Origin of the sequence: Delftia acidovorans SPH-1, from assembly GCF_000018665.1 — a bacterium.
GTDB lineage: Bacteria > Pseudomonadota > Gammaproteobacteria > Burkholderiales > Burkholderiaceae_C > Comamonas > Comamonas acidovorans.
The window spans coordinates 4,518,139-4,571,990 of the sequence record NC_010002.1 but is presented as its reverse complement, the minus strand read 5'-3'; the positions used below and the strand labels follow the sequence as shown (position 1 = coordinate 4,571,990).

The 53,852-nt window shown below is 63.6% G+C and carries 67 protein-coding genes, 1 tRNA gene and 2 pseudogenes (1 of these 70 running past the window's edge); 1 reads left to right on the top strand and 69 read right to left on the bottom strand.

Annotated features, from left to right (window positions below; all coding sequences use genetic code 11):
* The 43 genes and pseudogenes from DACI_RS21070 to DACI_RS20860 form a co-directional block, all read right to left on the bottom strand.
* Positions 1–361: the beginning of a DsbA family protein gene (locus tag DACI_RS21070; RefSeq protein WP_014596091.1), read on the bottom strand. Its footprint begins 404 nt before the window's first position; the window shows 361 of its 765 coding nt (coding positions 1–361); it begins with the start codon at positions 359–361; its stop codon lies off the left edge, out of view.
* 15 nt (positions 362–376) lie between these two features.
* Entirely contained in the window at positions 377–3,286 is a 2,910-nt protein-coding gene (locus DACI_RS21065) for a conjugative transfer ATPase (RefSeq protein ID WP_012205988.1), read from the bottom strand.
* On the bottom strand, positions 3,286–3,735 hold the full coding sequence (locus DACI_RS21060; RefSeq protein ID WP_012205987.1) for a TIGR03751 family conjugal transfer lipoprotein: 450 nt from the start codon (positions 3,733–3,735) through the stop codon (positions 3,286–3,288). The genes DACI_RS21065 and DACI_RS21060 overlap by 1 nt, the downstream gene beginning before the upstream one ends.
* Positions 3,716–5,125, bottom strand: a complete 1,410-nt coding sequence (locus DACI_RS21055) for a TIGR03752 family integrating conjugative element protein (RefSeq protein ID WP_012205986.1) — start codon at positions 5,123–5,125, stop codon at positions 3,716–3,718. The genes DACI_RS21060 and DACI_RS21055 overlap by 20 nt, the downstream gene beginning before the upstream one ends.
* Positions 5,115–6,053, bottom strand: a complete 939-nt coding sequence (locus DACI_RS21050) for a TIGR03749 family integrating conjugative element protein (RefSeq protein WP_012205985.1) — start codon at positions 6,051–6,053, stop codon at positions 5,115–5,117. Before DACI_RS21050 ends, DACI_RS21055 begins: the two co-directional genes overlap by 11 nt.
* Positions 6,050–6,742, bottom strand: coding sequence for a PFL_4703 family integrating conjugative element protein (locus tag DACI_RS21045; protein ID WP_012205984.1), 693 nt, complete (start codon positions 6,740–6,742; stop codon positions 6,050–6,052). The genes DACI_RS21050 and DACI_RS21045 overlap by 4 nt, the downstream gene beginning before the upstream one ends.
* Positions 6,739–7,149, bottom strand: coding sequence for a TIGR03750 family conjugal transfer protein (locus DACI_RS21040; RefSeq protein ID WP_012205983.1), 411 nt, complete (start codon positions 7,147–7,149; stop codon positions 6,739–6,741). The genes DACI_RS21045 and DACI_RS21040 overlap by 4 nt, the downstream gene beginning before the upstream one ends.
* Positions 7,150–7,162: 13 nt before the next feature.
* Positions 7,163–7,522 (bottom strand): TIGR03745 family integrating conjugative element membrane protein, encoded by a 360-nt coding sequence (locus DACI_RS21035; protein ID WP_012205982.1) that lies wholly within the window; start codon positions 7,520–7,522, stop codon positions 7,163–7,165.
* 16 nt (positions 7,523–7,538) lie between these two features.
* A complete protein-coding gene (locus DACI_RS21030; RefSeq protein ID WP_012205981.1) occupies positions 7,539–7,772 on the bottom strand; it encodes a TIGR03758 family integrating conjugative element protein in 234 nt (77 codons plus the stop codon).
* Positions 7,769–8,152 carry an integrative conjugative element protein, RAQPRD family gene (locus DACI_RS21025; RefSeq protein WP_012205980.1) on the bottom strand — a complete coding sequence of 128 codons (384 nt, stop codon included), beginning with the start codon at positions 8,150–8,152 and terminating at the stop codon, positions 7,769–7,771. The genes DACI_RS21030 and DACI_RS21025 overlap by 4 nt, the downstream gene beginning before the upstream one ends.
* A 98-nt stretch (positions 8,153–8,250) precedes the next feature.
* The gene (locus tag DACI_RS21020) at positions 8,251–9,012 is read right to left on the bottom strand and encodes a TIGR03747 family integrating conjugative element membrane protein (protein ID WP_012205979.1); all 762 of its coding nucleotides are present in this window, start codon (positions 9,010–9,012) and stop codon (positions 8,251–8,253) included.
* Complete coding sequence (gene traD / locus DACI_RS21015) at positions 9,009–11,192, bottom strand: type IV conjugative transfer system coupling protein TraD (protein ID WP_012205978.1); 2,184 nt, start codon at positions 11,190–11,192, stop codon at positions 9,009–9,011. Before traD ends, DACI_RS21020 begins: the two co-directional genes overlap by 4 nt.
* Positions 11,193–11,196: 4 nt before the next feature.
* Positions 11,197–11,745, bottom strand: coding sequence for an integrating conjugative element protein (locus DACI_RS21010; RefSeq protein WP_012205977.1), 549 nt, complete (start codon positions 11,743–11,745; stop codon positions 11,197–11,199).
* Positions 11,742–12,347: a transglycosylase SLT domain-containing protein gene (locus DACI_RS21005; RefSeq protein ID WP_012205976.1), complete on the bottom strand. Its 606-nt coding sequence runs from the start codon at positions 12,345–12,347 to the stop codon at positions 11,742–11,744. Before DACI_RS21005 ends, DACI_RS21010 begins: the two co-directional genes overlap by 4 nt.
* The gene (locus tag DACI_RS21000) at positions 12,329–13,066 is read right to left on the bottom strand and encodes a TIGR03759 family integrating conjugative element protein (RefSeq protein ID WP_012205975.1); all 738 of its coding nucleotides are present in this window, start codon (positions 13,064–13,066) and stop codon (positions 12,329–12,331) included. Before DACI_RS21000 ends, DACI_RS21005 begins: the two co-directional genes overlap by 19 nt.
* Before the next feature lie 14 nt (positions 13,067–13,080).
* The gene (locus DACI_RS20995; RefSeq protein WP_012205974.1) at positions 13,081–13,722 is read right to left on the bottom strand and encodes a hypothetical protein; all 642 of its coding nucleotides are present in this window, start codon (positions 13,720–13,722) and stop codon (positions 13,081–13,083) included.
* Entirely contained in the window at positions 13,719–14,297 is a 579-nt protein-coding gene (pilL2, locus tag DACI_RS20990; RefSeq protein ID WP_012205973.1) for a PFGI-1 class ICE element type IV pilus protein PilL2, read from the bottom strand. The genes DACI_RS20995 and pilL2 overlap by 4 nt, the downstream gene beginning before the upstream one ends.
* Before the next feature lie 142 nt (positions 14,298–14,439).
* Complete coding sequence (locus DACI_RS20985) at positions 14,440–16,161, bottom strand: UvrD-helicase domain-containing protein (RefSeq protein ID WP_071543045.1); 1,722 nt, start codon at positions 16,159–16,161, stop codon at positions 14,440–14,442.
* On the bottom strand, positions 16,158–17,960 hold the full coding sequence (locus DACI_RS20980; protein WP_012205971.1) for an ATP-dependent nuclease: 1,803 nt from the start codon (positions 17,958–17,960) through the stop codon (positions 16,158–16,160). The genes DACI_RS20985 and DACI_RS20980 overlap by 4 nt, the downstream gene beginning before the upstream one ends.
* A 172-nt stretch (positions 17,961–18,132) precedes the next feature.
* A pseudogene (locus DACI_RS20975) lies at positions 18,133–19,902 on the bottom strand (helicase-related protein); the annotation flags it as partial.
* 86 nt (positions 19,903–19,988) lie between these two features.
* Entirely contained in the window at positions 19,989–20,348 is a 360-nt protein-coding gene (locus tag DACI_RS20970) for a hypothetical protein (RefSeq protein WP_449757697.1), read from the bottom strand.
* Between the two features lie 142 nt (positions 20,349–20,490).
* On the bottom strand, positions 20,491–21,189 hold the full coding sequence (locus DACI_RS20965) for a DUF3275 family protein (protein ID WP_012205968.1): 699 nt from the start codon (positions 21,187–21,189) through the stop codon (positions 20,491–20,493).
* A 95-nt stretch (positions 21,190–21,284) separates the two neighbouring features.
* Positions 21,285–22,112, bottom strand: coding sequence for a DUF932 domain-containing protein (locus DACI_RS20960; protein WP_012205967.1), 828 nt, complete (start codon positions 22,110–22,112; stop codon positions 21,285–21,287).
* Positions 22,113–22,262: 150 nt separating this feature from the next.
* Positions 22,263–23,177 carry a DUF3577 domain-containing protein gene (locus DACI_RS20955; RefSeq protein ID WP_012205966.1) on the bottom strand — a complete coding sequence of 305 codons (915 nt, stop codon included), beginning with the start codon at positions 23,175–23,177 and terminating at the stop codon, positions 22,263–22,265.
* A 378-nt stretch (positions 23,178–23,555) separates the two neighbouring features.
* Positions 23,556–24,368, bottom strand: a complete 813-nt coding sequence (locus DACI_RS20950) for a hypothetical protein (protein WP_012205965.1) — start codon at positions 24,366–24,368, stop codon at positions 23,556–23,558.
* A gap of 280 nt (positions 24,369–24,648) precedes the next feature.
* Positions 24,649–24,927: a hypothetical protein gene (locus tag DACI_RS20945; protein WP_012205964.1), complete on the bottom strand. Its 279-nt coding sequence runs from the start codon at positions 24,925–24,927 to the stop codon at positions 24,649–24,651.
* A gap of 94 nt (positions 24,928–25,021) precedes the next feature.
* A complete protein-coding gene (locus DACI_RS20940; RefSeq protein ID WP_012205963.1) occupies positions 25,022–25,759 on the bottom strand; it encodes a DUF5983 family protein in 738 nt (245 codons plus the stop codon).
* A 212-nt stretch (positions 25,760–25,971) separates the two neighbouring features.
* Entirely contained in the window at positions 25,972–26,364 is a 393-nt protein-coding gene (locus tag DACI_RS20935; RefSeq protein ID WP_012205962.1) for a hypothetical protein, read from the bottom strand.
* A 21-nt stretch (positions 26,365–26,385) separates the two neighbouring features.
* The gene (locus DACI_RS20930) at positions 26,386–26,598 is read right to left on the bottom strand and encodes a hypothetical protein (RefSeq protein WP_003158617.1); all 213 of its coding nucleotides are present in this window, start codon (positions 26,596–26,598) and stop codon (positions 26,386–26,388) included.
* A 329-nt stretch (positions 26,599–26,927) separates the two neighbouring features.
* A pseudogene (locus tag DACI_RS20925) lies at positions 26,928–27,158 on the bottom strand (hypothetical protein); the annotation flags it as partial.
* Between the two features lie 538 nt (positions 27,159–27,696).
* The gene (locus DACI_RS20920; protein WP_012205960.1) at positions 27,697–29,709 is read right to left on the bottom strand and encodes a DNA topoisomerase III; all 2,013 of its coding nucleotides are present in this window, start codon (positions 29,707–29,709) and stop codon (positions 27,697–27,699) included.
* 269 nt (positions 29,710–29,978) lie between these two features.
* Positions 29,979–30,419, bottom strand: coding sequence for a single-stranded DNA-binding protein (locus DACI_RS20915; protein WP_012205959.1), 441 nt, complete (start codon positions 30,417–30,419; stop codon positions 29,979–29,981).
* Positions 30,420–30,492: 73 nt separating this feature from the next.
* The gene (locus tag DACI_RS20910; RefSeq protein WP_012205958.1) at positions 30,493–31,020 is read right to left on the bottom strand and encodes a DUF3158 family protein; all 528 of its coding nucleotides are present in this window, start codon (positions 31,018–31,020) and stop codon (positions 30,493–30,495) included.
* A complete protein-coding gene (locus DACI_RS20905; RefSeq protein WP_012205957.1) occupies positions 31,017–31,817 on the bottom strand; it encodes a PFL_4669 family integrating conjugative element protein in 801 nt (266 codons plus the stop codon). Before DACI_RS20905 ends, DACI_RS20910 begins: the two co-directional genes overlap by 4 nt.
* A 317-nt stretch (positions 31,818–32,134) precedes the next feature.
* Positions 32,135–33,379 (bottom strand): STY4528 family pathogenicity island replication protein, encoded by a 1,245-nt coding sequence (locus DACI_RS20900; RefSeq protein WP_012205956.1) that lies wholly within the window; start codon positions 33,377–33,379, stop codon positions 32,135–32,137.
* A 3-nt stretch (positions 33,380–33,382) separates the two neighbouring features.
* Positions 33,383–33,943, bottom strand: coding sequence for a DUF2857 domain-containing protein (locus DACI_RS20895; protein ID WP_008267477.1), 561 nt, complete (start codon positions 33,941–33,943; stop codon positions 33,383–33,385).
* 15 nt (positions 33,944–33,958) lie between these two features.
* Entirely contained in the window at positions 33,959–35,551 is a 1,593-nt protein-coding gene (locus tag DACI_RS20890) for a ParB family protein (RefSeq protein ID WP_012205955.1), read from the bottom strand.
* Positions 35,544–35,792, bottom strand: a complete 249-nt coding sequence (locus tag DACI_RS20885; protein ID WP_012205954.1) for a hypothetical protein — start codon at positions 35,790–35,792, stop codon at positions 35,544–35,546. Before DACI_RS20885 ends, DACI_RS20890 begins: the two co-directional genes overlap by 8 nt.
* A complete protein-coding gene (locus DACI_RS20880; RefSeq protein ID WP_012205953.1) occupies positions 35,776–36,651 on the bottom strand; it encodes a ParA family protein in 876 nt (291 codons plus the stop codon). Before DACI_RS20880 ends, DACI_RS20885 begins: the two co-directional genes overlap by 17 nt.
* Positions 36,652–36,693: 42 nt before the next feature.
* Positions 36,694–36,906: an AlpA family transcriptional regulator gene (locus tag DACI_RS20875; protein ID WP_012205952.1), complete on the bottom strand. Its 213-nt coding sequence runs from the start codon at positions 36,904–36,906 to the stop codon at positions 36,694–36,696.
* Positions 36,907–37,024: 118 nt separating this feature from the next.
* Positions 37,025–37,780: a hypothetical protein gene (locus DACI_RS20870; RefSeq protein ID WP_012205951.1), complete on the bottom strand. Its 756-nt coding sequence runs from the start codon at positions 37,778–37,780 to the stop codon at positions 37,025–37,027.
* Between the two features lie 564 nt (positions 37,781–38,344).
* Positions 38,345–40,273: a tyrosine-type recombinase/integrase gene (locus DACI_RS20865; RefSeq protein WP_012205950.1), complete on the bottom strand. Its 1,929-nt coding sequence runs from the start codon at positions 40,271–40,273 to the stop codon at positions 38,345–38,347.
* Between the two features lie 240 nt (positions 40,274–40,513).
* Positions 40,514–40,587, bottom strand: a tRNA-Gly gene (locus DACI_RS20860).
* Between the two features lie 208 nt (positions 40,588–40,795).
* Here DACI_RS20860 and DACI_RS20855 point away from each other — a divergent pair.
* Positions 40,796–42,079, top strand: a complete 1,284-nt coding sequence (locus DACI_RS20855; RefSeq protein WP_043782175.1) for a tyrosine-type recombinase/integrase — start codon at positions 40,796–40,798, stop codon at positions 42,077–42,079.
* On the opposite strand, the gene DACI_RS20850 is transcribed toward DACI_RS20855, so the two are convergent.
* The 26 genes from DACI_RS20850 to DACI_RS20725 all read right to left on the bottom strand — a co-directional run bounded on the left by DACI_RS20850 (position 42,076) and on the right by DACI_RS20725 (position 53,483).
* Complete coding sequence (locus DACI_RS20850) at positions 42,076–42,387, bottom strand: helix-turn-helix transcriptional regulator (protein WP_080736915.1); 312 nt, start codon at positions 42,385–42,387, stop codon at positions 42,076–42,078. The genes DACI_RS20855 and DACI_RS20850 overlap by 4 nt on opposite strands.
* 131 nt (positions 42,388–42,518) lie before the next feature.
* On the bottom strand, positions 42,519–42,761 hold the full coding sequence (locus tag DACI_RS20845; RefSeq protein WP_157059690.1) for a hypothetical protein: 243 nt from the start codon (positions 42,759–42,761) through the stop codon (positions 42,519–42,521).
* Between the two features lie 13 nt (positions 42,762–42,774).
* Entirely contained in the window at positions 42,775–42,966 is a 192-nt protein-coding gene (locus DACI_RS20840; RefSeq protein ID WP_012205946.1) for a hypothetical protein, read from the bottom strand.
* Positions 42,963–43,496, bottom strand: coding sequence for a phage protein NinX family protein (locus DACI_RS20835; protein ID WP_192812282.1), 534 nt, complete (start codon positions 43,494–43,496; stop codon positions 42,963–42,965). Before DACI_RS20835 ends, DACI_RS20840 begins: the two co-directional genes overlap by 4 nt.
* Positions 43,493–43,846 (bottom strand): hypothetical protein, encoded by a 354-nt coding sequence (locus DACI_RS20830; RefSeq protein WP_012205037.1) that lies wholly within the window; start codon positions 43,844–43,846, stop codon positions 43,493–43,495. Before DACI_RS20830 ends, DACI_RS20835 begins: the two co-directional genes overlap by 4 nt.
* A gap of 1 nt (position 43,847) precedes the next feature.
* Positions 43,848–44,255, bottom strand: a complete 408-nt coding sequence (locus DACI_RS20825; RefSeq protein ID WP_012205945.1) for an HNH endonuclease — start codon at positions 44,253–44,255, stop codon at positions 43,848–43,850.
* Positions 44,252–44,731: an XF1762 family protein gene (locus DACI_RS20820; protein ID WP_012205944.1), complete on the bottom strand. Its 480-nt coding sequence runs from the start codon at positions 44,729–44,731 to the stop codon at positions 44,252–44,254. Before DACI_RS20820 ends, DACI_RS20825 begins: the two co-directional genes overlap by 4 nt.
* A gap of 2 nt (positions 44,732–44,733) precedes the next feature.
* Positions 44,734–45,681 (bottom strand): hypothetical protein, encoded by a 948-nt coding sequence (locus tag DACI_RS20815; protein WP_012205943.1) that lies wholly within the window; start codon positions 45,679–45,681, stop codon positions 44,734–44,736.
* Between the two features lie 179 nt (positions 45,682–45,860).
* Positions 45,861–46,250, bottom strand: coding sequence for a hypothetical protein (locus tag DACI_RS20810; protein WP_012203837.1), 390 nt, complete (start codon positions 46,248–46,250; stop codon positions 45,861–45,863).
* 32 nt (positions 46,251–46,282) lie between these two features.
* The gene (locus DACI_RS20805; protein WP_012203838.1) at positions 46,283–46,570 is read right to left on the bottom strand and encodes an H-NS histone family protein; all 288 of its coding nucleotides are present in this window, start codon (positions 46,568–46,570) and stop codon (positions 46,283–46,285) included.
* A 36-nt stretch (positions 46,571–46,606) separates the two neighbouring features.
* Positions 46,607–47,098 (bottom strand): hypothetical protein, encoded by a 492-nt coding sequence (locus DACI_RS20800; RefSeq protein WP_012205942.1) that lies wholly within the window; start codon positions 47,096–47,098, stop codon positions 46,607–46,609.
* 8 nt (positions 47,099–47,106) lie between these two features.
* On the bottom strand, positions 47,107–47,364 hold the full coding sequence (locus DACI_RS20795; protein ID WP_012205941.1) for a hypothetical protein: 258 nt from the start codon (positions 47,362–47,364) through the stop codon (positions 47,107–47,109).
* Between the two features lie 9 nt (positions 47,365–47,373).
* Positions 47,374–47,982 (bottom strand): ERF family protein, encoded by a 609-nt coding sequence (locus DACI_RS20790; protein WP_012205940.1) that lies wholly within the window; start codon positions 47,980–47,982, stop codon positions 47,374–47,376.
* Positions 47,983–48,206: 224 nt separating this feature from the next.
* Positions 48,207–48,389: a hypothetical protein gene (locus tag DACI_RS20785; RefSeq protein ID WP_043782168.1), complete on the bottom strand. Its 183-nt coding sequence runs from the start codon at positions 48,387–48,389 to the stop codon at positions 48,207–48,209.
* A gap of 8 nt (positions 48,390–48,397) precedes the next feature.
* Positions 48,398–48,805 (bottom strand): hypothetical protein, encoded by a 408-nt coding sequence (locus DACI_RS20780; protein ID WP_012205045.1) that lies wholly within the window; start codon positions 48,803–48,805, stop codon positions 48,398–48,400.
* A gap of 1 nt (position 48,806) precedes the next feature.
* Positions 48,807–49,112 (bottom strand): hypothetical protein, encoded by a 306-nt coding sequence (locus tag DACI_RS20775; RefSeq protein ID WP_043781687.1) that lies wholly within the window; start codon positions 49,110–49,112, stop codon positions 48,807–48,809.
* Between the two features lie 68 nt (positions 49,113–49,180).
* The gene (locus DACI_RS20770; protein ID WP_157059656.1) at positions 49,181–49,495 is read right to left on the bottom strand and encodes a hypothetical protein; all 315 of its coding nucleotides are present in this window, start codon (positions 49,493–49,495) and stop codon (positions 49,181–49,183) included.
* Between the two features lie 7 nt (positions 49,496–49,502).
* Positions 49,503–49,847, bottom strand: a complete 345-nt coding sequence (locus DACI_RS20765; RefSeq protein WP_012205047.1) for a hypothetical protein — start codon at positions 49,845–49,847, stop codon at positions 49,503–49,505.
* On the bottom strand, positions 49,840–50,133 hold the full coding sequence (locus DACI_RS20760) for a hypothetical protein (RefSeq protein WP_012205048.1): 294 nt from the start codon (positions 50,131–50,133) through the stop codon (positions 49,840–49,842). Before DACI_RS20760 ends, DACI_RS20765 begins: the two co-directional genes overlap by 8 nt.
* Positions 50,130–50,528: a hypothetical protein gene (locus DACI_RS20755; protein ID WP_012205937.1), complete on the bottom strand. Its 399-nt coding sequence runs from the start codon at positions 50,526–50,528 to the stop codon at positions 50,130–50,132. Before DACI_RS20755 ends, DACI_RS20760 begins: the two co-directional genes overlap by 4 nt.
* A 226-nt stretch (positions 50,529–50,754) precedes the next feature.
* A complete protein-coding gene (locus DACI_RS20750; protein WP_012205050.1) occupies positions 50,755–50,976 on the bottom strand; it encodes a hypothetical protein in 222 nt (73 codons plus the stop codon).
* A 43-nt stretch (positions 50,977–51,019) separates the two neighbouring features.
* Entirely contained in the window at positions 51,020–51,265 is a 246-nt protein-coding gene (locus DACI_RS20745) for a DUF7446 family protein (protein ID WP_012203850.1), read from the bottom strand.
* Between the two features lie 82 nt (positions 51,266–51,347).
* Positions 51,348–51,689, bottom strand: coding sequence for a hypothetical protein (locus DACI_RS20740; protein WP_012203851.1), 342 nt, complete (start codon positions 51,687–51,689; stop codon positions 51,348–51,350).
* An 885-nt stretch (positions 51,690–52,574) separates the two neighbouring features.
* Positions 52,575–52,769, bottom strand: coding sequence for a hypothetical protein (locus DACI_RS20735; protein WP_043782166.1), 195 nt, complete (start codon positions 52,767–52,769; stop codon positions 52,575–52,577).
* Between the two features lie 103 nt (positions 52,770–52,872).
* On the bottom strand, positions 52,873–53,274 hold the full coding sequence (locus tag DACI_RS20730; RefSeq protein ID WP_043781691.1) for a hypothetical protein: 402 nt from the start codon (positions 53,272–53,274) through the stop codon (positions 52,873–52,875).
* The gene (locus tag DACI_RS20725) at positions 53,271–53,483 is read right to left on the bottom strand and encodes a hypothetical protein (protein ID WP_043781693.1); all 213 of its coding nucleotides are present in this window, start codon (positions 53,481–53,483) and stop codon (positions 53,271–53,273) included. Before DACI_RS20725 ends, DACI_RS20730 begins: the two co-directional genes overlap by 4 nt.
* Positions 53,484–53,852 lie beyond the last annotated feature (369 nt).

Genomic DNA, 53,852 nt, shown 5'->3' with positions numbered 1-53,852 from the left:
CGGCCGGTTCGTGCGCGGCCAGCGGCTGGTGCTGCCATTGCAGGGCTACGTCCGCGTTGGCGCCCACCCAGCGTTTGAGTTGCGGAAAGTACTCCCGGCAGAACGGACATTCGAGGTCGGCATAGAGCGTCAGCGTGAACCGGCCCTGCGCGTTGCCCATTTGCCAGGGCGGCCCGGCCACCTGCGCGGTACTGACCGGCGCGGGAGCCAACGACGCGGGTTCGCTGGGTGCGCGGGACACGAGCCAGATCAGCAGCAGCGCGATCAATCCAGCGGCCAAGAACCAGGGCCAGCGCTTGCGCGAGCGCCGATGGCGGAGCGCCTGGACTGGCATCGGAATGGAAGGATGTTTCGGTTTCACGGCAGTCTCCGGCGGCTATTGCGGCAGGCCCAAGGCCGGCGACTCGATGCCGCGCGCCTGGTCGATCTTCTCGGCCACCTTGAAGGCCGCGTCGAGTTCACTGATGCCGTGCTGTTGCATGAGTTGGTAACGCTCGGCTTTCTCCTCGGGTTCGGTCTGCGCAAGCGCGAGATAGAGGCTCGGTGGCACGGCCCGAAACAGCACTTCCAGGCTCTTGGAGAGGATGACGCCCTCGGTGAACTTCCCGGCTTCCTTGCGCGCCGAAAGCATCAGCGCCTTCTGCGCAGGCGAGAGTTCGCGGAAGCGGGCGATCTTCTCCACCTCATCGGGTGGCATCGACAGGCAGATCCACCACTCGATCATGTTGAGCATGGGCTCTGCGGCGCGCGGCAGATCGTCGATGTTTTGTGTGGCGAGCCAGAACCAGGCCCCCAGCTTGCGCCACATCTTGGTGATCTTCACCACGTAGGGGGCGAGCAGCGGGTTCTTGGTGATGATGTGCCCTTCGTCGGTGACGTTGATGATCGGGCGGCCCAGGTACTGATCGCGCTCGGCAATGTTGTTCACCGTGCTGATCAGGCTTATGTAGGCAATGGAGAGCTGCGCGTTGTAGCCCTCGCGGGCATAGGTCGCCAGATCGACCAGGGTGATGTCGGCCTCGGGCCACGGCGAACCGTCGCGGTCGAACATTTCACCGTCCGTGCCTTGGCAGAACATGTCCATGGCGTCGGCCATCTCCAGCAGTCGCACACGCCGCATTTCCGGCAGCGTCGGGTCCTGGCTGCGCGTGCGCAGCGCATTGCGCACATCGCGCGTGAGCACGGTGCGCTTCTCGCCATCCTTGCTGTGGCAGTGTTCTGCGGCATCGAGGATGCACTGACGGATCAGCGAGCGGTCGGCCCGCGTCATCCGGGCTTCTTCCTTGTCTTCGCCACCGGTGATCATCAGCCTCGCGGTGATCTCCAATTCGCCCAGTACGTCGCGCTGCTCATCTGCCTCCATGGCCACAGCATCGGGCGGCAGGTCTTCGTCCAGGGCATCGGCGTCGAGCGTCTGCACGTCGCTGGGCGTCTCGATCAGCCGGCGCGCATCCGCGAACGGCGCCAGGGTAACGCCCGAGCCCGGCGCGAGCTTGACCCGGTTCACGGTCAGGCCCAGGCGCCGGGCAAAGTCGCTGAACAAGCCAAAGCTGTTGCCGGCCTCGACAATGAACAGGCGGGGTCGGTAGATCGCCGTGACCTGATTCAAGAGGTTGTTGAGGGTCGCCGACTTGCCCGAACCCGTCGGGCCGAACAGGAACAGGTGGGCGTTCATCTGCCGGTCCAGGCGGTTGAGCGGGTCGAAGGTGATCGGCCCGCCGCCGCGGTTGAACATCGTGATGCCGGGGTGCCCCGTACCCTGGGCGCGGCCCCACACCGGCGAGAGGTTCGCCGCGTGCTGGGCGAACATCAGTTGGGTGTACCACTTGCGCCGATCCTGGCCGGGGTTGTAGCAGCACGGCAGCCAGCGCAGGTAGCTGTTGAGCGGTGCCACCTCGTCGTCCTCGCGCACCGGCTGCAGGCCAGCGTTGAGCATGACGTTCGCCAGATCCAGGCCGCGTCGGTCCAGTTCCGCCTCATCGCGCCCGCGCAGGTAGAACGCCAGCGTGCCGCGATAGAGCTTGTGCGCGCTGCCGATCAGGGAACGGGCTTCATGCACGTCCTTGAGCGTCTGCTCCGACGCCAGGGTTTCGCCGACCGCTTTCTTGGCCAGGTGGTTCAAGTCCGCCTCAAGGACATCCTGCGGCGTGGCGACCATCGTCAGGCAAAGGGTGGTGTCCTCGGGCATCTGGTCGAACAGCGTGTTGATGGCATCGCCTTTGCGTGTCTCGCCGGTCAGGTGCCCTGTGCCCGGCGGCATGCGCAGGCGGTCGGTGATCAGCACGCGGTGCGGCAGGCCGTCGAAATGCCAGGTGCCCTGCGCCACGTCGGAGCGCGGCTGGCCGAAGAACAGCCGCTGGCTGAAATCCCGCCCGCTCGCCAATTCGATCTCGCCGTCTTCGCCGGCCTCCGTACTGTCGGGGTAGCGCGCCAGCGCATAGAAGCGCTCCCTGTCTTCGGCCCCAGGCCCAAGCAACGTGGGACGCGGGTTGAACCAGCGCAGCAGCCAGTCGTGAACATCCGCAGCCACCATGCGCCGGGCCTGAATGCCGGCGTTCGCCAGTCCGCCGCACAGGCGGTCGCAAACGATATTGAGCATCTGCTCGGGCGTCTGCCCGCGGCGGCTGTTTTGCCCTTGGCCGGTCACGCGGCGATAGACCACCATGCGCACACGCCGGGTCTGGCCGCGCCAGCGCAGCCGTGTGACCACCGTGTCCTCGAACAGACCGCCCGGCTTGGCCACCGCGCGCAGGTGATGGCCGAAGAAGCGCAGGTAGAACTCGGTGAACGCCGTCTCACGGGCGCGCGGCTGCACATAGTCGCGCAGGGTCTGCATGTACTGGTCGAAACTGGGCTCGTCCTGAGCGTAGAGCTGCAGCACCCAGGGGTTCTCATCCAGTTCATCGAAACTGTCCTGCAGCGCGTTTTCCAAGGCATCGCGGGCCTGCGCGAGCCAGCCAGGTTCCCGGCCTTCGGTGCCCAGCGGCACCAGCTCGTAGAACGCCGCCACCGATTGCCCGTCCTCCAGCAACATGGCTTTCGACTGCGCCAGGAACTCCACCCAGGGCAGCAGTTCCACGAACGACGGCGCGACCTCGTACAGCGCCTGCTCGTCTGCCAGGGTCGCCGGCCTGCGGCCTTGCACCGCCGTGCCGGGTTCGGGGATGCCGGCCTGGCGCAGTGCCTCGACGTGGCGTTGCCAGCCGTCCGGCTGCTCGTCGTCGTCAGCATCGGATGCGGCCAGCTTCGGCGCGGTCGGCTTCGGTCTGGGGATTTTCCAGCGCATCAGTAATCCTCCACGCGCTCGCCTGGCATGGCGTACTGCACGCGCTGGTACAGCGGGAACACGGTCGTATAGCCCGGAATCGGCACTGGGTCGGTGCCCGCCAAATGCGGATACACGTACATCACGAGATCGGGGTTGGGCAGGCGCTGGAACTGGCGGTAGACCTCGTTGCGCGCCGTGCGCGTGTAGCGCATCTGCTCGGCAGGCGCGGCCTGCACGTCCATCTCGGTCAGCGGCCTGCGCAGGCTCTGGCGCGCATCGAGCAACTGCCTGCGCGCTACCTGGCCGGCACCACCGCCGCCGTCGCCGGCGTTCTGCTGCCAGATGTTCATCATCGTGCTGTCTCCGTGGGTCAGCAGCTTTTCCTTGCTGGTGGCGCAGCCACCGAGCAGCGCGACGGCCAAGGCCAGCGCCAGGCCCTGAGCCCAGCTATTCAAGTTCGAGGGCATGGCTTTCTCCTGCGCGGTGATCGACCTTGCGGCCTTCGGGATCGAAGTCGATGGCGAGCGGCTTTTCGAGGTGGACGGCGACCTTGGCACCGGGCTGCACATAAACGGCAGCGAAGGCCTGGCCGTAGAGCTTGTTGACCCAGCTCGACATGTCCTGGACGCCGCTGGCGAGAATCCGGCCCACGGCTTCCTGGCCGCTGATGCCCACGCTGCCGATGGAGCCGTCGGCGCCGACATAGGACGCCCTGCCACTGTCGGATTCGATCAGCGAGGCCACGCCAGCCCCAGCCGCCGTGATCAGCGCCTGGGTGCCGAGGTACTGCTGCGCATTGCTGCGCCGCTCGCCGCTGACACAGGGAATGCCGTGCGGGTCGCTGATCCAGCCCAGGCCGTCGCGTTGTTGGTTGTTCTGCTGGTTGCCCTCACGATCCTCGGGGATGGTGCGGATGGTCCCGTCATGGAACACGAAGGTGATGCTGCGCACCTGGCCGCGCACGCAGGAGAGCGTCCAGTCGCCCGATGCGGTGCCGGAGAACACGGCCCCGGCCACATCGGGAATGTCGATGCCGTTCGCGGTCAAATTGTCAGGCCCGACCAAGACCTTGAAGGGGTATGGATCGTTCACCGTGCCGTCGATCGGCACGCGGCCAATCAGCGCCGTCATCGCCACCGACCCCATCAGCGTCGAGTTGGTCGGCACGGTATAGACGGGCGTCGGGCTCTTGACGCCTGCCGCGCGTGCGCCCGCGTTCGCCACGGTTTGCGCTGTGGTTTCCAGCGTGCTCTGTGCGGAACCGAAGCTGGTGGGGAAGCTTATGCCGCCATTCGACCTGCCACGCCCGTCGCTTTGTTTCGCGTCATCCGGCTCCACCCAGCGCATACCGCCTTCCATGCCGGCCTCGTCGCCGTCACGCAGGCCCAGCCCCACCGGCAAATCGGCATGGCCGCCGCCACGCCCGCCGATGCTGTCCAGGCGCTGCTGCAGGTCAGCGAGCAGCCCCTCGGTCTGCTGGCGCGCGCTGGCCGCCTGCTGTTGGTCGCGGCGCAGGTTGGAGCGCTCGGATTCGAGGGCGGAACTGATGCGTTGGTCGATGGCGTTCTCGCGCTGGCGCAGTCGCTGGTTCTCCTCACGCTGCGACCTGTTGTCGGACAGCGCGGTCTGAAGCTCGGTGCGCAACTGCTTCACCTGGGCAACCAGCGTCGCCACGGTGTCGCGCGGGGTGTCACCCTCGATGCCCAGCGCCTTCATTTCTTCCGGCGTAAGCCTGCCGCCGCCATCCGCGACAGGCGGTGCCGACGCACCGCCACCGGAAAACAGCCGGATGGCGACAAACAGCACCAGCAGGGCCACGGGGATCAGCAGCCACTTCAGGAGTCCGTTACTGCGCATGGCGGGCCTCCCTGTCGTCGCTGGCTGCTGCTTTGGGCTGCGGGAGATGCACAGCGGGGTCGAAGCGATGGATCGCCGGCAGCAGCGATTGCGCGAGGCCGTGCCCGCGCGTCACCAGGTACAGGACGGTGGTGTCCTCGGGGGTTCCGCGCGGGCCAAGCGCCTCGTGCTGGAAGGTGGCGGTGAGGAAATCCCCTTGCAGCACGCGCGGGTCGAGGCTGATCCAGTCGTTGCTACTGTTGGTCAGGCGCACGGCAGTGACCCACTGGTCTTCCAGGCGCCACGAGGCGAGCGCGACCGCGCGTGCCGGCAAGGTCGGCATCAGCGTGCCGAGGTCGAGGTCGCGGCGCAGGTTGACCCGCATGACGCCTGGCAAGGCTTCCACGGTGCGCAGCGGTGCGTAGAGGTTCTGCGCAGCAAAACGTGTCAGCACGACGGGGATTGGCGTTTCGCGCCGCGCCGTCCGGGTGCCCGCCTGCTCCTGAGCGCGTGCATGGGGCGCATCGGCACCGTCAGGCTGATCGCCATAGCGCGCTGTTGAGTTGTTGCCCTCGACGATTCGCACCGGTTCCAGCTCGGCTTCGCCGTCCTTGGGCGGCTCCGCCGCAATGTCGAGCAGGATCAGCGCGCCGGTGTCGGCGTCCTGCAATTGCAGCCGAGTGGGCTCGATCGGCTCGCTGGCGCGCAGGTACACCGCGCCGCCCGCGCTCTGCACGCGCAAGCGCTCACCGACGCCTGCGGGAACGCCCACGCGGACGTTTCGGTCGATGAACACGATGCGCTCCTGGCCGACCTTCAACGGCACCGCCAGCGGCATGCGCTCCCAACGCAGGATCTCCACCGCCTGGACAGCGGGGGACACGACCACTGCGGCGGCCACGGCCAGCAGCCCCAGCAGCGCGAGTACAGGATGCTTCATGGGCTTCATGGGGAATTACCTCCTTGAGGCGCTTGCGGCGTCAGGCCACCAGGCACCGGGCGCGTCGGCTCCGGTGCGCTGATGCGCTGGGGCGTGCCCTCGTAGCAGTCGATCACCAGGCCGAACGGGTTGCGTGCGGGATCGACGTCCACCCGCGCGACCTTTACGGGGTAGCGCACCAGGGCGCGTTTGACCTGCTCGGCGCCGTAGTACTCGTCGGCGCTGATGTCCAACGTCACCACCCAGTCGCGGTCGGAGATCACACGCACGCGCGCCGTGGGGTTGTCGCCATAGCTGCGACCGGGGATTTCGTAGATGCCGCGCACCCGCTGGCGCAGTTCGCCGGTGCTGCGGCGGTAGTCGTAGTCCGCCTTGAGGAATGCCTGGCAGGACGGGGTGAGGTACGGCGAGAGCGTATGGAGGTTGCGCGGGTAATCTTCTTCGCCATTCGTCGGCCAGCGGTTGAGGGTCTGGAACACGTAGAACGTGAACGCATAGACCGACTCGGGCGGCACTTCCCACCACTTGCGGGTACTGCCGGAGCGTAGGTCAGGCGGGACGTGGATGGTCAGATCGCGCGGTGCGCTCCACCAGCCGCCGCCCATGACCAGGGCGACGATGACCAGCGCACCCGCGCCGAGGCGCAGCGTCTTGATGTGCGCCTGCAGGTGGGTGATCTCGTTCTTGAAACGGCTCATCGCGCGCCCCCGTGCATGCCCCTGCGGATGGTCCAGAAGCCGGAGCGCGAGATCAGCACATGGCCGCCCACCCAAGCGGCCATCAGCGGATGGCGCGTGGCAATGCGCCACTGCAACTGCCGGTACAGCCAGGTGTCGGGACGCCCACGCTTGAGACGGCGCAGGATGCCGCCGCCGATGAAAACGCCCAGCGCCACGCCCAGGACAACGAAGGTCGGCGCGATGGCAATGGTGCGTAACACCCAGGACAGCGGCGCGCCAACCACCAGGCCGGCAGCGCCGGACAGGCCGCAGCAAATCCACAACTCATCGGCAGTGAGGCCGCGCACGACCACCGGGTGCCTGTTGAGCCGGTGTGGAAGGAACGTGACTGTCCCATCGGCACGGACATGCTGTTGCTCGGACATAGCCCGTCCTCGCTTACAGGATGCCGGTGGCTTCGGTGAGCAGCCAGATGCCGATCACGAGCAGGACGGCGCCGATGGCGACCGTGAGACCGAACTGCCCCCAAGTCTTGCGACCGGTGTGGATTTCCGCGTAGGTGCCGTAGGCGTGGTAGCACACGCCAATGAACATCGACGCCACCACCAGGAGGGCCACGAGCATGATGATGTCGTAGCCGTAGTTCCTGATTGTTTCCATGATGCCGCTGCCGGCGCCGCGGGTCGGGTTTTCCAGCTGCGGCAGACCTTGCGCAAACGACAGCGCGGGCAGCGCGGCGGCACCCAGGGCGACGGCGGCGCGTTGGACAAAACGAGTAGTGAGGATGCGGTTTGGCATGGTCAATCCCTTCAGGTCAGGAGAGGAGGAAGAACGTCATGACGAGGTACATCGCGACGAAGCGGATGCAGACGCCGAGGAACTGGCGTTGGTTGAGGCGGTTCTCGGCCCACCCCACGTAGGCCGTTCGGATGGCCCAGACGCCCCAGACGAGCAGAACCGCAAACACGATGCCGACCAGAACGGTCGCCATCGCGGACGGCGCGATACCGCTGTTGGCTTGAAATGCCGAGACCTGGGCGCCGTTCATGGTCTGCCCTGCGCAGTCGTCGGCAGCGATGGCGGGGCGGTCCGCTCGGTGCGGTACTCACCAGCCAGTTCGGAGAGGTCGCGTGGCTGGGCGCGCGACGGTGTGAGATAGGCCTGGATGCCGGCGCGCACACGCGCCAGATCAGCCAGCAGTCGTGGGTAATCGAAGTGGTAGCGCTCGCCCGGCTGGATGGGTGCGTGTGCAGCGCCATCCGCGATGGTGCGCTCCAGCGCGTCGAGCTGGCGTAGCGCGGCAACCAGCTCCTGGCGCTGTGCCGGGGATTCGGCCAAGGCAACCGGGAACTGACCCATCAGCAGGGCCGTCACGAGAAAAGTTGGCACGCCGCGATGCGCGGCGCGCAGCCAGATCGGAGCCAACATCGCGCCATTCCTGTGTGATAAGCAATGGCTTGATCGTGGCGATCAAAGGCGTATCAGGCCGCAAACAATAAGAACCTGCGGATGACCGGATTGATGGCCTAGAGGTACTTCTTGAAGCTCCCTGCAGTCAGGCTCACGGCCAGCCCCAGCAAGCCGGCGCTGGGCAGCAGGATCAGCAGCGGATGCACCGAGATCGGCAGCGCCAGGTACGTGACCCAGGGCAGCACGGCCAGCGGCATCAGGCTCGCTTTCGCTCGGTGATAGATAAAGCCGGATTCCCGGCCTGCGCCGAACCGGCGCACATCCCGCCGTACCAAACCGTCGATCAGGCCGACGAAAGCGGCCGTGAAGATCAGCGGCAGCGTGAGCGCCAGGACCAGCAGGCGCACGAGGAAAGTAAGCGTCGTGAAGGCTGCGGCGATCAGGTAGCTCTCCGTCCAGACATAGACCTGGCTGATGAAGTAGCGGAAGTTGCGCCCTCCGTCCTGGTTTTTCCCCTGGCTGGGCGCGCGGGCGCGCTCGGCGGTCTGGCTCATGCGCTCCAGGAGCCCTGATCGCACGAACACCCATTCATAACCCGTGTCCACCAGCTCGTGCGCCGTTCGCCCCGGCTCCTGCACGACCACGCTGCGCGTGAAATGCTTGGACAGGTGCCCCAGCTCGTACTGCAACATTTGCTGGGAGTGCTGCCAGCCCTGGTCTTTCCAGAACAGGTGCATGCCGATGCACTCCATCAGGATCGAGAACAGCAGCGAGCCGACCAGCACCCCGAGCAGCCGGAGCGGCAAGGTGATGGTGCCGACGATCAAGCCCTGGCGGCGGTTCTGCTCGCGCTGCGCAGTCGAGGCGGCATCGCTCATGGCGCGGCCTCTTCGCTGGCCGTGTCGCCCGTGCCGGTGGTGGGTGTGGCGATGGCCGTCTCATCGAGCAGATCGTCCGGCAAGGCCGCGTCCTGCAAGACCGGGGAGCTGGTGAACTCCCACCACTGCGTGGCCTCGCTGTAGCTCTGGCGCATGTGCCCGGCCAGTTGCTGCAAGTCCGCCGGCATCACTTCATCCGGGTCTGGCGCCGGCAACGGCATACGCACCTTCCAAAGCTGACCGCCCTGCAGCAGCGCGAAGCACTGGCCTTTGGGCAGGCCGACGATGTGCGATGGCTCGATCATCGGCACGCTGGACATGCTGATGCGGTCTTGGGTGTTTGACGTAAAGTCTGTCGCTCCACGAATATCGGAGCTGTCGGTCGCGCCGCTGACGATGGTGGTCGTATAGACCTCGACCTTCGGCAATTGCCGGGTCAGCAATTCAGCGGTAGCCGTCTCGCGCACGCGCAGCATGAACAGGTTGTTGAAGTTGCCGATCACCTGACCGGCCTTCGCGCGGTTGCCAATGCGTGCTTCGATGTCCGAGAGCGTCTGTGTGTACGCGGTGACTTGCAGGCCAGCGCCGCCGCCCTTGTTGATCAGCGGGATGAACTCGTCGCCCATCAACTCGTTGAACTCATCGGCATGGACGTTGATCGGCACGCGCGAGCCAGCCGATGCGCCCGGCAGGCCGTCGTCGATCCCGTGCTTGTAGATGTGGCCGGCGACCGAAACCAGGTCGGAGAACATGGAATTGCCGACTGCGGCGGCGACCTCGGCGTCGGACAGCGCATCGAGGCCGACATAGACCACGGCGCGCTTTCGGATGACCTGCATCCAATCGAAGATCGGGCGTGGGTCGGCCAGGTCGGAGTAGTTCGGGGCCAGAAGCTGGGCGATCTTGCCGCTGGTGAGCTTCTCCAGCAGCGGCAGCAGCGATGCGACGATCTTGTCGAAGTAGGTCTTGTCGTAGCGCACTGCCGAGCGCAGGCCGTCGAGCACCGGGTCGTAGTTGCGCGCCTGCGAGAGGTACTGCTCCAGCGCCACCACGCGCTTTTCGCGCCCGATCATGTTGCGCGGGATGTTCTTCTCGTTGAGCTTGGCCTCGATCTGGACGATGACCTCCCAGGCCTTGGGCTCGGTCTTGGCGAAGTAGTGTTGGGCGTACTCGATGAACAGCGCGTCGATGTTGATCACATGGCGCTGGATCAGCATGTAGTCCGGGCGCTGCCCCAGTTCCACCAGGGCGCGGGCGATGATGTTGACGAAGCGCCACGCAAACTCGCGAAATGCCGCGCTGTTGCCTTCCCCGGAGAGCTGCCCTGCAACACGGGTGGCCACCTCGCTGATGCGCCCAAAGCGGCCCACAGCGTTGTAGCGCGCGGAAATGTCGGGCCAGCCCAAGTGGAAGACATAGAACTCGCCCTCGCGCCCCGCGCGCTTGGCCTCGACGTACACTCGCTTCAAAAGATCGGCGTCGCCCTTGGGGTCGATGACGATGACGACCTCGTGCTCGCCGTCGGCGTTCTTGCGCCGGATGTCCTGAGTCACGAACAACTCGGCCAACCGCGTCTTGCCCACGCGCGTGGTGCCCAGCACCAGCGAATGCCCGACGCGCTCACCCAGCGGTAGGCTGACGTCCACCTCATCGGGTTCGATGCCGTGCAGGCGCGGCAGGCCGCCCACAGGCGGCAGCGGGCGCACCGGGTTGAAAGGCACATCCCAGCCCGTGAGCGCAGGTAGCCGGGACAGCGGGAATGGCGCGAACTCCAGCCGTTCCTCCAGCCTGCGCGCCAGCCGGTAGGCCGGCGTCAGCTCGACGTAGCGGCGAAATTCCGGTCTGTATGTCTGCATCAGCCGATGGGTATGTTTCTGCTCCCACAGAAATCCGCGTCCCACGAACAGACGCTGCTGGCTGACCGGCACGTCCTTGCTGGTCATCACATAGCGCGGCAAGCGGCGAATGTTGCGTCGGTAGCGCAGGATGACGCGGGCATCGCGGTAGCGGATGGCACCGTAGATGCAGAACGCCAGCGCACTGCCGACGCCCATGGCGGGGCTCAGCGCGAGCGACCACGGGGCCACCAGGGACAGAAACGCGGCGCCTGCACACGCCGCGACGGTATAGAACTCCACCGCTGGGCGCAGCAGAACCTCGACCGGCTGTTTCCCCGACATGGCTTCATTGCTCGATGCCGGTGGCTGTGATCAGCACCGGGTAATGCCGCAGACCCAGGCGCTCGGCCAGGTCGTCACCGGCCACAGGCGCAAGGGGCACGCCGGGCACCAGGGCGCGCAGCCGTGCCAGGCCCTGCATGGTCTCGACGTTAACCACCAGGCCCACCGCGCCGCGCTCGCGCAGCGAGCCCGCCTGGCGAAGCAGCCAGGCGTGGGAAGCTTCGTCGTCGCCGACGACTACGAAAGGCCGCAGGCCCGGTGCCTCGATCACGCGCCGCGCGACGGTGCCAGGCGTGAGCTTGGCACTGCGCACCGGCAACATCGCGGCCTCATCCATGGGCGTGGCGGGCACCGGGAGCATCGGGATGGGCGGCCCGGCCGGAGCATTGGCGCGCGGCTGAAGGTTCAGAGCCTCGTAGTACGGCAGCGCCGACGTGCCGCCACGGTCTTCGACGACGATCAGGGGCTCTCCGGCGCGCGAGGCCAGTGGCAGAGCCGCCAGCAGCACGAGCAGGCCCTTCAGTGTGAGATGGGTCAAATGGCATGTTTTCATGGGGTGCTCTCCTGGTGCACGGCGATGGCCGCGGCGGTTGGGTGTGTGCCCTGCACACGGGCAAGGTGGCGCGACACGCTGCGCCGGTAACGAGCCGCAGGTTCTCCGCCCGCAGGACGGTGGTAGCGACCGATCGCCGGCAACCAGTCCTCGCCCGAGGTGTGCTGCTCTTTCAGGATTTCAGCGGCGATGGCGAGGTTGCTGTATGGGTCGAGCAGGTCGCACGGGCTGGCGTAGCGCTGCTGGTGGTAGCCGAGGTTGATCTGGCCCAGGCCCGCGTCGATGCGTGTGTGCGGCGTGGCGCGCATTGCCTGCTGCAAACCAGCGCAGGCGTCGGCACGGGTGGTGAAGCGGCGCGACTGACCGGCGACGTTGAGGGACCACGGCCACGGGACGATGCGCCCGTTGCGGCGGATGCCGCTTTCCTGCAAAGCCACGGCGTAGAGCACCGTCGAGGGGATGCCCGCGCGCTGTGCGGCAAGCTGGTAAGCCGGTGGCGGAAGCTCCTGGGCATGGGCGGCGCAGGCGCACAGGCCCGCCGCGATCACCAGTGCGCGCAAGCACTGCGAAACGGAGGTGGCCGCTATGGCTGGCGCTGCCATTGACCGTTCACCTCGCGCACGACCGCAGGAAGGTCTCCGGGCAAGCTCAGCGACAGCCACCGCCCGCCATCATGGTTGAGCGTGATGCCACCGCTGCGCACGCGCGCCGGATCGACGTTCGCACGCTTGGCCCAGTCGCGGATGCGCGTGTCGTCTTGGCGGCTGCCGACCATGTACAGGTCGAACTCGGTGCCGGAGGATTGCAGGCGCTGCACGAGTTGCCCGCAGGCCGCGCAGCCGTCCTTGACGAACACGGCCGTGCGGCCTGAACCGCGCAAGGGATTGGCGCTTGTGCCGGCGCCGGGTTTTTCGTCAGGCAGGTTCACCCGCTGCATGCCGGGACTCAGGCGCTGCCAGGCCTGGTCGTAGGCACGCTGGTAGGCGAGCAGCTTCTCGATACGGCGCGCCTCGACCTGCACCTGCAGCTCTGCGTAGCGGCGCCGTTCCTCGTCGGTGCGCGCCTCGATGCCCAGGGCGGACAGTGGGTCCAGGTTGGGCGAGTAGATGCCCAACGGCCCGTCCATCAGCTCGCGATAGCGAGCCCACTCCTGCGGTTGCAGGCCCCAGTCGCCTGCCACTCGGTCGTCCAGGGAGCGAGTAACCAGCGGGCGCTCCTGGCTGTGCGCACTGCCGGCGGGAGCCGTGGCCGGCTGCTGCGCCCAGGCGGGCAACTGGGCAGACGCGAGCAGGAGCGCGGAAAGGATGATCGACGGTTTCATGTCGTGCGCTCCGCTCAAGGAATCGCCATGCGACGGGTCTGGTCGCCGGCCTGGAACACCGCAGTGTTGCCCTCGACTGCCTGCAGGCGCCACGGGCCGACGGCATCGCCGGGAAGCAGCACTTGAAGCTGGTCGGGCGTGAAGTTCCCGTTATTCGGTGTGACGGACAGGCTGCGCTGGCCGGCGCGAAGTTCGGCGCCGACGATGCGGAACGGCAGTGGCGGCGGTTCTGGTTTGGCGGTGGGCCTGCTCGGTGAGCGCGGCTGGGCGGGCGCTGCGGCACGCAGGGCGCTTGGGCGTGCCTTGATCTGCTCGACTTCCGCACGAAGCGCCTGAAGGTCTTCGGCAGCGGCATAGCCGCTCAGCGTTGTCTCGACCTGGGCGGCGCGTGCTTCCAGGCGTTCGCGGGTATCTTTGAGGTCTGCCGCTGTTGCGACGACTGGACGCTGCTGGATGGCCTCAATGGTCTCGGCCAGGCCCACCGCCTGCGCTTCGAGACGTTGCAGGCGGGAATCAAGCAGCGTCTGGTCGGCCTGGTCGTTCATGGTCTGGTAGCTCAGGGCAGCGAAAACGCTGAGGCTGATCAGCCAGAGCCACATTAGGCTCTGCAACACCACGGCGGAGATCGGGCGCCGGGGAGCCTGCGCGGTATTCATGGCTGGCCTCCCGAAACCGAAGGCATCAGCGGAAACGTCTGCACCGCCTCGGCAACAGGCGGCTCGTGTGCGTGCTCGGCGGTCGCACTGCCTCCAGGCTGCTCAAAGCAAATCTGCCGTGCCCGTTCATCCGCATGCAGTTCCCAGGCCGGGCCGGCCAGGGTGAGCAGCGCATCGCGCAAGGTCATGGGGCCAAGATGCCGGTGCGCCGCCGGCAGCGGCAGCGCATACAACTCGGTCACGGCGCTGGGCGTCTCGCAAAGCTGGTAGCCACTGCGTTTGAGCACATGCCGCAGCCCATCGCCCACCGTGGCGCGGGCATCCTCGGGCATGGACACGTCGATGGTCTGCAACAGCAAGTCACGCTGCGCCGCCGTGGGTGCCAGCTCGACCAGCGTGTAGCGGCCATAGCGCACGACGGGAATGAACTCGGGTGCCTCGGGTTCGGGAGCGGAGGAGACGCCTTCTATGGCGTCTGGCACCAGCGGCGCGGTGGTGGTCGCGCAGCCGCTGGCCAGCGCTGCGGCCAGGAGACCAGCGCCGACCAGACGCCGGGATACAGGGATTGCGGGCATGGCATCGGCTCTTCTGTTGCGATGCCGATACCTTGGCGGAGCGCCGTTGAGCGGTCAGCTAGGAATGCGGACTGATGGACGACCGCTTTTTCAGAAACATGCGAAGACCGTGCTGATTTGGACAGTACTCGCTACCAGCTGATTACAAAAAAATGCTGCGGTCTCCCGATGGCGTCAGGATTGTTGCTCTCTTCATAGCTCTTGTGACTGCGACCCGCAGTGCCAAAAGGGCTTGGCTTTGACGAGAAGTATCTGCATTCGCAGGCACAATTCGTCCAGCATATCGCCCTTCGTAAATCAGTACCTCGTCAAACTCCTTACCCTTTGCTTTGTGAATGGTCATGAGATGAACTCCACGCCATTCCTTGGCGGCTGCTGTGAAATGCTCCTGCAGCAAAGCGCCCCGGACAGCTTCGATAGCGCCGACATACTGTCCTTGGGATCTCCAAAGCTCTGACAAAGACGCCCGCAGGTTTGAGCCCTTGTGAAGCAGGCGGAGATACTTGGCATCAGCGGCAACGCGCGACAGTTGGCCAACGGCAGACGTCGCGAGAAGCCCCCGCGCAGTCAACCAGTCTTCTTCAGGATGGCCGGTGAATACGACGTCCTGGCGAAGCGCTGCTAGGCGCGCGCACTCGCTGATCAACGCTTGGCGATTCTTGCCGCGGATCTTTCCGGAGACCAAGTATTGGTCGATGGCGTCGGCCATGTCGAGTTCCGCCTGCGCAGGGCGTTTGGTGCCACTGCGGCCCCGGATGTGGGTATGTAAGGCGGAGAGTAGCCGCGCAGCCAGAAGCTCCGAAGGGCCTCCTTCCATTAGCGTGGCGATGACGTTTGCCGCAAGCGCCGGGGATTCCGCGTCCATCGCCACCTCGTGGCGAAGGTTGGGCATGCCATCGGACTCCGCGGAGAGGTAGTCGGACACTTGAAGCATGAAGGCCTTGGATGGGACGAGCACTGCGATGGACCAGGCCGGCTCCTTGCGAAGTCGCTTGATTGCCTGGATGAGCTGGGCCTTCGCATGGAAATGCGGACCCCTTCCGTAGTACACGCCGTACTCGACCACCGACACATTGGCATAGACGGCGCCCTTGTTTTTCCCGGTGAGCAAGTCTGAACCGTACGTTGCGATGTCGGTTCCGGCACTGCGATGATTCTCCCCTTCAAACTCGACTGGCAAGGGGTCGAACTGGTCCACGAATTCCTTGAGCCGCTGAGGATCGGCGCCGCGGAATTCGTAAATACGCTGGTCGGGGTCGGCCAAGGCAATGATCCTGCAGCCGCGTCCAAGCTCGCGGACCATCGCCCATTCGTCGGCGTTCGTGTCCTGGAACTCGTCCACGACGAGTATCGGGTAGGTCGCTGTGTAGATACCTGCCAGCCGCCGGCTGCGGCGCAGCAGTTCAGCCGTCAACTGGGCGAAGAGGTCGAAGTGGAGCAGCCCCTCTTCATGGAAAAGGCGCAACTTCTCCTGGTGATGCTGCTCCTTGGCAAAGTGAGCCAAGCGCGCGGAGCCCTCGGGAGGTGGTAGGAGCTGGAGCGGCTTTCCGTTGCTGAGCAGATAGCCATGACTTCGCAGAACGCTCCATGCGAAGCCGTGATAGGTGTTGACATCTAGAAGTCTCAGATCATCCGCGGTGATGAGTTCCTTGGCTTTCTCAAGGACCCGTGCCACTGTGGGCCTCGCGAAGCTGAGAAACAGGATGCGCTGGCCTGATAGGAGCTTTGCTGATCGAATCTCGTCCCTGGCTTTGACCAGGGCGACATGCGTCTTTCCGGAGCCTGGACCACCCATGGCGAGCACGTGCCCCGTGCTTTGCAGAAAGTCCCTCTTCTGCGGTGTCCAGTCTTGTTCGACCGTCATAACTCTTCGTCATCGAACGGTGCTGCCGCCGCTGACGGCACGGGTGGCAGCGGCGGAGGTTCGACGGTGATGTGGATCACCCGCAGCGTGTCCCGGACATACTGCGGCATCTCCGCCTCGGTGCAGCACCCGAGCAAGTCGCCGGCATCGCCGCTTCCCTTGGCCCAGCCAAAGAATTGCCGCAATGCGTCGCGAATTTGCTCCACGGTCTGGGCGGCGTTAGGAGTTTTGGCGATCAGATGGTTCGGCCACGCGTTCTCCGCGACGAGGCTGAGCGCATATCGACGAAGGGCTGCCTCCGCGGTGTGGTGCAGCACTACGTTCTCGAAACCTTTCTCGGCAGATTCAAATGAGTGGTGCACGGCGGCCTTGATGGCAGCGGAAGCGGCTGGTTCCTGCTTGTCGAACACAGCAAAGACCGTCTTGCCCAAGTCTCTAAAGAACTTGCCGAGAGGCGCAACCTGCGCATCGGTTTGCGCATCGATGACGGCCACCCCCAGGGCCTCAAGCGTCTTGTATTCTGTGGGGTTCAAGTCGTTAAGCCGGCGCGCCGCTGCAGGTATCGCATCGAACTCCGTTCGACCTTCGACAACAAGTACATATCGGGCAAGCAGCGCTTCACAGAAGCGGGCCCTGAACTCTGCCTTGTATGCCTTGGGCTTGACCGCTGGTGGGTATGTCGCCAGCATCGCAGAAAGCTTGCCCCCGTCACGCCGCAGCACATGCATCTCGGACGGCGCGAATTCTTCGAGCACATAGGGCGAGTGCGACGTGAAAAGCGCCTGTGCCGACGTCTCGCGCACGCTGTTAACGATGCGCTTCTGGGTATGTGGCGGAAGGGCGATCTCGGGCTCCTCCATCGCGAAGATGACGTTCTGCTTCAGGCCCGCGATGATGGATAGCAGCGCCAGCACCAGTGTATTGATCGTGCCGGTGCCCTGATGGTGATATGGCGCGCAATAGGTGCTGCCGTCCGGACGCTTCGCGCCGGTGCCCATGAAAACGGTCAAATCCTTGCGCAGGGCCTCTCTAGTGAGATCCGACACGCGCATGTGAGGTTCCTCTGCCCAGTCAGAAGGAACGAATCGGCGAACAGCGTCCTGGACGTCCTTCAAGAGCGGGGCGATGCCGAGTTCCGGCTTATCGGCCACGGGGAGTTTGCGCAACTCGTTCAGCAGGTCTTCCCACATCGTCACGCGCTTGTCTTGAAGCCTGAGGATGACATCAAGCAACGACCCGCGCTCCAGGCTCAATGCCCGCGCCCCTGTCCTCAGCGTCCGGAGGTACAGGAAGCCGCACTTGCGCTTGTCGGTCGTTTTGAAAGTTGGGTGAGTACCTTCAGCTAGCACTGGGGTCGCGAAGAAAGTATTGCCCGTGAAGTCGTCTTCTTCCTTGTCGTAGCGACCCTCGAAAAACACCCGCAGCGCGGCCGACACGTCTGACGCATCCGTGCCTTCCGGGGGCGGGCCTACGAGTAGCGTCTTTTCCGTGGCGGACCACCACTCGATGTGGTCACGAAAGTGTCGCTGCTGCTCGGCGGACAGGTCACTGACGATAACTTCAATCCGAATGAGAACCGGATCTCCCTCTTCATCCAGGTAGCGCCCGGCGTGGAAGTCGTGCTCGTCGATGACGGGTCTTCGGGAGAGCCGTTCCGGGCCGAGGACGAGATCTATGGCCTCCAGCAGCGTTGACTTCCCGACGTTGTTGTCACCGAGAAATACGCTGTGGCCTGACAGCGTCACGATGCCGGATTCAATCCCACGAAACTTTTCGACCTTGACTTTTGCAATCTGCATTGGCTCCCCCGATTCTGCTCATGTGAGTTTAGCCAGTAACCAATCGTTTCTCCAAAGAGAGTCCACACTGAATCTGAAAGGACGCAGCCACGTCCTGCGGAGACTGCGGGACGTGGCTGCAAGGTGGGAAGAACAGAAAGCCGGCGGCGCTAGGCCGGCGATGGCGTGGAAATTAGGTAGCGACCAACTGCCGAGCCAGTGCGACCTCGACGGAATCACCGTCCTGGTTCAGAACATCCAGCCCCGATTCGGGCACATCGCCCGAGGTGGACTGCGAGACCATGATCTTCTTGGCCATCAGTTCCAGGCAGGTCATCTGCGAGGAACCGGCGTAGCCGAGGTAGATCACGCGCACGGGCTGTTTCTGCCCAATGCGCCAGGAGCGGCGTGCTGCCTGTTGGAGCGAGTACACGTTGTAGCCACTTTGCATGAACACAATCGTCGGGAACTCCAGCAGGTCCAGCCCCGTCTTGACCAGCTCGGGATTGGTGACGAGCACGTCGATGCCCCGGTCCAGTTGCTCGGCGATCCAGTCCTCGCGGCGGCTGGCATCCACGCTTGCGCGCAGTACCGCCACCTTGAATCCTTCCTGCTCCAGCAGCCCCTTCAGGCGTGACGTGGTGTCGCGCGTTCCGGTATAGACCGTGTAGGCCAGAACCTTGCGCCCCTGTTCCTTCTCCGCTTTGCAGATGTCGATCAGCTCGCGCTCCTTGGGGCTGATCTCGAACTCATTGAACTGAGCCGGGACAAACGCCAAGGTGTTGCGCGTGCGCGGATGCACCACGGTCTCCGACCGGAAGCAGCAATCCGGCCAGGCCAATAGCACGTTGAGCACCACCCCCAGCAAGGTCGTATCGCGTCGCGCCAGAGCCTGTTTCAGTTCTGCGGTCAGCCGACCCGCCAGATCGCGGTAGGCCGCAGCTTGCGCCACGTCCATCTGGACTTCACGAAACTCCTCGTCATACGGCGGCAGGACGTTGCCACCGATGTCCTTGAGCTTGAGGAAAATCGTAAACGGCAGGATGCAGCGCAAGACGCCTTTCGGGCCGAAGCCGGGAGCCTTGACCGTGCGCACCGATACCTTGGTGCCTTTGGCTGTCTTGTGCGCCGTGCCGGCGCTCTCGGAGTAGATGTCCTTGAGGACGCCGTGATCGCGCATGAATGCCATCGCAGCCGAGGTCATGCTGCCGCTCGTGGTCGGGCGGTAGCCGTCTTCGATCATCCGTCCGGGCAGTGCCCGGAACAGCAGGTAGAACAGATCATCGCCGTAGCCGCCCATCAGCGTGCCGGTCAGCAGCAAGGTCTTGCGAGCCTTCGCCGCCAGCACGCCCATGGCCTGGCCCTGGGCACTGCCACCGTTCTTGTACTCGTGCGCCTCGTCGGCGATGAGCAGGTCGAACGTGCCTTGCGGTAGGTAGCGTTTGATGAACTCGGACGGTTGGTAGCCGCCTTCGCCAAAGCCAAACTCCATGTTGGCCATCGCACGTTCCATGCGCGTGGCCTGACGGTCGGAAAACACCAGCTCGCCGTTGCCATCCATGAGGTTGATGAACTCATGGATGTTGTCGCCCAGCATCGAGGCCAGGAAGCCGTCACCGAACTTCTGCATCAGCTTCTGTGCAGTGACTTCCCCGATGGTCGGGATGCGCTTCAAGGCTTTGAGGACGACCGAGGACTGGTCGCTGCCGGACAGGCTACGCGGGCGGATCAGCGTCCACAGGGGCGCGGCGCAGTGGCTGCACTTCCTGCGGGACTCCTCGGCTTCGAGCGCGACCGGGTTGACCGGCTCGCCGTCGAGGTCGGTGATGAGTGTGCCGCAGTCCGGGCAGGCTGCCACGTCGCCGTGGCGGGTGCGCCGCTGGGTGAAGACAGGTTTCCAGTGGAACCCCATCCGCATCCTGACGCGCCCCAGGATGAAAAACTCCTGGCCCGTGGGCTGCACATGGTGGTGTCCTCGGATGAACGGGAACAGCATCGCCCGCAGGGGGCAAGCACTGCCCCTTGGGGTGGAAAAAAGGCGTCCCTGACTCAGACCGTCAGCGCCGTAGCTGGAGCTGTGGCTTCCTTGGATGTGCGCCGCCGCGCGTGGTAGGCGCGAACGCCTGCACGCCAGTCGGCGGATTGCTCCGGTGCGAGGTTCAGATAGGACAGCGGGCACGAGTAGTAGTACGGGTGCATGGATTCGTCCAGTGGCTTATAGCCCCACTGGCCGCCGCTGCGTTCCAGCAGATCGCAGCGGATGGTGCACAGGGACTGGCCCGGTGCGAGATCACGGTGTACGCCTTCGGCCTTGGCCGTCACTTGCACAACAGACCAGAGGACGTTGCCACGCAGCGCGTGGGCGATGACCTTCACGCTGGCGCGTTCGGTCTCTTGCGGTGCGATCAACTCCGCGATCAGTTCAGACCGCGATTGGGGTGAGAAATACCAGCCCATGAGAGGCCTCCTGGAAAAATTGAGCCAGAAGCCTCCCCGGTGGGGAAGACCCCCGGCGGGTGGATGAAGCACACCGCAGATGCGGTGCCCAGTACTACGCAGGTTGCAGTTCGGCCTGGCGGCTCCACTCCTGCGTCTTGAAGTCCAGCGCGTAGCCCAGTTCGCCCAGGCGGACGATCTGCGCGCGCAGGGTGCGGCGGTCGATGGTCGAATCCAGTTTCACGGACTCGCCCAGCGGCCAGAGCAAGCTGAACAGCGCGGCGTCGCCATCTTCGGTACTGCAGGGAGCAGTTGCCGCAGCGGGCGTCGGCGCATCCACGCCGAAGGGCGTGGTATCGACCAGCGGGTCTGTGGATGCCTGTACGGGTGCGGGCTTGGCGGGCCTGGAGGTTTTGCTGGGCTTGGCCGGTGTTGCCGGTGTTGTTGCAGGCTGTGCGCCCAGCTCTTCATCAAGTGGATCGAGGTCCTGGGTGGCGAAGCTGCGTGCTTCGTCACGGCTCAGTTTGTCGATGTCGTAGAGCGTCATTCCGTCCAGGCTGGCGCGGATCTCGAAGCGCATGCCGCCACCGACCGGGTAGGACTTCGGGAAGATGTACCTGATGATGAACTCCCCGTCGTACTTGCCTTCGGGGTATTGCTCCAGCTCCGGGTCCTTGACCTCGAACGTACCAAGGTGCGTGGCGAGGCGTCCGACCGTGAAGGGGCCGTTCTTGCCGCGGATGGTACGCAGCGTGAGCTGGCCGGGGACGATGATGGGCGAAACCGATTGCTCGGGTGCCGATTTGGCTGTCATGGTGGTACTCCTGATGATGAATGACGGACGGCTGGTGGCAGCCGGTGGATGAGAGGAAATGAACCTCGCCCGAGGTGGGCAAGGTCCACTTGGCATCACGCCTTGAGCTGGCGCATGCCTTCGGCCAGGAGCCACAACGCCCGGTTCAGGCGCAGGTTCTGGTCGATGCCTTGCACCGGGCGGGTGCGCTGATTGCGGCCATTGGCCGAGCGTCCATTCAGGCCCCCCTTGACGAGGTTCTCTTGGACACGGTTGAAGACGGCCCACAGGTCATCCCTGCGGTCGTCCCAGCGCCTGGGCGCGAGCAGTTGACGCTCCGTGACAGGCGTCGGCTTGGCAGGATCGTCGTACTTGAGTGCCAGCGCTGAGTGCGCGAAGATTTCTGCTTCGCCCTCATCGAGGGTGATGGTGCGCATCGCATCGCGCGAGTCCTTCACGCGCTCGAAGCCTTCAAGGACTTCGTAGGCGCCTTCGATCACCTGGCTGGCCACATCCCCCTTGTGCGGGACACGGATGTCGGCGGTGGTATCGCCGCAGACCAGGCCGTTGTGGCAGACGAATCTGAACATGCCTGCCAGCATCTGGTAACTGCTCGTGCCGTCGTGGCTGTTGAGCAGGATGATCTCGTTCGCCTCGTCGCCGTTGATCTGGCTGGCATGGCGAAGTCGGATGAGATGCTTGGTGTGCTCGCGCCGATCCTCGTTGCGCACGCGCGTCTGGCACACCATGAAGGGCTCGAAACCCTCCTGGCGCAGCTTGGCGAGCACGGTCGAGGTCGGTATGTAGGCATACCGCTCGGATCGGCTCCCATGCGGAGCGTCGGCGAAGATTGATGGAGCAATGGCGCGAATGCGGTCGTCCGAGAGCGGGCGATCTGAGCGCAGGATCGGGGACTGCGGAGCAAAACGGGATGCCAGAGACATGGCTGTTCTCCTGTGAAAAATGCGACAACCGCGCGGCCGTCTGACCACGCGGAACTCGGGGGAAGAAATGCGCGAGCGCGCTATGCGGATGGAGGACGCTGCAGATGCAGCAAGGAGAAGCGGCAAGGCCCCATGAGGGGCCATGCCGGATCAGAACGAAGCAGCCAATGCCGGCTCCTGCTCCTCGACTTCACCTTCGGGCTCGCACTCGGCGGGCTCGGCAGGCTGATCTGCAGCGGGGGCGGCGTCCTCGGCTTCGGGCGCGGGAGCGTCCTGGGCCGGCGGCGAATCTGCTTGCGCGGGGCTCGTCGGATAGACCTTGGTGCCGTCGATCTTGATCAGGCCGATGTGGATCAGTGTCGAATCCAGGCTTGCGGCCGGTTCCCCAGCGCGCTCACCCTTGGTGCGGATGTACGGATCGATCTTCATGTCGTTGAGACGGAAAGCGATCAGCACCTTGCAGTCCCCTTCGATGGCCTGCACGCACCGGCGAACCAGATGCTCGGCTTCAGGGGTGGTGACGATGCTGTCGAAGTACCGATACTCCGGTTCATCGACAGGCCCGGCCAGAGCGGCGACGGTGCAAGAGAGGAACGGGTCGCCATCTTTGGGTGTGACGTCCTTCGGACGGCTGAGGTAGCCGATGCCGCGGGTGACCAGCTCGTGCTGCCTGATCGAAGCCAGTTCGGCCCGGTCAAGCGGCTCGGCCTTGAGCAGTCGCGCCTTGAGGGACGCGGCGGCTTGGCCTTTCTGCTCACCCTTGTCGCGGATATACGCATCGCCCCACAGGTCGCCGAGGCGAAAGCGCACCAGTGGGCGCTGCTTGGGATCGTCAACGCCGATGTAGCGCTCGACCAGCTTCTTGGCCTCGGCACCCGAGACCTTGACGTCGAAATAGCGATAGCTGGGATCCTTTGCGGAACCGACCAGCGCGGCGATGGTGCATGCCAGGAAAGGCTGCGCACGGCGGCCGCCCCGAACAGGCACTTCACGGGCACGCTGGATGTAACCGATGCCCGAGGTGTGGAGGTCGAAATACGATTTCTCGTTGGACGTGGTGCTCATGGTGAATCTCCATAGGGATGAAGCGGAGACACACCGGCCCCACGCAGCGGGGAAAGGTGCGTAACCCCGCGATGGGTTGATAAGGCGAAAGCATCCACCACCAGAGACTGGTGGCCGCTCGCGGATGGATGCGGTGCGAGCTGGCTCGGTCACGCAGTGGGAACTGCGCCGCAACCTCGAAGACCGATGGTTGCCTGGCATGTCGCTGACAACGTCAGCAGGCATGGGCTCAGCATGGCCAGGCCTCGCGCGCGAGGCAGCCATCAATCGGTATCCGATCGTTTCCCTTTGATGAAATCTCCCACGGCAGAAAAAAGGCCCTCCTTCCGAATGGAGGGAGAGCCTGTGGGGGCATGTCGCCTGGTACTTTTCGTGGTGTCACGCCGGTACAGCGCGGCGCCGTCGGGACGTCTCCGCGCCGATCACGCTCACGTCGATCAGGCGCCAGCGCCCGTCGTCTATGAGTCGCTCCAGCACTTCGCCGAGCATGTCGAAATACACCTCGTCGTGCCGATCGACCAACTCGCCGTCGCGGCGCAGCTCCACCGCATAGGTATCGCTGCCGGGCTGGTAGAGGATCGTCACCTGGCCGGCGAACTTCGCGGTCGAAACCGTGAAACTGATCGCCGGAGGCGTTTCGATGATCCTGGACGGCGTCGGATCGACCCAGGTGAAGTCGTGGGCGCCCGCATCGACCAGCATGTGGGTGATGCGCCGGAACCCGTCGGGCGCCGGCATTTCCTCCAACTGCTCGATGAGCTGACCCAGTTCCATGCACTGCGGCTCGGGAATGGGCAACTTGGCCGGCGCGGAGCCGAGGATGTGTGTCTTGACGGTGTAGGGCGTGCCGTCGGACATCATCTCGGTGCGCTCTTCTGGCGTGTCCGCACGCAGACCGTCGAAACGACGACGGGCATAGGGTTGGACATGCACCTTGGTGCCCTCGCTGGGAACGGTGGTCACCAGGTTGGGATCGAGTACCGCGAACTCGCTGGGCTTGAGCTTGACGACGATGGCGTCTTCGCTGGCTGCGACCACCTTGCCGTCGAAGGGCTGGGGATCAATGACAAAGCCCAGTGTCGAGGACTGTGGCTGATCATCGAACACGCGGTACTTGAACGACCGCACGTTGCGGGGCACATGGCCTGCGACCAGCGAAGGCATCAGGGTCTTGATAAGAGAGCGATCCATGTGAATCTCCTTGAGGAAGAACAAGGGATTCCCCGCCCGCAAGGGAGAGGTCCCTTGTGGGTGGATGGGCGCGATGCGTCCGTAGAAAGAAACAACCAGCACGGTTTCCCGCGCTTGCAGCCTTGAAGGTCTTGGCTGCCTGGGCATGTGTCGGCAACGCCGACGAACATGGGGTAAAGATGGCCCTTGAGTGAGCGGCCTGCGCTCAGGAAACCGCACCGCGCCGCACCCGCTTTCCTGCGCCGCGACAAGAAAAGGCCCCTCGAAAGCGGCTGGGTGGTCAGACTTGGTACACGAAGTAGTGTTCGCGCTGACGTGGAAAGAACACGTGCTTCCACGAGTCGCCGCCGGTATTGCCGCCGTCGAAGACGACCATTTCGTAGGCATCAATGTCGGTGTCTGCCAGATCGGCGCTGGCGATATGGCGCATGTGCAGCATGCCGCTCAAGCGCTCGAATACCAGGATCTGGCCGATGGCGTCGTCCTGGCCCATGGCGTTGACGCAGGCTCCAAGCTGATGCTCGAAGTCGCGTGCGGGCGAGATGAGGTCGGGGAACATAAAGTGCTCCTATGGAATTGGACCAGCCCGGCTCCCAGAAAGGAGACGGGCTGGCATGGAGGGCAAAGAGGAAGGTGGGCGCGTGGTGTGTTTGCTAGGGCTCGGCCAGCGGCAGGCCCAGCAACACGGGCGCGTCAGCGTCGAGGATGAGGATGCGCACATCGGCCTGGCCAGCCAGCTCCAGGATGTTCGCCAGGTCGGCGGGCATGCCCTTGCTGCGGTGCTCCTGCCGAAGCTGCTCGGCGGTGATGCCCTCGGCGTGCTCCAGGTTCTTGTCCGTCCAGGGCGTGGAGATCAGCTTGACGCCGATCGCCGGGCTGTACGGAACCCGAAAGGCGATGAACAAAAAGGCCTCCGGCGTGGCAAGGTCCGCCAGGTTGGCGAGGTACTGGCCGGTTTCCTGGCTGATGTGCGCGCTGCTGATCTCCCAGCATCGGCTGTAGTAGCCGGTCTCGAAACTCAGGCGCTGCACAACTTCCCGCGCGGCTTCGACCGAATAGCTGTCACCGACGTGGATCAGGCGGCCGTCGAAGTCCTCGCCATGAATGGCATAGACCACGGCACCGATCACGCCTTCGCCGTTAACGCCTTCATCGGCATCGCATTCGGCCAGTGCTTCGGCACTCACAGGTTCAGAGCCGTTCGTGACCACCGCAAAATCGCTGGTGACGATGCAGGACGATGAAATCAATTCCTCGTCGGAAAGATGTTGTTGGCTCGGGTGGATGTTTCGCCAGACATGCGGAATTCCGTCCTCGTAGCTGATGGACAGCGTGCGGACGATCTTCAAATTCCAGTAGCCACGGAGAAAGGGATTGGGATTCTGGGACATGGGAACTCTCCAGATTGAATAATGGAGCCAATTCCCGCCACCGGGAATTGGACCCGGTGGGTTGAAAGGGGAAAATGCGTCAGTCGGCGCTGATCGTTGGCTTTGATTCAGCCGCTTTACGCTGGGCAACGGAAAGGAAATCGAGGGACATGGCTGTGTGGGCGCATGTCCCTCGTGGGGAACGAAAAGACGGGGGTGTGCCGGAAACGGGCTCACCAGCCGCTGTAGTTCAGCATCAAGTCGGCAATGACCTTGCGGCGTTCCAAGTCGAGACCGTCGAAGTCCGACAGCCCGTGGAAATGGCAGCGTTTGAGCATGGCACCGCCCTCGTGCGCGTTGTAGAAGCTGACCATGGCGGACAGAAACATGCGTTGCCCGCTGCTCAGGACACCGAGGGCATCGTTGAGCCGCAGCATGTTGGGACGCAGATCCCACTTGCTTTTGGCCTGGTTCAGGCCGTCACGGGTGCCGTCGCCGAACCATTCGGGGCCAGCGATCTCGGCACCACGCTTCCATGCCTCGAAGAAGGCTTGGGGCGCGGCAGCGAAATGCTGCTCTTCCCGCATGATCTGATCGACGACTTCCTGCGGCAGCAGTTGATTCATGGCGTGATTCCTCCAGTTGGATCAGGGAATGGCGAGCTGGGACCAGCCGCCTCTTTCGAGGGCACGTTGAGCCGCCGCATGGCTGCGGAAGTACTCGTGCGATTCCCGCGAAACGGGACCTTCGGTATCGCGCGTGCCGATGTAGTGGCCGGCGGCGCTTTGCAGGACTTCGAGCGGCAGGAACTTGCCGCAATAGGTCAAGGCCAACTGGCCGAAAGAGGCTTTGTGGGACATGGGTAGGCTCCTTGGAAAAGCGGGGCCTTGTCCCTCACGGGATGGCAGCTCCCGCACGCGGTGGATAAAAAGCATCGGCGTCACGGGGACGCGTGTCCGCAGACTTGATGCGATACGGACTGGCGGGTTACGCGGGAAGAACCCACGGCAGCCTGGAACCCATGGCTGCTGGCATGTGCTGACGAATCAGCGAACATGCGGGCAGCTTCGTCCGGGGGCCGCGCTGCGTCAGTTGGAAAACGACATTCGGCCCAGCCCGGATTGATGGGCGCAGAGACAGAAAACCCGCATCGAGTGCGGGCTGTCAGGGGGGGCGTGGGTGCGTTGGCTCACTCGGTCGTGTCGCCCAGGACATGCTGCTTCCACAGGGCGAATGCCTCGTCCTGTCCCAGTTCGGCCAGGACCACAATGGGTTGCGCCTGCCGCGCACGCAGCGAAGCGAAATACGCCTTACGGTCGGCGATGGCCTTGAGATTGATGCCATCGATGAACAGCAGTTTGCCGCCCTTGATGAACAGCACCTTGTTGCCAAGGTCGCGCTCGAACGCGGCTCGTACTTTCTCCGGTTGTTGCATGCGTCGGTTTCCTGTTGCTGTGGCCGGCCGTTGGCTCGGAACGTTGATCGGCGAGATGAAGATGCCGAAGGCTCGCTGACCTTCGGCTCGGGAGGAAATAACCACCCGTGGGCTGTTGCAGGCCCGGTCGTCGCTAGAACCGTCTGCTCATCAGCAATCACACCCGGCCCATGTCGTGGCTGGGGCCGGCATCGTCTGGCGCACATCCGCGCACAAAGGGAGCCCGTTTTTGCGCCGGTGGGCACCGGCACCGAATACCGCTGACCACAAAGGGTCTCCGGGTGGCTCGCGCTGCCTGGTAAGCCATCGGGGGACCCTTCGCAGTGGGCGGGAGAAACACAGACCAGCAGAACACGCGGGAGACGGTTCGCGGAAAAGCTACCTTCAGGTCCCGCAGCCGGGGACGGCTGGGCGGGACGCGCACACGGACAAGAAGGTGTTGCGCGCTGGGCGACCCGCAGGGGCGTGCGGGACACGGGCCACGCCTTTGAAACAGGGCGCGGCCCACGGGAAACGGAGTCAGTCAGGCGCCTTTGCGGCCGCTGCTACGCGAGCGCGAAGCGCCACGCTTGGGCGTACCGGATTCGACCGGCAGCGTGCCTTTGCAGTCGGGGTAGCGACTGCACGACCAGAATGGGCCGCTCTTGCCGGTGCGCTGGCGCGTCGCTGCGCCGCACTGCGGACATGCTGGCCCATGGGGAAGCTTGATGGACAGGGACATGCTGCCGTACTGCGCGATCAACTGCGAAATCCAGGCGGCCTGCTTGCTGAGGAATACGTCCAGGGTGAGCTGTCCCGCCTCGATCATGTCGAGCGCCTGCTCCCACACTGCCGTCGTGCCGGGGTCTGCAATCGCTGCGGGCACGGCGTCGATCAGCGTGAACGCCGCATCCGATGCGCGAATGGAGCGCCCCTTCTTCACGATGTAGCCACGGGCGATCAGCACGCTGATGATGTTGGCCCGCGTCGCCTCGGTGCCGATGCCCGTCGTGTCTTTGAGCTTCTGCTTCAGGCGCGGGTCGGTCACGAAGCGCGCAATGCCCTTCATCGACTTGACCAGTTCGCCCTGGGTGTAGGGCTTGGGCGGCATCGTCTTGAGCGCCTTGATCTCGACCTCAGCCACCTGGCACGCCAGGCCCCCACGCAGCGGGGGCAGCACCTGGCTGCGCGCCGCGTCGTCGCCGTCCTCATCCGCTTGCGGTTCGGCCAGCACCAGACGCCAGCCTTTGACGACCACCTGTTTACCGGTGGCCACCAGCATCTGCTGGCCGCAGGAAAACTCAGCCACGGTACGGTCGAACTCGTGGTGCGGGAGGAACTGCGCCAGGTAATGCGCCCGGATCAGCCGGTACACCGCCAGTTCCTTCTCGCTCAGAGGAGAGAGGTTCGCGGGTTCGAGCGTCGGAATGATGCCGTGGTGCGCCGTGACCTTGCCGTCGTTCCATGCACGCGAACGCTGGGAGCGGTCGAGCTGGCTCATGATCGGGCGCAGCGACGGATCGGTCTTGAGCAGGCTGTCCAGGACGGCGGGCACCTCGGCGAACATGCTTTCGGGCAGATAGCCGGAGTCCGAGCGCGGGTAGGTCGTGGCCTTGTGCGTCTCGTACAGGGCCTGGGCGATCTGCAATGTCTCCTGCACGTCCAGCCCGAGCTGCTTGGAACAGACCTCCTGCAAGGTGCTCAGGTCGAACAACAGTGGCGGGCCTTCGCGCACGCGCTCGGTCTCGACCGACACCACCTGGGTGTTGTCCGCGACGCGAATCTGCAGCGCCGCCTGCTGGGCGACCGGCTGTTGCAGGCAACGACCGGCGTCGTCGGTGCAGCCGTCGGGCGCAACCCACTGCGCGGAGAAAGCCTGACCCTCTGTGGACAGAGACACGTCGATGGCCCAGAACGGCGCCGACTTGAAAGCCGCGATTTCGCGGTCGCGATCAACGACCAGCTTCAGGGTCGGGGTCTGGACACGTCCGACCGACAGCACGCCGTCGTAGCCCGCCTGCCGCCCGAGCAGCGTGAAAAGACGGCTGAGGTTCATGCCCACGAGCCAGTCTGCCCGCGAACGCGCCAGCGCCGAGTAATACATCGGCAGCGTATCGGACGACGGTCGCAGCTTGCCGAGCGCGGTGCGGATCGACGCATCGTTGAGCGCCGACAGCCACAAGCGCTCGATGGGACCACGGTAGCCGCACAGGTCGATGATCTCGCGGGCGATCAGCTCGCCCTCGCGGTCGGCATCGGTGGCGATGACGAGATGGGTCGCCTTCGCCAGAAGCGCCTTGACGACCTTGAATTGCGTGGCGGTCTTGGGTTTGACCTCGACCCGCCACTGCTGGGGAATGATGGGCAACTGCTCCAGTGACCAGCGCTTGAGCGCCGCGTCATAGACTTCGGGTGCTGCCGCTTCTACGAGATGGCCGATGCACCAGGTAATCGTGACGCCGGAGCCGCTGAGGCAGCCTTCACCGCGCTGCGTCGCGCCGAGAATCCGGCCAATATCCTTGCCCTGGGAGGGCTTCTCGCACAAGAACAGCCGCATGTCCGTCCATCCGATTTCCGTGGTTCATTGAGTTGCTGGAATCGAGGATGCCGAGCACCGCCAAGGGCAGCAGCAAACAAGTCGCGAGCGGTGGCGACCTCTTTCACGGGATGGAATGGCTGGGGTGGAGATGGCGTGCAGCCGGGGGGTGCGGGCCGGGAGCCGCGATTTTCGGGAGCGCGTGGAAGCCGGTGGACGTTGATGGAGCTATCCCCTGGGGATAGCTCGCGGGTGCATGGAGCGGCGAACAGTGGCCGGCTCATACCGGGTCACTTCCTACGCCGCGGCTCTTTTGGCGCAGCCGGTTCCTGGGCGGCCTGGGACTTTGCCTCCGCATCCTGCGGCTTCGGGCTGAGGGTCACGGACTCGATGCGAAACGGCAGGATGCCGACGCTGCGCGCGTTGATCTGCCAGGTTTCGCGCGGCTGATCCTCATTGTCCGTCCAGGGTTCGCGCTCCATGCGTCCGACGACCAGCACGCGCATGCCTTTCTGGTACAGATCCTTCCAGTGTGCGACGTCACGGTGCCAGATTTCCACCGGTGCCCAGAAACCGCCGCGATCCTCGAAGTCGCCGCCTTTGGTGGGAACGGGGTTGTCGAAGTACACGTTCAGCCGCAGCAAGCGCCGCGGCTCGTCGTTGCCGTTGGGGAACTCCCGGTACTCGGGCGGTGAGCCAATGTTGCCTTCACCCCAAAAATGCGTGCTCATGTTGCAATCTCCATGGTGGTTGAAATACCCGTGCCGCGTCGGCGTCGGGCGCGTACTGGGGTGTCCGATGCCATCACCGATCACGCACTCCAGGTGGGATGGACTTGAGCCGTCGCAGGTAGGCGTCCTCCGCCTTGGCGGCCTTGCTGGCGCACTCCTGGGCCTGCCTGCCCAAGGTGTGCAACAGGCTGATCTGCATGTTCAGCGTGATGCGTTGAAGCTCGATCGCGTGCAGCTCGGCCAGCAGGTTGACCGGCGTGCCGGTGCTCGCCATCAATTCCTGCCACAGGGCTACGCCCATGGCTGAGCGGTCGTGCTTGCGCCAGCGCAAAAACGCCGTGCCTGCGCCCGTGGTCTGCTGGGCCAACTCCACGGGCAGTAGGTGGAAGGGATGCCCGACTGCCTGTTGCAGCACCTGCCGCTGCGCCATGTCAATCAACTCGTCGCGCATGGCGAAACACTGACTGGCCCAGGTCTCAAGATCCCCCTTACCCTTAAAAGGCTTTAAAAGGCCTTTTAGAGAGGCAGCGTGTTCCAGCTTCATGAAGGCTGCCTGTTGCAGGCCCTGGAAGTAGCGGGGTTCGCGGTTCGGATCGCTCATGCCTGCTCGTCCTCGACCTCGCCGGCGCTGACTTCGGGTGCTGCGTCAGTGGCGGGCTCGTCGGTGGTGGCCGCGTCGTTGGGGGCAGGCGCTGCAGCAGGACTCTGAGCACGCTGTTGCAGGCCACGGCGCACGATGGGCGGCGCGAACTTCGAGCGGCGCGTGCCTTCCAGCACGTCCTGGGGCAGTTCGCCGAATTTCTCCAACGCCGCCCGTGCTGCGGCGTTCTTTGACACGAAATCGTCGCGCGTGCAGCCCGAATAGCGGTATTGCTGGGCCAGCGAAAACAGGCTGCGCAGTGCATGGGCGCCCTCGTTAAGCCAGCGCTCCAAGGTGCTGCGGTCGATGAGCGCCGTGTGGTGGGCGAGGATCAGTTTGCGGGCGATGTCGTCGTAGTCGGCCAGCAGATAGACGGCGGCAAAGCCGAGCTGCGCATTGACGAACAGCGGCAACTTGACGGGCTGCACGTTAAGGTTCTCGCCCAGGCTGAGTGCCGGCGGCACGCTCGCCAGTGCCTGATCCACCTGCTCGCGCAGCGATTGCAGCGTGGTCTTGGTCTGGTCGAGCTTGGCCTCGATGCGCAGCATCCACCAATCCGAGTACGGGTCGTCCTGCTCCGAACCGCGCCGCATCTTGTTCATTTGGGCGATGTAGCCGTTCAGGCCGACGATGCCCGGTCGCCCCTCGGCGGCGGCACGGCCATGCCAGATGCGCGAGGCGTGGTGCGTGTGAAGCGTCAGCGACATCGCGCTGCGCAGGGAGCCGAGATTCAGTTGCAGAGGTTCATTGGTTGCCATGGTGTCCGCTCGTTGTGGGAAAAGGAGCGGTCAGCTTCGGCAGGAAGCGGAAGGCAGTCAGTCAACAAACCGAAACCAGCCAGACCCCGGTTCAGCGCGTGGTGGCCGCATGCGGCGCGAGCTATCCCCAGGGGATAGCTCCATGGAGCGCCAACGAACGCTGCACGTCGGGATCAGGACGGGCAACGCCGCTGCTGCGGCAGATGTTCGATGTCAGGTCTGCGACTGCACAGCATCCGCCCCAACGGTGGAACTATCCCCAGGGGATAGCTCTATTGGCATCCATGGGTGTCCACTTCACCGCCTTGCCAGCCTGCTCACTTGCTGGCGAGCAGATCTCGAAGCCGCTCGATGTGCTGCCTGGCGACTTCTGGTGGCACCGGCTTACCCTGCGTTTGGGCCGGCGGTGCGGGTGGTGGCCGTTCGTTTGGTTGAGTGGGTGCCGGTGGCGGGTCTTTCTTTGCCCAGGCATTGAACTCACCGTGGATGGCCCGCTGGATGATGCCGAACAGATACCCTGCGGGATTGCGGATGCCGTGGTTGCTACAACGCGCGGCCCATTCGTCCAGCACGTCCTGCCTCAGCGAGGCATCAACCTGCTGCAATGCCACCTTGGCACCCGCCTGCTGTTCCGCCTTCAGTTGCGCAAAGCGCTTGGGCCATTGCAGATCGCCCAGCGCGCGCGCCTGCGCAGTAGTACGTATTTCATTAATACAACTACTACGTACTGTACGGGCCTGCTTCGGATTCCGAAGAGAGACGTCTGGCGCGGGTTTCGACCCTGCTTCGGAATCCGTAGAGGGGCGTTCGCCATTCCGAAGAAGGCTCGGAGCCCCTTCTTCGGAGTCGTGAATGGCGTCTTCCTGTGGATAACTATCGCTGGCCGTGAGGTCCTGCTTGGCGAGACGTTCGGCCATCACCTGCAACCGTGACGGGAGGGTGCGTCCGGCCAGTAATGGGTCTTCACCGATTTCCTTGAGCGTGTGCAGGCCCACGATCTGCACGGCCTTGGCAGAATGGCCGAGCGCCTGGCTGACGAGTTGCAGGTAGTCCGGGTCGAGCTGCATGGCCTCGAACGGTGTCAAGGGTTCGTCGTGCAGCACGTACAGATTGCCGAGGATGCGGCCGGTTTTGGGGTCACGCCGTCGCCGAACCAGGCTCAGCCAGCGAGACAGGCGCATCAGTGTCAGCGCCCGTGCCACGGTTTCATGCGAGGCCTGGCCTGCGCAGGGCATGGACGCCAGCCAGGGCCGCAACTGCTCGTAGGTGGGAAATGCGGTTACGCCATCGTCGTTGAGCATCAGCCGGAACACTTGCCAGGCGTTTCGTTCCAGCGGCGTCAAGCGACGGTCGAGGAACAACTTGCGTGGCACCGTCTCGTGCCGGTTGCCACTGAACAGGAAAGCATCGCCGGAGGTGGGCGTGGGCGACTGTGCCGGTGTAGACGCAGGTGCGCTGGGGGCGGGCTTGGGCACAAGGTCTTTTAGCGCAGCATCGAACAGCTCTGCGAGTGCGATGGGGCCTTGGCGTAGGGCTCGTGGTGCGGTGTCGTCCACGGCCATGACTCAAGCCAGTCCCTGATCGACCCAGCTCTTGATCGAGGCCCAGACCACCGACAGAGGCAGCGACATGCCTTCGGCCAAGTCCATGGCGGCATCGAGGATGGAAGTTTCGTCTTCGAGATCGACGGTCCTGCTGTTGGTCACGGCCTTCCATTGCCGCCACAGCTCCGTGTCCTGCTCCTCGTCCAGCACGGGGTGCCGACCCTTCCGTTTGGGCAGACCAAGGATTTCACGGCGAAGAGCCACTTCCTGATGCGTCAAGCCATAGAACTTGCTGACCATCTCCGTGCTCGCGCCCAGCCTGAGCATGCGATCGACTGTGGCGATTTCCTTCTCCACATCCTGCGCCTGCTGGAGCAGCCGCCGCAGCACTTCGCGGTTGACCGTCACTGAGCACCAGGAGACGTTGGCGTTGGCCAGCACGCTGATCAGCGCGGGATGCTTGAGGGCGTCCAGCTCTGCCTCGCCAAACCCCATCAGCTTGCAGCGGCGCAGTTGCCCATTGCGCAGGTCATAGAGGGCCTGGGCGATGACAGCCTGGTTGAGTGGGTGTGCTGTGGACATGCTGGCCTCCCTCGCTTAGGTTCCAGAGTCCGCAGCGCCGGCTTCGAGATCGAGCAGGCGGCGGGCCAGTCGCAGCAGGCGGAACAGCTTGACCAGCGCGGTGTCGCTCAATCTTCGGGTTACGTCGCCCTGGCCGTACAGCAGCGCCGGCAGGTCGATGACGACTTGCCCGTTGTCCAGACCGACGTCGGCGGGCTGCTGACCGGCCAGGCAAGCCAACAGCGTATGGACGGCACGGCCCTTTGGCGCCAGGCTTGAGGTATGGGCACGGCAGGCGAAGCCGATACCGTCTGGGCGGTCATCGATGCACTCGCCCAGGTCTGCCTCGACCGCAATCTCGCGGGCGAACTGCGCGACGTGGATGCGCAGGTGCTCGGGTGTGTCCAGGCCGGGGGCGATGTACCAGACATCCGAGATCGGATAGAGCCCGCCAGCCTGCACCGGGATGGACTGCAAGACGTTCGCCGAGAAGTCGCGCGGCAGTGCATCGCCCAACTGGTCGGCGACCATGCGCTGGATGGACTCAAGCCGTTCGGTTGTCGGCGCCGGGGAGACGATGTGCTCTTGAAGCAGGCTGCCATCCGTGTCGCTTTTGCCCGTTGATGGCGTTGCCGCAGGCTTCGCGGCGGGTGGCGCGGTATCGACAGGTGGGCGCGCGATGGCCTCTGGCTCTGGCAAGGCAGGCGGTGTCGAGGGCGGCGTCGGCTCGCTGACCAAGGCACGCTGGCGGCTCTCGGATTCGGTCATGTCCAGAGCGAGCACGTCGTAATCGACGTCCAGCAATTCGGCCATCTGGCCGATCAGCTCGTCCTGTACGCGCTGCGTAGAGAACTCGTCGGCCTGGACATCGAATTGCGACAGCACTTCCTGAAAGAACTCGTCGAAGTCCTGAACCAGTGAGCGGCCTTTGGCGTAATGCTCCCAGGTGCGCTCGCAGGCCTTGCGCATGACCGACAACCGCTCGACCTGGTGACGCCCCAGGCCGGCGTAGAGCACGGTCGGGATTGCGGGCAGCAGGTAGCGTACGGCGTCGGCCATCCGGCTGATGTGCGACTGCTGCACGGGGTATCCGTCGGCGGCCAGGCGGCGAGCCAGCTCGGACTGGCTCAGGGTGGAGCGGATTTCCAGTTCGTAGAACTCGCGCGCTTTCTCGACGCCCAAAGCGCGCTCGATGAAGGTGAGGCCACCGCGCAGTTCGTTTTCCGCAAGATGCCCGGTGAGCGCGACGATCTCACCACGCTCGGGCCACGGGCGGAACAGGCATGAGACCCGAAAAAAGCGTTCGTCCTTGGTCTCCGACCAGAGTTCGCGCAGGATTGCCAGTCGCGTGTTGCCGCCATTGCGGATGATGTAGTGATCGTCGCCGGGCCGCCGGGTGATGGCCGGAGCCGCGTCCAGGCCACGCTCGCGGATGGATGCCTTGATTTCCTCGTACACCGGATTGCGCTTCTTGCGCGGGTCGTGGTCGTAGGGGTGCAACTGGTCGAGCGTCACGACCATGGGCGTGTCGGCGATCGGGTCGCTCAAGGTCGTTGCTGACGGGCCGCTGCGCTCGAACCCGGACGCAAGCAGTTTGCCGGCCATCTGCTGGGAGGTGATCTCAGTCATGGCCGCCTCCCTGCGCTTGGGATCGGGTCTCGCGCTCGGCACGACGGATCTGCGCACGGGCGTTGAGGGCTGCCCGGTGATCGCTGGCCGTCGAACTGGTGTAGATCGCGGCGCAGCCTGCCTTGGTGAACTTGAGGTGACCGCCCGCCGTGCGCTTGACGTGCCAGCCTTCGCCGACGGCGAACTCGATCAGGGCGCGCAGCCGGCTGTGGCCTCGGGCCAGTTCATGTGCGTTGGCCATGGGGCCTCCTGGTATCAAGAGGCTGTGGCGGACGGCCGGACACTGCGGCAAATCGATCCTGCCACTGCGGGAGCAATTCGCCGGCAAGATCGCGCATGGTGGCGAGCGCGGCGGGAGCGACTCTGCCCACTGGCTGGCGGTACTCGACCCGATGCACCGGCAGACCGCGCGTCGCGGCACGCGGATAAGCCTCAATGGCCGGCACGTCGGTGGCCAGAACCCGAATGCCGGTGTGGCCCTGGAACAGATCGCGCAGCGCCTGCTGGATCAGACGGGCGTTGGCGGACACCGGATGGACGCGGTTGATGAGCAGGTGCAGCGGCGGCGGCTCGATACCCAGCTGCCGGTACGGCGCAATGTCCGCCAGCAACTGCATGGTGCCGCGCCGCAGTTCGCGGGCGGCGAGGATTTCCGGGGTCACTGGCGACAGCGCGAGGTCGGAGGCCAGCACCGCCATCTCCAGCAGCACCGAGCGCGCGCCCTGGGTGTCGATCAGCACCAGGTCGTAGAGGGGGTTCAGTATCGGCAGCAGGTGCCGCAGCCGCAGTCGCCCGTCTGGCGCGTGCAGCAGCAAAGTGTTCAGTTCGCCTCGGTGGTCGTTGGAGAGCACCAAGTCCAGGCCCGCGATGATCGTGCGGGACACAAGCTGGCCAAGGTCACGCTCGTTGAAGGCCAGCAATTCATAGATACCGCCCGGCGCACGATGGGCCAGCTCGTAGTAGGAGGACAAGGTGGGCTGCACATCAAGATCGAGCAACAGCACGCGCAGCCCGGCGTCCGCAGCGAGACCGCCCAGGTTTGCGGCCGTGGTGGTCTTGCCGACCCCGCCTTTGGTTGAAATGATGGATACGACCTGCATGGCGTTCTCCGTGTCAGGATGGAAAGTCCGCGGGAGAACGGGTCAGGCCCTGTTGTTGACGCGCTCGTCGATCCACTGATCGATTTCGATGGAGTCCCAGCCCACGGCGCGCACGCCCAGACGCAGCGCCTGCGGGAACTGGCGTTTCTTCATCAGGTTGTAGATGTGGGCGCGCTTGAAACCGGATTTCGCTTCGACTTCTTCCAGGCGCAGGATGCGGCGCTCGTTTGGCGGCAGTACAGGTGTTTGCGACATGGCGGTCACTCCTGAACGCTCAGTGGCGTTTGTTGGCGTGACCTCTATTCAATAGACACGGCAGCGAAAAGACATTGCAAATGCAATCTCCGCGACTGCACATACAAGCTGGCAAATCTCAGCGGGAGGCGCTACGCAACCGGCGCCTGGCGGTGGCGAACTTGCCGTTCAATGTCCGCTCCGCGATACCCATGGCGCCGCTGTGATGGGCGACCAGCGCGCTGACCACGGCCTCCTGCGTCTTGAAGCTGGAGTACGGCGTGCCCGATGGCGACTGGCCGAGCATCAGCTCTAACAGGCCGCCAACGATGTTCAGGTAGGTGGCCTCGGCCCGATCACTGATCGGACACTGCGCGCATGCCGAAATCACCGTGGACTGCTTGAGCAGCGCGTCATGCTTGTCCTGCAACTCGCGAAGCTGACGTTTGGTCTGTTCCAGGGCGGATTTCAAACCCTGGCGTTCGACCAGCATGGCTTGCCCTGTTTCCAGAGAGATGAAGGGATGGATGATGCGCTCGCTGCGGGAGAAGAGAAAGCCGGGCCGCTGCTCGGGGTAGTGCTGGCGCATCCAGCACTTCAGATCGACATGACGTACCGTCAGATCAGGCGATTCGATCAACGCGGTGTCGCGTGTCGTGATGCCATGCTGCCCGAAGGGCAGTTCCCCGTTGAGGATGCCGTCATAGATGCGGTCGGTGTACAGCCGCAGTTCGCCCAAACGCGGGCAGTCCAGCGACTGCGGCAGATCCATAGGCGACGAGACCGAAGCCAGGATCACCTGCTCGTATCGCAGCAGTCCGGCCCAGCGGATGGACGCTTCGAGCGGGCGGTAGAACACCTTTGATGTTGGTGCATCATTTTTGTTCTCGTGCATGCTCCGTCTCCTTCCAGGAGAAGAACTACAGGGCCGACTGCTTTTGCAGCCGTCCTCATGGTCGGCCTGTTGTCCGCGCAAGACGCGAGTGATGACGCCCGCTTTTGATGACTTCTGATCAGTTCGCGCAATGAGTAGGCGTTGTGTGCTCGATGTGCAAAAATCCATCGGGCACAAGAAAACCGAGCGTCTGTCGCGGCTCGACAGTGACGCTTGCGCTATCAGGATCGTGAGAAGTGGCTGCTCTCGCAAAACCGTATCGGTATGGTCTGATGCGCCAGCGGTTTCAAAAAGCGGCGAACGCTCGGAATCTATTGATCGGGGCTTGAGATTGGCAACGAAAATCCGCTGGTGTCATATCCGATCGAGATACTGATATAGCGAGATAGCATTACCGAGAAGTCGCCTATGGTGACTGCCGAGCGCTGATCCGACGCTAAACGCTGCCTGCCAAAACGTGGAAATTGCGAGTTGGCCGCGCAGAAGACGGATGGGCGGCCATGCGAAGCGATCGACGTTCCCTCCTTTGACCTTGACCGGACGGTGCTGCCGCCCGGCCTCAGCTCAACGGGCGACGGGATCTTCGGGCATATCAACCAACATTGCCGTTTTTACCAGGCGCTCTACAGTCTGCCTGGCCAGCACCGGAGACGCCTCCGATTGCTCTGCAAGCTCATCGGTTTCTATGGTATGTGCGGCGACCAGTCGAGCTGCAAGATGCAGGTTGGTCGGATCGACGGCCTCGATGACTGGACACTTGCCCAGGGCATCGTATGGCCGCAGCAGTGCGTGATAGATGTGCCAGGTGTCGATACCGCGCGGCACCAGCTTCAGGACAGCCTGAATCAGCTTGCGCTTGATGGGGTCGAGTTGCCAGTCCGGGACGCGCTGCCCACGGTGACCCAGATGGATCGACAGGAGATTGCCGGCCTGAATCTCGTAAGTGATCCAGCGGCGGGACTTGCCAACCAGCTTGGCGTAATCGGCCACCGACAGGTTGTGGGATGCCTCGAATATCTCCAGCAATTGCAAGCGCTCGCGCTGCACCTCTGACAGCGTGGGTCGCGCGTACTCGGGCAGATGCACCGCCGAAAGTCGATAGACGGAAGCTGGAACCGCTGGTGCATCGGGTGCAGGCGCAACGATCAACTGAGGGGCGTTTGGATTCAGGGCGGGCGGCTGCGCTGCCGCCTGTCCGGCGATTGTGGGCAGGCCCTGCAACGTGATGGTCAAGTGCGTGCTGGCAACTTCGACCTGATTCTGCTCGAACAAGTCCAGCCGGTCGGCCCAGTCCTGCATCATGACGCGGCGTTGCTCGACGTACTCGGCGTGGTTGTAGGTCGCGCTGATCCGATCCGGATCGGCATGCGAAAGTTGGGCGTCTACCCACTTGGGCGGATACCCCAATTCATTGAGCGCAGTCGAGATGGTGGCGCGAACGCCATGCCCAGTGAGTTGGTCTTCATAGCCCATACGCTTGAGCGCGCCATTGAGCGTGTTCTCGCTCAGAGGGTTTTTCAGGCACCAATCACCGGGGATGAGATACACCTGTGCTGGCTTCAGATTTCCCAGCAAATGACGAACGACCTCTTGTGCCTGCAACGACAGTGGCACGATGTATGGCGGGATGTCGGCGAAACGCTGGCGCTTCTTCTTGGTGAGCTGCTTGCGTTGCTTGAGCCTGACAACCGGGATGATCCACAGACCGCGCTCCAGATCAAACTGATCGGGCGTGGCGTAGCGCAATTCACCGGTGCGCACGCCCGTGAGCAGCAGCAGACGTAGACCCAGTTGCGTATTCAGGCGACCGCTGTACTTGCGCAACGTCTGCAGCATTGCCGGCAGCTCGGGCATGCGCAAAAAGGGATTGTTCTCCACCGGGGGCAGCGGCATCGCCACCACGTCCAAATCCTTGGCCGGGTTGTCGCCCATGTTGGGCACCACCACCGAGGCGTAGGTGAATAGCTGGCTGAACCAGGTGCGCAGCTTCTCGGCCACCGACAGCGAGCCACGCTTTTCCACTCTGCCGATGATGTCCAGCAGGTGGGCGCGGGTGACGTCGTAGATGGTCAGGTGGCGCAATACGGGAAACACGTCCTTGGCGAAGACGCGCCCGATCTGCTTGGGCGTACTTTGGCGGCCCTCATTTTCCAGAGAGAGGCTGCGGTGGGCCAGCCATTTGTCGTAGATGGCCTGGAAGGTGTGCTCGCCCGCCAGGACGATGGCGTGGCGCTTGCGCTTGCGCTCCGAATGCGGGTTGATGCCCTTGGCCAGCATGGCCCGGGCCTCGTCGCGCAGATTGCGAGCGTCTTTCAGGGAAAGCGCGGGATAGCCACCGAAGGACATGCGCTCGCGCTTGCCGCCCCAAGTGAAGCGGAAGTGCCAGGCCTTGAAGCCGGTGGCGGAGATGTAGAAGTAGAGACCGTCGAAATCGACAAGCGAATACGCCTTGCCGGTCACCTTGGCCTGTCGAACCTGGAGGTCTGAAAGCATGAGCCCAACTCCTGCGAAGCGAGTTGGATGCCATGTTCCCGACGGAACCCCGGCTCCTCCAGCAACAATACGGTTTTGGGGACCTCCGTATTGCCAGTGTACCGCTCAACGTACCAGTTAGAACCGGCTGGGAGTGGATTTCGCTGGATGTCAGTGGATTGAGATCAGGTAAAAATCTCAATCCTGACAATGACTTACGACGTTCTCTGGCGTTCGGTGGAAGTCCCTGGAAAGTCGAAGTGGAGCGGGCGAAGGGAATCGAACCCTCATCATGAGCTTGGGAAGCTCAGGTCCTGCCATTGAACGACGCCCGCTTTGGCTAAGTCATTGTCAAAGCACGAATTTCTTTGCTAAGTGCTTGCTGCTCTTCAGGATTTCACGCACTGCTTGCCGCAAAACTTCAAGTTAGCATCCAGCGAAATCTATCTACACTTACGACCTTGGCGTAGGTTCTAGCGTAGGTTTTTGCTTACCCTACGCGTTTGGCAATAAAGCCTACGCCATGACTCTGGGGGAATTCTAGTGCTATTCGATTCGCGGTCCGCAAAGCAGCTTCAGCCAGGCTCGCATCTGCTCGTGCAGGGATGCGATGGATTGAGATTGGTCGCGTCCCAATCGCGCAAGACCTGGACCTATCGCTACAAGGACTCTGCTGGACTGATGAAACAGGTCAGGCTCGGCCATTGGCCGGAGATGTCGCTGGCTGAAGCCGTTTCGGCTTGGGGAGAAAAGCGCGATGGCCGCAGTGCTGGAGTTGATCCCGTTGCAGCGCGTCGCCAGGCAACCATGGCCAAGAATGGCCCAGCAGTGGCTACGACCGTGCGTGCGCTGCTGGAAGGCTTCCGCGATCACCTGGCGGGGCTGCGCCAAGCCGAGGGCGCGGCCCGGGCGTGGAGCGCTCTGGAGCGAATGCTGGATGAGGAGCCGGAGCTCGCAAGGACGGCGCCGCGTGACGTGAGTCGCGCACAGGCCTACGACGTGCTCGACAAGCGACGAGACCTTCCTGCGGCAGCCAAGAAGCTACGGGCGCTGCTGGGGCAGGCGTGGGACTGGGGGCTCGATGCTGGGAAAATCGATGGCGCGGCGCCGAATTGGTGGCGCAGCCTTTTGAAGGGCCAACTGCGTTCAAAGGGGAAAATCGTCGGGGGGGAGCATGTGGGGTTTCGGCGCCGGGTGCTGTCTCAGGCGGAGCTGCGCAAGCTCCTGCCGTGGGCCCGGGCCAATATGTCGCAGAGCGCGCTTGATGGGCTGCTGCTGTACCTCTACACCGGCATGCGGGGTGTCGAGATTTTTGCCTTGCGTACTGAGTATGTGACGCAGGAAGAGGACGGCTGGTGGATCACGTTCCCCGCCCACCTGCTCAAGATGGAACGGGATGCGGACACTGTGGACCACCGGGTTCCGCTGTTCGGTGAGGCGCTGGAGATCGTGCAGCGCCGCGTAGCCGAGGCCTGGGAGGGATGGCTATTCTTCACGGGCCGGGGCGGGAAGTTCCGGCCGTATCACCGCAACACGTTCTCCAGCTACGTCTATTCGCTGATGCCGGAGTCCGCCAAGGCCAAGCGGCGGGCAGGTGACGGGCTGATCTGCCCCGTGGTGGATTGGTCGCCCCATGCGTTGCGGCGCACGGCGCGCACGCTGCTCAGCGCCATTGATTGCCCGGAGGATGTGGGCGAGGCCATCATCGGCCACAAACCCGGGGTCATGGTGGCCAGCTACAACCTCCACACCTTCGATGCCCAAAAGCAGGTTTGGGTGAAGAGGCTGTACCAGACCGTGCGCAAGCTTGAGGGCCTGCCTGCTTAGCCAGGTGGTGAGGCGGACTTGCCAGGTTTCCCTGCGCGGCCGTAGCCGCTGTCTGGCGCCGGCAGGCACTCGGACGGTGGCCGCGACATCACCCAGGCCTCCACCTCTGCAACGATGAAGCCCACGCGGCGCGCACTGAGCTGCCGAGGCCTGGGGAAATCGCCGGTCTGCACCAGCTTTTGTATCTGCGACTCGGACAGATCCACCGCCCGTGCTGCCTCTTGAAGGCTGATCGAGATGGGGCGCATCGTCACGATGGCCAGTGCATCACCGCCGCTGGCAGCTTCGATTTTTTCTTTCTTGGTCATGGCGTGTTCCTCGCGTGCCTGCGGTTGGTGCCAGGCGTGAAAAGGCCAGCGGGTGCTGGCCATGTGATTGGTTCATCGTCCGGGTGAGGCGCGCGCTTGTCGCGCCATTCCTTGGGCTTCTTGCTGGGCATTCAGGCCTCCTTGGCGGGCGACGGCGCCTTGCGCGCCTCCAGCTCATCGATGAGGGTGGCCATCCGCTGGATCTGTGCGCCCCTGAGCGCGTAGTCTCCGCGCAGGAGCTCGTTGTCGGCCTGCAGGCGACCCAGTTCATCGACTGCATCCGAGGCCCAGGCGCGCAGGGTCTCAGGGTGCATGCTCGCGCGGTGCTCGCGGATGAGCGCATCGGCCCGGGAGGGTGTTGGTGCTGTGGTCACGGGGTCTCCCATGTCAGTTCGTGGTATCGGTCAGCCGGATGCTCAGCGAGACGCCGAACCCTTCCAGCCCATCAATCCCAGCGGCGTCGGTGTGCGCGATGAGTTCTGCGGCTGCGAGCAATGCCGCTTGCTGCAGCTGCTCGCGTTTTGCATTCCAGTCGCTATCTGCGGGGCCGAAGATTTCGGCCGGTGTGTGCGTGGTCACGGGGTCTGTCCTTTCTCGGCGGCCGGCGCTAGTTCATCGGGCACGTCCACGCTGTCGCCCAGCTTGCTTGCCACGTAGCAGCGCATGGCCGCAGTCAGTGGCTCGGTTTCGTGCCACGCGATGGAGCGGCGGCCATTGGCGCCTGCATGCCATGTGGTAGCGGTCCAGATGCCGGAAGGCCCCCAGCCTGGACTGTTGCCGCCATTGCGATGGACGCGCGATCCAGGCGGGCTGATGCCGATCTGCTCGCGGCAGATGATCGGCCCCGCCTGTGCCCAGTTTTGACTTGGCTCGTAGCGCACAGCGTGAGCGCCATCGGCGCCGAAGCGGCTTTGCTGCAGCAGCCGGTCCTTGAAATTGCTGCGCGGCAGGTTGAAGAAAATGCAGATGGTTTTGCCATCTTCCGCGTCAATGCCGACAGGCATGCCGCCAATGACCTTGAACATAATTCCTTCGCACTTCTCTGCTGTTTGCGCCACAGCCCAATCAAGTGCGGGGCCAGTGAGTTCGCTGGTGCTGATGATGGTCACAATGCAGGTCCTTTCTGCTGCGCCTGGGCGCGCAACGGAGATTTGCGGCCATAGAGCACGGCGTGGCGATATGCCGCGTACTCATCGACCTTGCCTTCCATGTCGTCGGGCGACGTGAACCAGCGCGCTGGCTTCAGCCACTGCACCACGTTGATCGGCTCGTAGTTGCCGTCGCGCCATCCGTTGTAGCCGGCCAGAACCACACCGCTGGTGATGTCGCCATTTTTGAGGCGGACGGCCTGCCAGACGCCGGTGAGGGGCCAGATTTTCTGGGCGAACCATTGATCCTGGTCCACCCACCAGCCGCGCTCTATCTGGTTGCGCACGGTGATTTCGATAGGTTCTTGCATGTCAGCTCTCCTTGTGCGCCCCTTGGGCCAGGGTCTCGAAATAGAAAATGATGGGCGTGGCCTTCAGTTCGACCAGGCCGTATCGGACGGCGCGGCGGAACGTGCTGACATCGCGCATCAGCACCTCGTTGCTGCGCTGCATGAGCGCGCGCCAGTTCTCCAGGGTGAGGCTGTGCTTGTCGAGGTTGCAGGGCGCGCAGGCTGGGTTCATGTTCTCCAGCGTGTCGCGCTCGGGCCTGAGCATGCGTCCGGTGGTGACGATGCCTTTGCCGGGGACGAATGCCAGCTCGCGCTCCACATACTCGATGTGGTCGGCGTGCCAGCGCTCGCCCAGCTCCTCGCCGCAGTACGCGCATCGGCCCCCGAACTTCTCGCGCAGGGCCGCGCGCTGGCTCTTGCTGAGCTTCATGTGCTCTCCTTGTGCCCAGTGGGGCGCTGTGGCCAGGAGCCCCAGCCCCAGGCCTGTTTGTCTTCGGTGGGATGCTTGTCGGTGCGTGGCCGGCTGGGGCAGTCCCAACTGCGGCCATGCACGGTCCAGAGCAGAGCCCAGTTGCTGGCGCGCAGGCTGGTGCCCGACTCGCTGGAGAGGATGTAGGTCAAGCCGCGTCGATAGCCCTTGGCCTCTGCCGCGCGCCTTGTGGCTGCGTACAGCAGGCTGCAGGCGTTGGTGGCGCCATCGGTGCACAAGCGCGTGACTTCGACGGTCAGACCGTCATCCAGCGCGCGGGCCACGGGTCGGCCCACGACAGCGACACCCACAAGTCGGCCGGCGTCGTCGTGCACGGCCTGGCGCCAGAGCGCGCCAACCGGGCAGCCGTGGTGCCGGTGGTGCTCGCGGATGAAGGCATCAGCTTCGGCCCGGGTGATCGGTCGCAACTGCAGCATGGCTACGACCCCTTGGCTGCTGCCTGGGCTGCGATAGCGGCACGCAGGGCTTCGCGCGGGGTGTTGCCGCTGGCGATGGGGTGCGCCTCCGCTTCATCGTTGAAGATCTCAGCGTCCCAAGGACCCTCGAACTCGGGCACGAGCGCGATGCGGTGCCGCTGCATGGCATCCAACAGGGCCGTGTCGCTGCTGGCATCCACTGCAGGCGCAGCAGGTGCTGCTGGTCCCGTGGACAGCACGCGGCGGCGTGCCGGCACGCTCACGTCATAGGCCGCTTCACTCGCGTCCCTCCAGGTGTTCTTCGGGTCGGTGTGGTAGGGCTGGGAGATCTGGTAGACCGGCTCGGAGGGCGCAGCAGGTGCCTGGGGCGCTGCTGCCGCGAGGTGCAGGGCGCTCGCCAGCCAATCGGGGCGCCGCGGTGGCTCGTCGCAATCTGCCTCCTCCCGGTAGATGGCATCCAGCCGGATCAAGGCGTCAGCCACGATGCGGGCCGGGGCTGCAGGCGCTTCCAGGGCGGGCGCGGCCGGGGCGGTGGGAGCGGCAGCTGTCGAGTGGAATGCAAAGGCGCCATCAAGGAATGCCCCTGCAAACTTGCGCGCCATGTTTTGGCATTCGACCTCGCGGCCGACATAGAGCTGCTGCGTGCCGTCTCCGGCTACGACCGCGTGGCTCCAAAGCATGCTGGCGTTAGAGGGCACAACTTTGTAGCGATCGAGCGCCATGGCATCCATTTGCTCATGCGGGTATTCGCCCCGGGGCGCCACAGCGGCAGGAGCTGCCGGCTCCTCGATCTGGTCCAGGCACTTCGAGTTGCGCGCCGCGGCAAACACGTCTCGGCCGTAGGCCAGCAGTGCTGCGCGATCTGCGCCCGTCACGAAGTTCAGGGAGTGGGGCGACATCAGCGACGTCAGGTGCAGGTCGTCGCCGGGCTGGATCTTGGTTGCTGTCATGAGGCTTCCTCTACGCGCCATAGCGCTTTGGTGGTGTTGATGACGTGGCCTGCGCGCTGCAGCAGCGGGCACTGGGAAGAGTTGGAATTCACGGGATGAAGAAACAGGAAAGCCCTCGCGGCATACCGGGAGGGGAGGTATCAGGACAGCGCCCATGCGCTGTGCTCATGCCTCTGGGATCAGGGTTTCGTGAAAGTGCGCCTCGTGGTCATCACCTGCTCTTCGGTGCAATTCACGTCATAGGCTTCATTCATCCACGGGATGGAGTCGGGGTCGCTGTGCTTGCCGCCGCCGTAGTAGTGGGTCCAGCCCACCCAGGATCCGTCTGGCATCTGCTTGGCGACCGCTTCGGTCTCGTAGTTGCGCGATCCAGGTGCGCTGAGGCCTGTTTCCTCGCCGGTGCTGCGGAGCTCATTGCGCGCGTCTTGCAGCATTCCGTCCCGGTCGTGCTCTTCGTAGAGTGCGTCCACGTTCTCGGCGGTGATCGCTGCATCAGCGTCGAGGGTGATGTCTTTCCACTTGGCGGCAAGCAGCAGGATTGCGTGCTTCAACTTCTGTTCGGGGGTCATGGTGGTCCTCGGTGGTTGTGATGGGAGCGAGGTCAGGCGGCGGAGATCAGGAACGGCGCGCGGTCCTTGCCGTTGATCCAGTTCGGGGGCTTGCCCCGGCCGGTCCAGGTGGCTCCGGTGGCGGGGTTGCGGTACTTCGGCACGCCCACACTGCCTGCCTTTGCCTTCGCGGTGGGGAAGACATCGGCAGCGGTCAGGCCGTGCTCTGCGATCAGCGCGCGGGCCGCGGCGATGCCCTCGGCTTTGTGCTCGGCCTGGGCCTGGGCGATCTGGGCGTCGAGTTCGGCCTTGCGGGCCAGCAGGGTCTTGTAGTCGGTCATGGGTTTCCTTTCTTGGCGCGGGCGCCGTGGTTGGTTTCAGGCTCTGGCGTCTAGCCGATTCTTGATCGCTTCGACCTTCTGGTGGTACTCGTTGGCCGCGTAGACCCGCTCCAGCGCATCGCGAAGCTCTCTTCGCGTGCACTGCTGCTGCATCTCATTGCAGATGCGCAGGGCCTCGTAGATGGCGTCGTACTCTGGCTTTGACGCTCCCCAGGTGTCGGCGCGTCCATGGCGGGCGCTGATTGAGCGCATGGCGTCCTGTGCGGCCACCATTGCAGGCTCAGCGTCTGGGAAGTGATCGCTTGCCAGGAACCTGCCCCAGTTGATCCGCAGCGTCAGCGTGTGCCACGTCGATTCGTCGGCAGTGCCTTCGATCAGCGTAGTGGCCAGGCCGAGCGGCACAAGCTGCAGCTGAGTCTCGTCTGCTTTGCCGAACCGGATGTTGATGGGCAACTGGATGTGCCCAGCGCCAGGAACAGGGCGCCGCTGTTTCTTTGCTGCGCGGCGCTGGGCTCTGTTGAGTTCCATGATTGCCTCTAGTAAGGGATGTCATCCCTTGCGTCTTGGTATTCATTGCGACCTTGTCGCGCAGGGGTGCTTTGATGGCCATCGCGCGGCTTTGGCTCGTTGAGGTATGCCCAACCATCCCAGCCCATCGGCACGGCTTCGAGCTTGAGCATCAGGCCATTGCGGCCTTCAATGACCGCGCCGATGGTGAGGTAACGGTTCTTTTCCTGTCCGTTGCTGTCTGTGTATTTGCCTGTGACGGCGGTGACTTCGTACTTGCGTGCCATGGTGGTCTTTCAGTTTTTGATGGATTGGGCATGAGCCTTGAGGCTGCTGCGTGTCTTCGAGTCAAGCTTTGGCCAGAGGTATGTCTTCTCTTCTGGATCGGTGATACCGATCAATTCGCCGTAGGCGCCATGCACGTCGTTGGCATCCATGCGCTCATTAATGGCCCGAACAACGCTGTCACATACAGCCATGCGCTCTGCAGACACCAAGGCGCCATCAGTTGGCTTGTGACGCGGCGCAGGCTTCTTGGAAGCAGCATTGCCGTCATCGTCTTCCGGGGCGATACCGCATGCCGCCATCAGTCCGTAGCGGCGCGCGTAGGTCAGTGCCGATCCATAGCCTTGGGGGTCCTGCTTGGACGCCGGGACGTGCAGCTTCCCTGCGCTGATCTGCTCGCCGGATTCGTGGATGAACAGCGTTTCTACGGTCACGCCACTCGGGTCTTCATGGCACGGCTGCATCAGCATGATCCCGTTGTTGTTGAGGCCGTCGATCACGGCTTCAACGCACGCGCTCAGGTCTGCGTACTTGCTGCGGAAATGGGGGTTCTGGCTGGTCTTGAGCGCAGGGCCAAACTCCTTCTGGGCCTTTACCAGTGCTGCCGAAATTGCTTGCATGATTTCTCCTAGAAGGCGGCTTCCTCGTCGCCGTATGTGTCCACGTACCATTCCGCTGTTTGCCGTGAAACGCCGTATTCGGTGATCCATTGCTGGATGGCTTGTTCACGTTGTTCGTCGCTCATATCGATCTCGGTTGCGCTAGAAGGCGCCTGAGTTGAAAGCGGCCACGGCCAGCGTCAGCGCACTGATGCCGGACCACAGGAATGCGTAGAAGAGGTGTTTCATTGCCGCTTCTCCTGCTGCAGCGCGGCCCGGTAGCCGTTCGCCGTGGCGATGCCCGTGCCTTCCGTGAGAAAGGCCCAGGTGCTGGACCAGCGCTCGGCCTTTTCGATGAGTGGCAAGTACCGGAGCATCTCTCCGCGCAGCTGGGCGATCTCTGCCTGCAGCTCTGCGTATGTGGGCATGTCTGAGCTCATGATGGCTCCCTAGTCAGCAGTGCTGTGATTGCTTCCTGTGCTGCGCGCGCGGCCTTCTCGGTTGCATAGACGCGTCCAAGCTTTTGCAGGTCAATAGGAGGGTTGAGATTTGCGTCCTCGAACCAACGGAAAACATCGCCGTAATTCGTGATGTAGAACCCCGGGCCGGACTTGATGGGCGCCTCGATCTCGCGGTCTCCTACCGTGATGGTCTTAGGCTTGATGCGGAATTCAAGCCGGCCTTCGTATCCACGCACCAGTTGTGCAATGACATACTGGTCAAAGGCATCCGGGAATGGCTCCCAATCGCCCAAATCGCCCTGATGCCCACGGCTCCTGGCCTCAACCGTTTCGCCATCTGCGATCCAGCGCAGTACCTGTGCGTGCGGGTGCTCTTCCTTCATCTCATCTCTCCTTGAGGCACTGGACCTCTGTATTGCTGATCCATTCGGCGTGCATCCCAGGGCACAGCCACTTGCCTGCAGCCGCGCGCTTGAGTTCCTGCGCTGTATCCGTGGGCTGCTCCTGTGCGCCAGCCTGGCTGCATCCTGTGAGGGCCAGCAGGAGCAGGGCGGACAGCACCATCAGCAGCCAGCCCCCGGGCACGCCATCGGCTTCCGGCTCATGGACCGGTCCAGGGGTCGAGCACTCGCGCAGGTAGCGGGCGTCGGGGTCGGGGTTGAAGGGCTCGGTAGGGGTCACTCGTTGCATTGCTGTGGCTCCTGAAAAGCGAAGCCCGCCGGGAGGGGCGGGTTCTGTGGGGAGTTGGATGGGCGGGGTCATGGGGACTCCTGTGGGGCTAGCGCGGCGGCAATCTCCATTGACGCCTGTAAGCCTTCATTCGAAATCTGCTCACACGCTTCGAGCATCATTTGCTCATCGCCTTGAGCCCCGTTTTCTGCCTCGGCCTTCATGCTGTTGATTGCGCACCCGGCATCCTCCAGGGCGCATTGGAGGGCCATGATCTTCGCGTCCTGGAGGCGGAGAGCAGAGACAGCATCAGCAGCCCACAGGTGCAGCACATCGGCCGGCATAGAGGCGCGGTACTCGCGCGCCAAGCTTCCGGGGGATGCGTGTTTCTTTGTTTGCTTCATGTTGTCCTCAAATGGCATCGGCGCTGAACTCCAGCGCCTGGGGTTGTTGGGCGAGCGCGGCTCGCCCGTTCTTTTCTGCGATGCGTGCGTCAATGGCTGCCCCCAACTCGTGTCCATGGAAGCCGATGGATGCATAGACGACCTGCCTGGGATGCGTCAGAGCTTCGGTTTCGCCAGATGTGCCGAACTGCTTGATGTAGTCGTAGCGCGCGGCTTTTTTGACTATTTCCGCATCAACGTTGGAAAGTGCAGTGGCAAGTTGCATTTCTAGGTCTCTGATGCGCTCCTGCTGAAGCAGGATCAACGCCTCAGCAATTGCGGGATGCGCTGCTGCCTTTGCTGCGTCAAGCATTGCGGGCCTCCTGCATGTCGCGGCGGGCGCACTGGTATGCGTACTTGCTCAGCCAGTTCTCAATGGCTTCGCCCTGGGCCTTGTAGTCCTTCAGTTCAGCGATGACCTTCGCGAGATCGAACGGGATCTCCTTCATTGCCTCGATCACGAACTCAGGTGCGTAATCAGGCCCGTAGTGGATCTGCACGTATGCGTCGAGGAACGAGTCCTCTGCGTCGTACTCGCCCTGCTGGTGGGCCAGAGCATCAGCGTCTCGGCTGGCGAGGCATGGGATACATGCGTTCATGCAACCACCTTTTTGATCTCTTGTATCTGCACGTCGAGCCATCCAGCCTTGCTCGCCAGCTCAGCACACTGCTTTGCCGCCGACTCCAGGCCGTATAGCTTGCTCCGCACTGCAGATCGCTTGGCATTGCGCTGCCACGCCACTTGGTCAAAGTCCTCAATCGGCTTGCCGCCAGCCTTGCGCGCCATAGCCTGCAGTCGCTCGCGAGCTGCGCGCGCATCATCCAGCAGGCCAGGGGCAACGCCGGTGACGCGCCAGCCCTTGTGCACAGACACCTGATCCGCCTTGTTCGCCGCACGCCGCTTGCGCTCGATCTCCAGGCCCTCCGCCTTCATGGCGCCGAGCTGCAGTTCGCTGATTTGCTGGCCGTGGATATTCACAAAAGAAAGACCCATGAGAAGCCTCCTTGCGGCCCGCAGGCCAGAAACGAAAAAGGCCCTGCATTGCAGAGCCTGGGTGTAAAGAGCCGCGTGGTGCGCGCCACGTTCCGTGCGATCAATCCCCGATTCCTGGGCGCGCGCGGCTGGAAAACCATCACAACTGCAACCGGCAGAGCTGCAGCACTATCCCGAGGGACCCAGTTGCAGATGTGATGGGCCCTGGGCTTGCCAGGGCGGGGGATCAGGGCCGCTTGCGCACGATGGCCGCGTGCCTCATGTTCATGCTCCAGTCAATGTCGTAGCCGAATTCATCAGCCAGACTGGCCAGTGAAGCCCCCTCGAAGTGATTTGGCAGAGGCCCGTTGTCGTCATGCCAACGGAACGCATCGCGCCATATCACCTTGTCGCCTTCCTTCAGGAAAGGGCGCAGCAGGTCGGCAACCTGCGCGTTTATGGACTTCATCTCTCATCTCCTTGTGTGCCCCGGCTACGAGCCGGGGGAGGGGTCAGGCTGCGGCTGGCGCGCGCTTCGTTACGGTCACGTCGTAGGTCTCGCCGCCGCCGACGATCTCGTATGCGCCGCCCTTGGACTGCGCGTATTCGATGGTCAGTCGATGGAAGTCCTGGGTCACGTCATGGCGCAGGGTTGCAGATTTGTAGTTGCCGCTACCAAGGTCGGTTACGCGGCCGGCGTATACGGTGCCCGTGAGGGGCGACAGCATCACGCGGAATTCAGTCTTTGCTTTCGCCATGTCTTCTCCTGTTGAAAAACCAAAGGCGCCGCAACGGGTCATGGCGCCTTTGGTTCTGCCCCTGTGCGCCAGGGGCGGGCGGTCAGGCGGACGCCTTCGGGGCGATGCTGAACTCCTGGCCATCCAGGTAGTAGTAGGTCTTGTCGTGGCGGTTGTATTCGCACTTCAGTGTGGCAACGTAGACCACATCGCCAACCATGAACTCCTGCTCATAGACATCATTTCCACAGTTGTAGGCGCCTTGGCAGTCATCGAACGCGCGGTTCGCCAGGACCTCCTCCAGAGCCTCGGCATCTTCCAAAGATGGGAAGACGTTGTTCTCGGCTGCCTGGTCGAACTCGTCGTAGGCCTGCTTCGCAGCCTCCAGGGCCTTCTGGGCGGCGTTGATTTCAGCCTTCAAGGTCTCGCGTGTCTGTGTGCTCATGAGTCACTCCGTGGTGGTTGAAAAAACGAAGCGCACTCGGCGAATGCGCTTTGTTTTGCCCAGATGTCGCTCTGGGCCGCGCCGGTTTCCCGGTCTCACGCTGTGGCTTCACTGATTGCGTTGAGGGGTCGCCACTCCCAAGTACCCGGTGCCTGATGGTTCCATGCCCGGTAACTCGCCTTTCGCATGTCCGCGAGACTGCGCGGCCAGGTGGTGGCCGGGTCTGCCGGCTCAGGTGTGTCGCATGTGCTCTCCTTCGCAGCGCGGGGCTGCTGGTGTTTCGCCGGATGTCCGCGCCGGCTCGCGAGTGCTTTTTTGATCTACCCCAGCTGGGGCCTAGGTCGCAGGTGTTGGTTCGTGCGCTCGCTGTCTTTTCGCTTTCGCTTCTGCCGACAGATCACAGGGGCAGGGCCTTGCGGCCTGTTCATCCTTCGTTGGAGAGCTACAGAGAGATGCGGGCAGGACGGCCATTCCCTGCTATGACACTGTCTGACGTGCCTCGCAAGCCACGCTCCCGCGCTTTCGCGCCGTCTTGGGCATGGACTGATTGCCTTCCCGAGGTCATCACCCCTCGCGTTTCGACTGTGGTGCACCCCCGTTACCTTTGGTGCCGCCGCATCTCTCTGTAGCCCTCGGTTGTTAAAGACCAGTCGGCGCAGGCTCTATCGCCTCCCACCCACCGCAGCCGCCCTGGGGCGTTTGTTGCTGCGATGGGATGTACTGTACCGATATCGGTATGAGGCGTCAATACCGAAATCGGTACGTGGCGGATATTTTTTTGCCCCTGCGTTTTGCGCTGCCGCCCAGACGCAAAAAAGCCCCGTCGTGCAGGGCTTGTGTTGGGGTGGGGCGGCTCAGTTGGCCGATGGCGCCAGGGTTGGGCGGCTACAGAGATCGCAACCTGACCAGGCGCTGATCGTCGGCCGTGGTGCCGCCCGCAACCAGCTCATCAATCGACTGTTGGACGCGCAGCTCGAGCATCTCGACATCATCTTGGCCTAGATGCGTTTTCGAGACGGCGCGGGCGTTTGTCAGTGCATCCGCCAAGGTCTCGATGTCTTGCAGGGTCGTGTAGGGCATTCAATGCTCCAGTTGCGCCGCAACAGCGCGGCACCACCATCTTGCTGTCACGACTGCCTGCCTGTGGGCAGCCGGGCATGAAAAAGCCCGCTCGGGGCGGGCTCTATTCGTTCTCTAGGGCGCCTATGCGCGAAGCTGGCGGCAAGTAAAAATCACCGCGAGTCGTGTAATGTTGGTACATGTCCAGAAGGGTTATCTCGTCCCCGCTGTTTCTCCACTGAAAGTGCAGTAGCCAGTCGGATGTGCCGCCAACAGACCTGCCTCTTCGGTACTCGGGGAGGCCCAAGTGGTAATGCCACAGGTCATGGCGCTTAGCAAAATCAAAATTCTGCGCGCCGGCATTAAGCCAAGAGGGGGAGATTCTGCCCGGGTACTTTGTTGGATCTTGCAGCCCGCAGCTTTGGAAAGTGCTAACGAATTCGCCAACAGCCAACTGCTGGTCCTCCCGCACTCTCGTCAGCTCTTGCGCGAACTGAAGATTGAAATGAACGATGTAGTTGCTCATGCGCCAGTTTTTGCGGCTGCTTTCATGAACGCAACGATCTCCAGCGGGCTAAGACCTGGCGGGACGGTGAAACGCGGACTGGACAAGGCCTTCTTCATGCGACTTTGATCGAAGTCGCCAGGCAACAGGTCGCCAGAGGCGCGGCCATCTGGCGCGTCTGGGGTAGCGTTCCTCGTCTTCTCTATGATCATAGTGATGATGTCATCCATAGGCCACCTCACGTAAGCGCCACCTGAAGCACAAGTCCAGTGCTTCAACGTACGACTACACGTTGCATGTAGTGCCTAGTGTCGCTAGGTAAAAATTGGCAAAGCCCTAAATTTTAGCACGAAAATTCATGACATTCTTTGTTCTGAAATTTCGTCGGTTAGGGCAGCTTAACACCCTTCTTCGCCTATATCTAGTGTTTCGATGCGAACTTCCGGGTGTTCCTCTGTAGGTTCGACGCTCACACGGTGCCAGTTGTGGGGTGTTCGCATCGTCCTTCGATGCTTGTTCGATGCTGCTTTCGCTTGGAAGTTCGGTAGCGAATGTCGTGAACCTGGTCGGTCTGGGCAGCATGGTCATGACCCTGAGCG

Coding starts and splice junctions, on each gene's coding strand:
- DACI_RS21065 (WP_012205988.1), bottom strand. CDS start 3,286: ATGCGCTGGAAAATCCCCAGACCGAAGCCGACCGCGCCGAAGCTGGCC.
- DACI_RS21060 (WP_012205987.1), bottom strand. CDS start 3,735: ATGCCCTCGAACTTGAATAGCTGGGCTCAGGGCCTGGCGCTGGCCTTG.
- DACI_RS21055 (WP_012205986.1), bottom strand. CDS start 5,125: ATGCGCAGTAACGGACTCCTGAAGTGGCTGCTGATCCCCGTGGCCCTG.
- DACI_RS21050 (WP_012205985.1), bottom strand. CDS start 6,053: ATGAAGCCCATGAAGCATCCTGTACTCGCGCTGCTGGGGCTGCTGGCC.
- DACI_RS21045 (WP_012205984.1), bottom strand. CDS start 6,742: ATGAGCCGTTTCAAGAACGAGATCACCCACCTGCAGGCGCACATCAAG.
- DACI_RS21040 (WP_012205983.1), bottom strand. CDS start 7,149: ATGTCCGAGCAACAGCATGTCCGTGCCGATGGGACAGTCACGTTCCTT.
- DACI_RS21035 (WP_012205982.1), bottom strand. CDS start 7,522: ATGCCAAACCGCATCCTCACTACTCGTTTTGTCCAACGCGCCGCCGTC.
- DACI_RS21030 (WP_012205981.1), bottom strand. CDS start 7,772: ATGAACGGCGCCCAGGTCTCGGCATTTCAAGCCAACAGCGGTATCGCG.
- DACI_RS21025 (WP_012205980.1), bottom strand. CDS start 8,152: ATGTTGGCTCCGATCTGGCTGCGCGCCGCGCATCGCGGCGTGCCAACT.
- DACI_RS21020 (WP_012205979.1), bottom strand. CDS start 9,012: ATGAGCGATGCCGCCTCGACTGCGCAGCGCGAGCAGAACCGCCGCCAG.
- traD (WP_012205978.1), bottom strand. CDS start 11,192: ATGTCGGGGAAACAGCCGGTCGAGGTTCTGCTGCGCCCAGCGGTGGAG.
- DACI_RS21010 (WP_012205977.1), bottom strand. CDS start 11,745: ATGAAAACATGCCATTTGACCCATCTCACACTGAAGGGCCTGCTCGTG.
- DACI_RS21005 (WP_012205976.1), bottom strand. CDS start 12,347: ATGGCAGCGCCAGCCATAGCGGCCACCTCCGTTTCGCAGTGCTTGCGC.
- DACI_RS21000 (WP_012205975.1), bottom strand. CDS start 13,066: ATGAAACCGTCGATCATCCTTTCCGCGCTCCTGCTCGCGTCTGCCCAG.
- DACI_RS20995 (WP_012205974.1), bottom strand. CDS start 13,722: ATGAATACCGCGCAGGCTCCCCGGCGCCCGATCTCCGCCGTGGTGTTG.
- pilL2 (WP_012205973.1), bottom strand. CDS start 14,297: ATGCCCGCAATCCCTGTATCCCGGCGTCTGGTCGGCGCTGGTCTCCTG.
- DACI_RS20985 (WP_071543045.1), bottom strand. CDS start 16,161: ATGACGGTCGAACAAGACTGGACACCGCAGAAGAGGGACTTTCTGCAA.
- DACI_RS20980 (WP_012205971.1), bottom strand. CDS start 17,960: ATGCAGATTGCAAAAGTCAAGGTCGAAAAGTTTCGTGGGATTGAATCC.
- DACI_RS20965 (WP_012205968.1), bottom strand. CDS start 21,189: ATGACAGCCAAATCGGCACCCGAGCAATCGGTTTCGCCCATCATCGTC.
- DACI_RS20960 (WP_012205967.1), bottom strand. CDS start 22,112: ATGTCTCTGGCATCCCGTTTTGCTCCGCAGTCCCCGATCCTGCGCTCA.
- DACI_RS20955 (WP_012205966.1), bottom strand. CDS start 23,177: ATGAGCACCACGTCCAACGAGAAATCGTATTTCGACCTCCACACCTCG.
- DACI_RS20950 (WP_012205965.1), bottom strand. CDS start 24,368: ATGGATCGCTCTCTTATCAAGACCCTGATGCCTTCGCTGGTCGCAGGC.
- DACI_RS20945 (WP_012205964.1), bottom strand. CDS start 24,927: ATGTTCCCCGACCTCATCTCGCCCGCACGCGACTTCGAGCATCAGCTT.
- DACI_RS20940 (WP_012205963.1), bottom strand. CDS start 25,759: ATGTCCCAGAATCCCAATCCCTTTCTCCGTGGCTACTGGAATTTGAAG.
- DACI_RS20935 (WP_012205962.1), bottom strand. CDS start 26,364: ATGAATCAACTGCTGCCGCAGGAAGTCGTCGATCAGATCATGCGGGAA.
- DACI_RS20930 (WP_003158617.1), bottom strand. CDS start 26,598: ATGTCCCACAAAGCCTCTTTCGGCCAGTTGGCCTTGACCTATTGCGGC.
- DACI_RS20920 (WP_012205960.1), bottom strand. CDS start 29,709: ATGCGGCTGTTCTTGTGCGAGAAGCCCTCCCAGGGCAAGGATATTGGC.
- DACI_RS20915 (WP_012205959.1), bottom strand. CDS start 30,419: ATGAGCACGCATTTTTGGGGTGAAGGCAACATTGGCTCACCGCCCGAG.
- DACI_RS20910 (WP_012205958.1), bottom strand. CDS start 31,020: ATGAGCGATCCGAACCGCGAACCCCGCTACTTCCAGGGCCTGCAACAG.
- DACI_RS20905 (WP_012205957.1), bottom strand. CDS start 31,817: ATGGCAACCAATGAACCTCTGCAACTGAATCTCGGCTCCCTGCGCAGC.
- DACI_RS20900 (WP_012205956.1), bottom strand. CDS start 33,379: ATGGCCGTGGACGACACCGCACCACGAGCCCTACGCCAAGGCCCCATC.
- DACI_RS20895 (WP_008267477.1), bottom strand. CDS start 33,943: ATGTCCACAGCACACCCACTCAACCAGGCTGTCATCGCCCAGGCCCTC.
- DACI_RS20890 (WP_012205955.1), bottom strand. CDS start 35,551: ATGACTGAGATCACCTCCCAGCAGATGGCCGGCAAACTGCTTGCGTCC.
- DACI_RS20885 (WP_012205954.1), bottom strand. CDS start 35,792: ATGGCCAACGCACATGAACTGGCCCGAGGCCACAGCCGGCTGCGCGCC.
- DACI_RS20880 (WP_012205953.1), bottom strand. CDS start 36,651: ATGCAGGTCGTATCCATCATTTCAACCAAAGGCGGGGTCGGCAAGACC.
- DACI_RS20875 (WP_012205952.1), bottom strand. CDS start 36,906: ATGTCGCAAACACCTGTACTGCCGCCAAACGAGCGCCGCATCCTGCGC.
- DACI_RS20870 (WP_012205951.1), bottom strand. CDS start 37,780: ATGCACGAGAACAAAAATGATGCACCAACATCAAAGGTGTTCTACCGC.
- DACI_RS20865 (WP_012205950.1), bottom strand. CDS start 40,273: ATGCTTTCAGACCTCCAGGTTCGACAGGCCAAGGTGACCGGCAAGGCG.
- DACI_RS20850 (WP_080736915.1), bottom strand. CDS start 42,387: ATGACCAAGAAAGAAAAAATCGAAGCTGCCAGCGGCGGTGATGCACTG.
- DACI_RS20830 (WP_012205037.1), bottom strand. CDS start 43,846: ATGCAAGAACCTATCGAAATCACCGTGCGCAACCAGATAGAGCGCGGC.
- DACI_RS20825 (WP_012205945.1), bottom strand. CDS start 44,255: ATGAAGCTCAGCAAGAGCCAGCGCGCGGCCCTGCGCGAGAAGTTCGGG.
- DACI_RS20820 (WP_012205944.1), bottom strand. CDS start 44,731: ATGCTGCAGTTGCGACCGATCACCCGGGCCGAAGCTGATGCCTTCATC.
- DACI_RS20815 (WP_012205943.1), bottom strand. CDS start 45,681: ATGACAGCAACCAAGATCCAGCCCGGCGACGACCTGCACCTGACGTCG.
- DACI_RS20810 (WP_012203837.1), bottom strand. CDS start 46,250: ATGACCCCCGAACAGAAGTTGAAGCACGCAATCCTGCTGCTTGCCGCC.
- DACI_RS20805 (WP_012203838.1), bottom strand. CDS start 46,570: ATGACCGACTACAAGACCCTGCTGGCCCGCAAGGCCGAACTCGACGCC.
- DACI_RS20800 (WP_012205942.1), bottom strand. CDS start 47,098: ATGGAACTCAACAGAGCCCAGCGCCGCGCAGCAAAGAAACAGCGGCGC.
- DACI_RS20795 (WP_012205941.1), bottom strand. CDS start 47,364: ATGGCACGCAAGTACGAAGTCACCGCCGTCACAGGCAAATACACAGAC.
- DACI_RS20790 (WP_012205940.1), bottom strand. CDS start 47,982: ATGCAAGCAATTTCGGCAGCACTGGTAAAGGCCCAGAAGGAGTTTGGC.
- DACI_RS20785 (WP_043782168.1), bottom strand. CDS start 48,389: ATGCCCACATACGCAGAGCTGCAGGCAGAGATCGCCCAGCTGCGCGGA.
- DACI_RS20780 (WP_012205045.1), bottom strand. CDS start 48,805: ATGAAGGAAGAGCACCCGCACGCACAGGTACTGCGCTGGATCGCAGAT.
- DACI_RS20775 (WP_043781687.1), bottom strand. CDS start 49,112: ATGCAACGAGTGACCCCTACCGAGCCCTTCAACCCCGACCCCGACGCC.
- DACI_RS20770 (WP_157059656.1), bottom strand. CDS start 49,495: ATGAAGCAAACAAAGAAACACGCATCCCCCGGAAGCTTGGCGCGCGAG.
- DACI_RS20765 (WP_012205047.1), bottom strand. CDS start 49,847: ATGCTTGACGCAGCAAAGGCAGCAGCGCATCCCGCAATTGCTGAGGCG.
- DACI_RS20760 (WP_012205048.1), bottom strand. CDS start 50,133: ATGAACGCATGTATCCCATGCCTCGCCAGCCGAGACGCTGATGCTCTG.
- DACI_RS20755 (WP_012205937.1), bottom strand. CDS start 50,528: ATGGGTCTTTCTTTTGTGAATATCCACGGCCAGCAAATCAGCGAACTG.
- DACI_RS20750 (WP_012205050.1), bottom strand. CDS start 50,976: ATGAAGTCCATAAACGCGCAGGTTGCCGACCTGCTGCGCCCTTTCCTG.
- DACI_RS20745 (WP_012203850.1), bottom strand. CDS start 51,265: ATGGCGAAAGCAAAGACTGAATTCCGCGTGATGCTGTCGCCCCTCACG.
- DACI_RS20740 (WP_012203851.1), bottom strand. CDS start 51,689: ATGAGCACACAGACACGCGAGACCTTGAAGGCTGAAATCAACGCCGCC.
- DACI_RS20735 (WP_043782166.1), bottom strand. CDS start 52,769: ATGCCCTACACGACCCTGCAAGACATCGAGACCTTGGCGGATGCACTG.
- DACI_RS20730 (WP_043781691.1), bottom strand. CDS start 53,274: ATGAGCAACTACATCGTTCATTTCAATCTTCAGTTCGCGCAAGAGCTG.
- DACI_RS20725 (WP_043781693.1), bottom strand. CDS start 53,483: ATGGATGACATCATCACTATGATCATAGAGAAGACGAGGAACGCTACC.